Below are 56,196 nucleotides of genomic sequence, written 5' to 3' on the forward strand. Positions count from 1 at the left end.
GCGGCTCCCAGGGGTGGAACCTCGCGCCGGTGCGGGGCGATGGCCGCGTCTACTCCTGGGTGGTCGCCAACAGGTCGTTCGCCCCTGAGTTCGACAAGGATGTGCCTTACGGGATCGTGGCGGTGGATCTCAGCGACGGTGGCCGTCTGATCGGGCGCTACCTCGGTGACCCCTCAGACCTCCTGGCGGGCCTTGCGGTGGTCGCCGAAGTGGAGCGCAAGGACGGTTTCGGACTCCTGTGGTTCGCACCCGCAGAAGCTCAGGACAGGAGGAGGCGAAGCTGATGCGGATGCAGGACAGGGTTGCGATCGTGACGGGCGCGGGCGGCGGGCTGGGAAAGGCGCAGGTACGCCTGCTTGCCTCCGAGGGGGCGCACGTCATCGCGACGGACATCGATGTCCACTGCGGCGACGAGTTGACCGACTCGAACGCAGCCGCCGGTGGGGAGGTGGTCTTCCATCAGGCCGACGTCACCGTGCCGGGCGACTGGGACCGGCTGATCGACACAGCGATGGAGCGCCACGGCCGGATTGACGCACTGGTCAACAATGCCGGGCTGAGCGGGCTGACCTTTCCCGATCATGAAGACCTGGACGGTTGGAACACGCTCATGTCCGTGAACGCGACGAGCGTGTATCTGGGGACGACCAAAGTCGGGAAGCGCATGGCGGCCGCGAAGCGCGGCTCGATCGTCAACATCTCGTCCATCGTGGGCATCGTGGGAGGCACCGGGGGCCACCCGGGGTACTACGCGTCCAAGGGTGCCGTGCGCTCGTTCACCAAGATGGCCGCCCTGCGCCTCGGGCGCGACAACGTCCGGGTGAACTCGGTGCATCCCGGCTACATGCCCGCGATGCGGGGCGGCTCGACCTCGGCCTCGGAACGCGGCACCGACACGGAGAGCATCCCGCTCGGTCGGCTAGGAGAGCCGCGGGAGATCGCGTACGGGGTCTTGTTCCTCGCTTGCAATGAATCGTCCTACATGACCGGGAGTGAGCTGGTCATCGACGGGGGCTTTCTCGCCCGGTGAGCCTGCCTGGCGGCCGCGCGCTCACACGATCGCGCGGCCGCCGTCGGCGCTGAGCACGGCGCCGGTGACGTAACTGGAGGCTCTGGAAGCAAGGAAGACGACCGCGCCGGCGAGTTCCTCAGGGCGCCCGAACCGGCCCATAGGAATATCGGCGGTCAAGTGCTCGAGCCGCTCCTTTTCGATGGTGTCGGCCATGCCGGTGGCGATGAACCCCGGAGCCAGGGCGTTGACCCGTACACCCTTGTGCGCCCATTGCGCCGCGAGATCGCGGGTCAGGCTGATGATGGCCCCTTTTGACGTGGTGTAGCTGATCGTTGACCCGTCCCTGGGCAGCAACGTGGTCAGGCCGCCGAAGGACGACACGTTGATGATCGAGCCAGAGCCCTGGGTGAGCATGACCCGGCCGGCTGCTTGGGCGAGCAGGAAGGTGCCGGTCAGGTTGACGTCGATGACCCGGCGCCAGCCACGCTCGATCGGCACCTCCTCGGGGGGCGCCGCCCAGAAGATGGCGGCGCTGTTGACGGCTACGTCGATGCGTCCCGTCACCCCGAGCGCAGCGGTCACGAACGACTGCACGCTTTCCTCGTCGCTCACATCCAGGCTGTGGGCGAGCGCCGTCACGCCGTGCTCGCGCGTGAGCCGCCGGGCAAGCTCCTCGCAGCGGTCGACGCGGCGGGCACCGAGCACGAGGTGGCAACCGCGGGCCGCGAGCGCGTCCGCCATCGCCTCGGCGATGGCGCCGTGCCCGCCGGACAGGACCGCGACGTGGTCATGGAGATCGAACAGGTCGCGCATACGGCTCCTTTTTTGAAGTGACTTCAATGATGCGCACAGAGGGGTTCCGCTGCGGGCGTCCGCAAGTACTATAACCCTGGGCTACTAATATGAACTCAACTCAGTTAGGTTCAGAGGTGTCACCCCGGCGAAGACATGGCGGGTGCACGAGAACCGAGGCGATGCACGGCGAGCAGGCGTGCGCACAAGGAGGTGCCAAATGAGACTTCAGGATCGCGTGGCGGTCGTGACGGCCGGCGGGTCCGGCATGGGCCAGGCCAGCGCTCGACGACTTGCGGCGGACGGTGCCACCGTCGTGGTGGCCGACATCAACAAGGAGTCGGCGCGCGAAACGGTCGAGCTGATCGAGGCCGACGGCGGCAGCGCTGAGGCGGCGGAGGTCGACGTGGCCGACGTCGATGACCTGAAAGGTCTCTTCGCGGACATCGACCAGCGTCACCGGCGCCTCGACATCCTTTTCAACAACGCCGGCATACCAGGCGCGGCGGGCATCGACATCACGCTGGAGGAGTGGGATCGCGCCGTCAACATCAACATGCGCGGTGCGTACTTCGCGACCATGTACGCACTGCCGGCGCTCCGGCGTGCCGAGGGCCGCGGCGCCGTCATCTTCAACGCCTCCACCGGCGGTCTCGTCGGTTCACCAGGTGCGCCGCTGTACGGAATGACCAAGGGGGGCGTCGTATTGCTCATGCAGTCGCTCGCGCTGACCCTCGCCTCCGAGGGCGTCCGGGTCAACGCCGTCTGCCCGGGAATGATGGATACGCCGATGCTGCCGCGCTTCTTTTCCCGTGAGGAGAACCCTGCCGTCGAGGAGAAGATCCCCGGCTACGTCAAGCGCCAGGTGCCCATGGGCAGGCTCGGGCAGCCGGACGAGGTCGCCGACGTCGTGGCGTTCCTGGCCAGTGACGATGCCCGCTTCGTGACCGGCGTGGCCATGCCGGTCGACGGCGGCTACGTCGCGAAGTGACATCCCCGCATCGGAAGGCAAGGCCATGACCAGTACGACCACCGGCCACGCGGCCGCACCCATTCCTACCTGGGCCCTTGACCTCTTCATCGACGGTAAGCCCGAGCCGGGACGCGACGCCCCGGTCACGGTGTTCGACCCGGCAACGGAGCTTGAACTCGCGGCGGTACCGCAGGCCGACGTGGAGCAGGTCGACCGTGCTGTCCTGGCGGCTCGCCGGGCGTTCGACAGCGGTGCCTGGACGGCGCTCGGCGCCCGAGGCCGTGCCCGGCTGATGCACCGGCTCGCCGACGAGCTCGAGCGTCGGTCCGAGGAACTGGCGGCAGCCATCACCTATGAGTGCGGCACGCCGATCGCCCAGTCACGGGTCGGCCAGGTCAAGATGCCGCTCGACATCCTGCGCTCCTATGCCGATCTCGCCGCGGTGGACCGCACCGAGCCGCTCGGAGTCGACCTCGGGCCGATGCCCAGTGACAGCCTGGTCAACCATCAGCCGGTCGGCGTGGTCGCAGTCATCCCCGCCTACAACTACCCGCTCGTTCTCGCCCTGCGGACGATGGGTGGTGCCCTGGCCGCCGGTTGCACCGTGGTGATCGCCCCCAGCCCCAGGGCTCCGCTGGCGACGCTCATGCTCGCCGAGTCGATCGCCGCCGCGGACTTCCCACCCGGCGTGGTCAACATCGTGCTCGGCGGTCCGTCGGTCGGGCGCAGGCTGACCAGCCATCCCGAGATCGACAAGATCGGCTTCACCGGCTCGCGCCAGGTCGGCGAGCAGATCATGCAGCAGGCCGCGCCCAGCCTGAAGGGCGTGACCCTCGAGCTGGGAGGCAAGACGCCGACCGTCGTGCTGCCCGGCGTGGAACTGGCGCCGCTCGTGCGTCGCATGCACCTCAAGTACCTGATGAACGCAGGCCAGGCATGCGCGGCACCTTCGCGTCTGCTCGTCCACCGTGACCAGCACGACGAGTTCGTCGAACTGAGCGCGGCTGCCTATACGAAGATCCGGACCGGGGACCCGTGGCACCCGAAGACGATCGTCGGTCCGCTCATAGGGCCGGAACATCGGCGACGGGTCGAGGAATTGGTCGATGCGGCCGTCCGAGACGGCGCTGTCGTCGCCGCCGGCGGCGGCCGTCCGGAGATCGAGAAGGGCTGGTTCATGAACCCCGTCCTGCTGGACCACGTCGCCCCGAAGGCACCGATCGCGCAGGAGGAGATCTTCGGCCCGGTCGGTGTGCTCCTGACCTACGAGGATGTCGACGACGCCGTGGCACTGGCGAACGACGTGCCCTACGGCCTCGCTGCCGATGTCTTCTCGGCCACGACCGCCGAGGGTATCGGCATCGCGAAACGCCTGCGCGCCGGCACCGTCTATGTCAATGGCGGCGGAGCGTTCCGGCTGGACGCACCCTTCGGCGGTTTCAAGGCCAGCGGGATCGGCCGGGAGTACGGGGAGTGGGGCGTGCGGGAGTTCCTCGAGCCGCAGCACATCCAGTGGTCACTGTGTTGACTTCCTCCCCGCCTAAAGGCGGGGGATTCCAGCGGTCACCCGCTGGGGTTCCTGCTTCACCGACGACCGCCCCGTCCGGGAGGACTCCCGTTGAGGTCTTACACCGTCTCCACAGGCAGACGCGGCCAGCCCGGCCGCCAGGATGTTGCGTGCCGCGTTCACGTCGCGGTCGTGCACGGCGCCGCAGTCACATGTCCACTCGCGGACGTTCAGCGGCATCCTCGCCGCGACCGTGCCGCAGGTTCCGCACAGCTTCGAGCTGGGGAACCAGCGGTCGATCACGACGAGTTCGCACCCGTACCAGGCGCACTTGTACTCCAGCATCATGCGGAGATCCGTCCAGGCCGCGTCACTGATTGCGCGGGCGAGCGTGCCGTTCTTCAGCAGGTTGCGGACGGTGAGGTCCTCGATCACGACCGTTTGGTTCTCACGGACGAGACGAGTCGACAGCTTGTGGAGGAAGTCGCGGCGCCGGTCGGCGATCCGCGCGTGGACCTCGGCGACACGGCGTCGGGCCTTCTCCCGGTTCGCCGAGCCCTTCGCCTTGCGGGACAACTCCCGCTGTGCCTTGGCCAGGCGAGCCCGGTCCTTGCGCTCATGGCGCGGGTTGGCGACCTTCTCGCCGGTGGACAGCGTCACAAGGGACGTGATGCCCGCGTCGATACCGACCGCCGCATCCGTGGCCGGGGCCGGGGCGATGGTGTCCTCGCACAGCAGGGACACGAACCAGCGTCCCGCCGCGTCGCGGGACACGGTCGCCGTGGTCGGCTCCGTGCCCTCGGGCAGCGGACGCGACCAGCGGATGTCCAGGGGGCCGGCCATCTTGGCCAGAGTCAGTTGCCCGTCGCGCCACGTGAAGGCGCTGCGGGTGTACTCGGCCGACGCGCGGGACTTCTTCCGGCTCTTGTAGCGCGGATACTTCGCGCGCTTGGCGAAGAAGTTCCCGAACGCCGTCTGGAGGTGGCGCAGCGCCTGCTGGAGCGGGACGGAGGACACCTCCGTCAGGAAGGCCAGTTCCCCGGTCTTCTTCCACTCCGTGAGCGCGGCGGAGGACTGCACGTAGGAGATGCGCCGCTGCTCGCCGTACCAGGCCCGTGTGCGCTCTTCCAGCGCCTTGTTGTAGACGAGGCGGACGCAGCCGAACGTGCGGGACAGCTCGGCTGCCTGCTCGTCCGTGGGGTAAAAGCGGTACTTGAACGCCCGCTTGACCTGCTGCGTCATGCCTCACACTCTACCAAGTTCCGTGTGAGTGGCAGGTGTCGGCCGGTGGACGGCGGACACCGGTCCGCCCTGGCGGCGAACCGGCTTTTCCTGCCCCGCTCCGCAGGAGCTTCGTTCCCTCCCCGGCCTGAAGGCCGGGGTATCCACGAAGGAAGGCCCCGATGAACGACCGCTTCCACGGCCAGGTCGCGGTCGTCACTGGGTCCGCCTCCGGCATCGGCCGGTCCAGCGTCGAGCGGTTCGCAGCGGAGGGCGCGCACGTCGTGGCTGTCGATGTCACCGCGGACGCCAACAGCGCCCTGGCCGACGAGCTCGTCGGCCAGGGGCTCAGCGTCGAGGCCGTCGTGGCTGACCTCGCACAGCCCGGCGAAGTGGTGCGCGTCGCCCGACGGATCATCGACCGCTGTCCGCGGATAGATGTCCTGTTCAACAATGCGGGGCTCTTCGAGGCCGTGTCCGTGGAGGCCGTGGGTATGGAGCACTGGCGACGCGTGCTGGCGGTGAATCTGGAATGTGCTTTCCTGCTGATCCGTGAGCTGCTCCCGAGCCTGCGGGCTGCGCCGAGCGCCTCGGTGGTCAACAACGCGTCGGTGGACGGGCTCTTCGGCCACCCCGCGGCACCCGTGTACAGCCTTGCCAAGGGGGCTCTGTTGACGATGACCCGGGCGATGGCACATGAGCTGGGTACCCAGCGCATCCGGATCAACAGCGTTGTTCCCGGCGGGATCGCCACGCCGATGGCGACGCAGGTTCCCCGGCACGTCAGCGATGAAGTCGCCCGGCTGACCCCGTTGGGTCGGCTGGGGGCGCCGGCCGAGGTCGCCGAGGTTGTCCTGTTCCTCGCCTCCTCGGCCGCGTCGTTCGTCACCGGGGAGGCGATCGTGGTCGACGGCGGCCGCAACAGCCTCACTGCCGGCTCGTTGGGCCCGCCGGACCCCTGACTGTTCCGCACAACGCGTCCTGGTCAGGTCGGCCATTCCCGGGTGTTGCAGGCACAGAGGTTGCACGTGTTCGCAACCCAAATTACTGAACTGACCTCAGCACAAGTGAGTGAAGGACTGCCCGAATTTGCAGTCCTATTCATATCCAACCCGAGTTCACAAAACTCTACCTCGCAATGTTCCACGTCGACGCTCGTAAGGTGGTCGACGACCACGTCATGGGAACGCTCTTGTTCGACCGCTGGCCCAATAGTGCCCAGGCGAACGTGGCAACGATCGCGCTGGGCACCACGGTCGTTCGCTCGGCGGGTGCGACGTCTTGGAAAATGGTGAGGCGAGGAGGATGCACGTGACGCTTGTAAACAACAAACGTTCGGCCGGTGCGGCACATCCGCTTCTTCCGGCGGAGCTCCAGCAGCACTACAGGGAGCAGGGCTACTGGGAGGACCTGAACCTCGCCCATTTCGTGGAGCACTGGGCCTCGACACACCCAGAGCGCGCGGCCGTCGTCGGCGCGCTCGAGCTCACCTATGGGCAACTCTGGGACCGCGCCCGCAGGATCGCGGGGCGCCTCCTTGCCGACGGTGTCGAGCCGGGGAAGGCCGTGCTGGCCGTGCTGCCCAACTCATGGCAGGGCGTGGTGATGGAGTTGGCGGCGTCCATCGGCGGTTGGGTGTTCGTGCCGAGGGCACCGACGGTCGTGCCTGCGTTGGTCGAGCGCCTGCTCGAACAATTCGATGTCCGCGGTGTCGTACTCATGGGCGACAAGCTGGAGCACGAAGAGTGGCGGACCCTGTGGAGGAAACATCTGCGTGTGCCCGGGCGCATCGCGATGCTGCAGGGCGAGTTCGAGCACGCTGAATCCCCGGACATCCCTGTCCTCGAGGCGGTCTCGGTGAACGGGCCGATCGCGTCGCCCGTTGCGGTCGGCGGCGGCGATCCCTGTCTCGTGCTGTCGACTGGAGGCACCACGGGTTCGCCGAAGAGTATTGTCCACTGCTCCAACGCGCTCGTGTACGCCACGCGGAAGATGGCCGAGGCGCTCGACTTCACCGAACGGGACGTTTTCGTCTCGATCGCTCCCTACGGTCACGCCGGCGGCTCACTGTTCGACATCTACCTTCCTTTGATGCACGGGGCGTCTGTGCTGCCGGTGGGCCGCTGGCGTGCCCCCGACGCGGCCGAGCAGATCGCCCGCTGGCAGGGAACGGTACTCAAGACCATGGGAACGCACGTCTACGACCTGCTCGGTGTCGAGGGTGCGGTCGACCGGCTCGCCTCGCTCCGCATCGTCACCTCGGGTGCCGCCGGTGCGGAGCTCTTCCTGCGCGCGGAACGCTCGCTGAAGCTGCCGATCATTCGGAACTACGGATGTGGCGAGGTGCCAGGGCACGCCCTCGGCAGACTCACCGAGCCGTCTGAATACCGGCTGTCGCACGACGGTATCCCCTTCGCGGGCATGGAAGGAAAGCTACTTGATCCTCAGACTGCGCAGGAGGTTCCGCAAGGAACCCCGGGTAGCTACCGGTGCCGGGGGCCGAACCTGTTCCTCGGGTATGCAGGCCAGCCAGAGGTGACCGCTGCCGTCGTCGACGCCGAAGGGTTCTACGACACCGGCGACACAATGGTCCTCGACAGCACCGGCTACCTCACCTGGAGCGGCCGCACGAAGGACATCATCCGGCGAGGAGGGCTGCAGATCGACCCGCTCGAGCTGGAACGCCTTCTGTCTCGGCATCCGTCCGTGGACAGCGTCGTGGTGGTGGCGGAGCCACACCCCCGTCTGGGAGAGACGGCAACTGCAGTCGCCGTTCCGCGGGCCGGAAGCGCCGCCCCTTCCCTCGACGAACTGTGCCGGTTCCTGATCGAGCAGGGGCTACCCAAACAGGAACTGCCGGAACGACTGGTACTCCTCGACGAGTTGCCCCGAACCGATGTCGGCAAGTACCACCGGGCCGAGATCCGCCGCCGGATCGCGGACAGCGCGAAACACGCGGATCAGACGGCCCCGCCGGCCAGCCGATGAGTCGACTCGAATCGTCGGCTGATGTGCAGTGGGCCCGGATCGAGCAAGTGCGTCCGCAGTTCCCCACCGGACAGTAATGGGTTCGCTTGCCCGAGAACTACGGCAGCCGGCAGGGCGTATTCAACCGACTGCGATGGCCGTCAGGGTGTGCTCGCCCCGGGCCGTCCGTAACGGCGGGCCTGCCACCCGCTGAGCGGCGCCGCCATGTTCGGCTGTCGCTCAGCGGGTGGTCACGGCTTCGAGGCGACGTGCCCAGGCCACCACCGCGTCGGGCCGGTCGACGTGCACGAGATGGCCGCAGTTCTCGAGCGGCACGAGCGCGCCGCCACATTCCATCGCGAGCACGCGGTGCGCCTCGAACGGGATGGACCTGTCGTGGTCGCCCCAGAGGACGAAGGAGAACGGACGTAGCACGTCGCTGTCGGGACGGTAGCGGGCGATTGCCGAGAGCTGGCTGACATGGAGTTCGGCGCCGCAGGCGTCATAGTCGGCGACGACCGCGTCGAGTTTGTCCCTGTTGGCTCCGTCGTCGGCGAGGCCGATCTTCGCGATCTTGGTATGGATACCGGGTGGATCGTCCGCCAGCCAGCGCAGCAGCCGGTCGCTGACCTCGATGCCGAAGCCGCTCGCGGTGAACAGGCATCCATCGACGCGGACGAACCGGGCAAGTTCCAGCGCGACCATCGCTCCCGAGCTCGCGCCGATGATGTAGTGCGGGCCGTCGTGCTCGGACAGTTTTGCGGCGATGCCTTCGGCGATCTCGGTGACCGAGTCCGCGAACGGGATCGGGGTGATCGTCGCGTCGAGCTCCTCGGCGATCGCTGTCCAGGTCAGGCCGACGCCGCCGGCGCCGGGGATGATGATCCAGTGCGGCCGGGTGGTCGTCATGCGCACTTCTCCGTTCCGCGGGCCGCGATAAGCCGGGTGCTGGAGTAGCTCAGGACCACTTCATTGTCCTGATTGAGCAGCTGGTGGGCGATGGTGACCACGCCGCGGTCGGGTTTCGACGAGCTACGGCGCGCTTCGGTGACCTTGCTGCGCCCGTGCACGGTGTCGCCGACGCAGACCGGGTGGCTCCAGCGCAGGTTGTCGATGCCGAGCATGCCCACGGCGTTGCCCATCGACCCGGTGAGCACCAACAGTCCCTCGGAGATGGCGAAGGTGAGCCCGCCCGGCACCGCACGGCCTCCGAGTCCGATCCGCGCCGACTTGCCCGCATCGAGCCAGATCTCTTCGAAAAGCCCAGCGATCTGCACGAAGCCGACGAGATCGGGCTCTGTGATGGTCCGACGGAGTGTTTCGATCACGAGTCCTTCGGCGAAGTCCTCGAAGAAGGCGTCACGTGTTCCGGTCAACCTCATGCTCCTCGTTCGATGTAGTGATCCATCATAAACAGAAGTCACTTCAGTTGGCTTCAATGTTGGCATGGCAATATTTGGCAAGGAGGGATGAGGATCAAGCTCAACTGACGTCAAGTTGGTATTGTGGTGACAGCCGAGTTGCCGGGAGCATCATGTCGAAGGCGGGAACATCCTCAGCCAGGGCGGGCGAGCGTCCGGGCGAACACGTGTCGTCCGGGGGCAGACGAGAGGTCATCATCGCGAAAGCGATCGAGATCTTCGCCCGGGACGGCTACGAGGACAGCAAGTGGGCCGACGTCGCCCGAGCGGTGGGCATCGGGCCGACCGCGTTGTACTACTACTTCGAGTCGAAGGTGCACTGCCTCTTTGTGATCTTGGCCGAGGCTCTCCAGGGCCACCGCGAAGACTTCGAGCGCGTCACGAAGAACGCGCAGGACTTCGACGCGGGGTTGAGCGAGGCCCTGCGTGCTGGGTTCCGGCTCAGCAACCATGAGGTGGCGCGTATGCGGATCCTCGTCGCGGAGCAAGGGCGTGCGGCCATCCGGCGCAAGTCCGAGTCGGAGGAGTCGGCGCGGATGCTGGCCCGCGAACGCCTGCGCGAGCTCGAATTCGCTTGGGCGACCTATCTCGTGCGCGGGATGGACCAGGGTGCAATCCCGGAGGCCGACCCCGCGATGCTTGCGCGAGCGCTGCTGGGAATGAACACCAGCGTCTGGCACTGGTACCGGCCGGGAGGCACCGTGTCGCTGCGACAGGTCGAGGACTTCTTCGTCGAACGTCAGCTGGCTGTCGCGAAGATCGGCGTCTGACGCTCAATTGCCAAGGCCGGGCTGTCGATCGACGAGATCGACCTGGTCGAGATCAACGAGGCCCTCACCCCCGTCGTCCTCGCCTGGCAGACGGGGCCGGCGCCACCCAGGAGCAGGTCAGCGCCTTCGGAGGCGCCATCGCGCCCGGGCCCGCTCGACGCCACGGGCGCCCGGCTCATGACACGCTCGACCACCAGCTGCGAAAGACCGGAGGACGCTGTGGTCTCCAGACGATGCGCGAGGGCGACGGTATGGCGAAGGCGACCGTGCTCGAATCCCATTGACCTCAGCCGATTGGAAACCGAGTTCAACTTGGGTTTACCCTCGGGTACCGACAAGCGAGTGACGGCAGGAGAGAGGGTGCATGACAAGGATCGTTGAACCGGAAGCGGGCCCGAGGTCCAAGCGTGCGGCGATCCTCACGGCTGCCGTCGACGGGTTCGGCGAGACCGGTTTCGAGGCCACCAAGTGGTCCACCGTGGCGGAGCGGGTCGGCATCGGCCAGACCGCGCTCTACCACTACTTCGAGTCCAAGACCCACTGCCTGCTCACCATCATGCGGCTGGAGCTCCAGCGCTCCCACGACAAGTTCACCGAGGCCACTGCGGGCATCGCGGACCCGGTTGAGGCGCTGCGGGCCGCGGTCCGTGCGGCGTACGACGTATCCAATTTCGAGGTCCTGCAGATGCGCATCCTGCAGAACCACATCGACCTCCTCTCCGGTGCACGCAAGTCCAAGCGCGAGGAGACGGAGCGCGTGGCGGCCCGCCAGCTGGTCCAGGTCGTCGAGCGGGACTGGATGAACCTGCTGGTGAAGGGCATGGCCCAGGGCGCTTTCCCGCTGCGGGACGTGCAACTGCTCGGCGCGAGCATGCTCGGCCTCATCGTCGGTGTGTGGCGCTGGTACCGGCCGTCGGGGACGACACCTCTGTCGGAGGTCAGCGAACTGATCGAGGAGGCCTGCGTGCGCATGGTCGCCACCTGACGGCCCGGTCTCTCCCGTAGGCCTCCTGGCCCCGTGGCGGACGTATGAGACGTCTGCCACGGGGCTTTGTTCTGCCCCGGCCGCTCCGAGTTGGCGATCCAGCATCCGGTCGGCGGCCGGCTCTTGGCATAAGCGTTTGACCGGGGTACAGTGTTGAACTGAACTCAAATCAGGTGCTCGTTTCACCGGCCGGTACGGCCGCTGACAAGCCACCGGACCACAACGCATTGCCCCCGGAAAAGCGCTCTGCCAAGGCGTCTGTACGCATCCCTCGCCAGCATGGACCGTCCGCATCCGGAGCAGGCGCAGAACCTGGTCGAACCGGGCGTCCGCTTCCTCGTCGCTCTGCCGGACAAGGGGACCAACGGGAAGTCCAGAGAAGACTTCGACACCTATGTCGCCGATGGGTAGGGGACGCGGTAGCCCCAGAAGCTGTTTGCTGCAGCTCCAGACACCCCCCGCTCCACCATGCGGGGTGAATCCGGGCTCAGCAGGCTCAGCCCGGCACCGGCGGCACCGCTGCTGGAAGGCTCGATCATGTACTCCACCACCGCCACTGCTGCACCCCCCAGACTGTCTGAAGAATCCGGTTCCGTGAGCGCACCAACGTGGCCACCGCCTCCGCGGCCACCGGACCACAGCGCAGTCATCGCCCTGCCGGCAGACGCAAGCCGGGTGCGAACAGCGCGTCGATTCGTCACCGCTCATCTGATTCACTGGCAAGTCGCACAGGCAGAACAGGACCGCGCCGAGCTCATCGTCAGCGAGCTGGCAGGCAATGCCGCCCGCCATGGCCGAACCGACATGACCATTCGCATTTCGCTGGTCGACCGCGACCTGCGCATCGACGTCACCGACAGTGGTTCACCCGCCAGTTCTCGGTCCCTTCTCCCGGCACCTTCGGATGAAGCCGGCCGCGGGTTGCGCCTCGTGGGCCTCCTGGCCGACTGGACCGCCATCCGGCCTCATATGCAGGGCTGGCGAGCCTGCGCGGGCCTCCACTGTTCAGCGTGAATACATCGGTACATCAGCGAGGGAGAGTCATGACGACGCGGTTCGACCAGGGCCCGTGGGACGCAGCCGGAGTCCAGACCATCCAGCCCGGGGTGCACCGCGTTCCCCTGCCACTACCCAACGACCATCTGCATGCCGTCAACGTCTATCTACTGGAGGACCTGACCGGCGACGGGGGCCTCGTCATGATCGACGGCGGCTGGGCGATACCCGAGGCGCGCAAGACGCTGGAGGAGGCCACGACCGCCATCGGCCGCGACCTCGGCGACATCACCCACATCCTGGTGACCCACATCCACCGCGACCACTACACGCAGGCGGTGGAACTGCGCCGACTGCTCGGCTCGCGCGTCTACCTGGGCGCGGGGGAACGCCCCGGGCTGGAGATGCTGGACCGGCTGCGCAGCGGCGAACCGACATCCTCGCTGGAGATATTGCGGCGGGCGGGAGCCGGTGAACTGGCCGACCACATCCAGGCGATGGACCACAGCGGGTACGACCCGAGTGTGTGGGAGGCCCCCGACCGCTGGCTCGGCGCAGAGACCCTCCGCTTCGGCGACAGCGAGCTGCAAGTCCTCCCGACTCCCGGACACACCAAGGGACACGTGGTCTACCTGGACGAGCAGCGCGGGCTGCTGTTCTCCGGTGACCACGTCCTTCCCCACATCACCCCGTCCATCGGCTTCGAACTGACCGAACCCGGCGGCCTGCCGCTCGCCGACTACCTGGATTCGCTGCGACTCATGACCCGTTACGCCGACGCGCGACTGCTCCCCGCGCACGGACCGGTCACCCCCAGTGCGCACGACCGGGTCGCCGAGCTTCTCGCACACCACGACGACCGGCTGGGCAAGAGCCTGTCGGCCCTGGGAGACAGCACGCTGGACGCCCACGCCGTCGCACGCAGGCTGAGCTGGACGCGCCGGGCAGTGCCGTTGGGCGAGTTGAGCGCGTTCAACCGGATGCTGGCGGTCAATGAGACGGCTGCGCACCTGGACGTCCTCGTACTGCACGACCGGGCCACGGTGGCGTTCGTGAACGGCGTGAACATGTACACGCGCGTGCGGTGAGCCCTTGAGTGACCTTCGTACGGGGGTGTACGGGGGTGCCCGGGGGTGTACGGGGGTGCCCGGGACGATCGGGCGAGGGCCGCGGCTGCCGTGTCCGTGGTGCTGCTGGGGCTTGGCGTGCAAGCGGTGCCGCATCTGCACGGTCACCGCGCCGTATCGCTCGTCCCCGCATGTGTGGACGGCGTCCGCGACCGGCCGGCTGATGGGGTCGGAGCAGGTGAACTCCGCGTCGTGGCGGCGCGGCCGCCCCGAGCCTGTCGCCCCTACAGGTGGCGGGCCGGCATAAAACAACCGGTCGGAACGAACCTGGACGAGGATCTGGGCCGCAGTTCCAGCAAGTGCGAAAGCCAGGCGGACGGAATCGTGGCCGCCGTCGAACACGAACAGCGCCCTCTTGAGGCCAACTCCGGGACACCGTTGCGGCAGACCGTCGCCTGGAGGGCGGCGACCGTGCCGGGACTCCCCCGGGACCAGCCGCTGCACATCCAACGAGTTCTTATGGGTCCTGCCAGCGTTCAGTGGCAACCACGGAGGGCGGGCTCCCCGCCTGGCGGCAGTTTCAGGTAATCGCCAGGCGCCAGCCGCGAACACATCGGGCACAACCGGCAATTGAGCGCCGCACCCCGGGCTGAGGTGCGGCCCTCGGCGCAGGTGCCTACGAGGTCCAGCCGCCGTACGGCACGGTGATCAGCTCCATGGCATGGCCCGCCGGGTCCATGAAGTACACCCCGCGGCCGCCGTCGTTGTGGTTGATCGCGCCGGGCTGTCGCCGGTGTGGGTCGGCGTAGTGCTCGATGCCGCGCTCGCTGATCCGCGCGTACGCCGCGTCGAACTCCTCCTCGGAGACCAGGAAGGCGTAGTGCTGCATGGCGATGTGGTCCGCGGGGATCGTGGCGAAGTCCAGCGTGACGCCGTTGCTCAGGCCGACCGCGATGAACGGGCCCCACTCCGCGGTGATCTCAAGGCCCAGCAGGTCCGCGAAGAACTCGGCGGACTCCCGGTTGTCCCGGGCGTGGACGATCGCATGGTTCAACTCAACTGACAAGGAATGCCTCCGAAGGCACCTCCCGACACCTCCATGCCTCACCCAGCCGGTGATCGACACGCGATGTCCTGGTAGATCCTAGTCGCTGTTGTCTACGAAGTGAGGCGGCGGTAGTTGATGAGAGCTGCGGCCATACCGACGAAGGCGAGGAAGTGCTGGGCCGTGCGTTCGTAGCGGCGGTGCAGGCGCCGACATCCAGCCGGCCAGGAGGATGGGTGGGCCGCGCGGCGAGGTGCCTGGGGCAGGCGTGCTGCTGGCCCGTCAGCGCGAGCCGGTGAGAACCCGGCCGGACCAGATGTCGATCACCACCTGGTGGTGATCCGAGCGCACCGCCGGTGTGCCGTCGGCGTAGTTCTTGTCGACCTGCGCCGCCTCGGCCGCGTCCGGCTTGGCGTTCGTGCAGGACGTGCCGGGACCATGGCCGGACATGACCTCCGAGCACGGGCCGCTGTAGTCGTCGGGCAGTCCCAGGATGTGCCCGGTTTCGTGCACCGCGATCCGGATCGCGTCGTAGCCCTCGTCAACCGCTTGCCGGCCCAGCTGCACGTCACCGTAGCCGTCGGGGAAGATCGGCCCCAACGTGGTCTGCGGCCAGCCGCTGGTCGCCTCGTAGATGTAGTCGGCCGAACTGGGCGTGCTCGCCGGCTCCAGGCGCACGTTGTGCACCGCGTCGTTCCAGTTTTGTACGGCCTGCTTGATCGGGCCCTCCCACTGACCGGCATCGCTGGCGTCGTAGGTCAGGGTGACCACAGCCGGGGGCGCGTGCGGCGCGGAGCGCGCCGAAGCGACGCCGACCGGAGTACTCAGCATGGCGGGGACAAGTGCCGCCAGTGCGGCGATTCGCTTGATCATGAGACGGGTGTACCTCCTTGAGTCTCACCTGCTGCCCACAGTGAACGAGTCCGTCGCGAACACGACAACATCTCTGTCGGTGATCGAGTCTCAGTCTCTGTCGAGTTGGCCCAAAGTGCACAGGAGGTGACCGTCGATCGGACGAGAGGAGGGCGGAACGCACCCTTCTTCGGTCGTGAGTTCGAGCGGACGGCTGAGCAGCCGGTCAAGGATCTCGTCTGCCCCCGCCCTGCCCGACGCTGACTGCGTGTCGGATGCCAGGTCGTCGTGGTGTCGGCTGGTCCGAGCCTGGGCCTGCAAGGGGTTGCGGCTGAAGGAGAACGTATCTGTCCAGCGATCTGCCTGCCTATCTGTCGGCGACCTCCTTGGACGGGCAGCGAACCAAGCGCGTACTTTCGACGGATGGTCGATATCGCCACCGGCGAAGGTGCCCTGGCCTCGACAGTCACCCGCGCCGAGCGCGGGATACCCGCCTGACACGGTTCCCTTGAGCAGTCGTGCCGGCAGGTGACGCAGACCACAGGAACTCCACCCGCTTCGTGGAGAGAAGAGGGTGTGAAGGACTCAGAGAACGAGGTGCGCCGCCGGGTGCGCGAGGGGGACCGCGCGGCGTTCGCCCAGCTGTACGAGGAGTTCGCCCGCGCCGTGTACAACCACGGGTTGCGCCTGACCGGCGACTGGTCGACAGCCGAAGAGATCATGTCCGAGACGTTCCTGACCGCGTGGCACACGCGCACGCGGGTACAGGAGGACGGCGGTTCCCTGCTGCCCTGGCTGCTGGGCATCGCCACCCACAAGGCGGACAACGCCCGGCGGAGCCTGCGCCGACGCCAGCTGTTCCTGGCGCGTCAGCCCCGGCCGCCGAGTGTGGAGGATTTCGCGCCCCAGCTGGCCGGACGCATCGATGACGCGCGCCGCCTGCGTGCCGTTCAGGTCGCCCTGGACCGGCTGAGACGCCAGGAGCGGGAGGTGCTGGCCCTGTGCGTGTGGTCCGGCCTGGACTACCAGCAGACGGCCGAGGCTCTGGGCATCGCGGTCGGGACCGTACGTTCCCGGCTCTCGCGTGCCCGCAAGAAGCTCGCCCGTCTCGCGGAAGAAAACCTGGAACCGGGCTCTGCCCGCGGAGAGATGACAAGTGCGGCCGCAATCGCGGCCCTGCCCGTGCGGGAGGAGCTCACATGAAGGACAGGACCACCTCCACTTCCCGGGAGTGGCGCGGCGACCGCGAAGAGATCGCCCGCCTGCTACCGCCCCCGGCCGACTGGGACGTTCCGCGCGAGCAGCACCTTCGTCACAAGGATCTACTGATGCAGACCATCGACCGCGACCAGGCCGTACATACCCGGCCGGCCCGTCGGCTGCTACGGCCCGCGCTCCTGGCGCCGGCGACCGCGCTGGCCCTGGCCTGCGCACTGACCGCGGGAATCGCACTGACCGGCAGCGACAAGGGGTCCTCCGGCACCGCGTCGCACGGCGCGGCCACGGACATGCAGCCTGCCGCGGCCCTCCTCAACCGGATCTCCGCCGCCGCCGGGAAACACACTGCCCCCACCATCCGGGACGACCAGTTCGTCTACACCAAGGAGAAGACCCGCGGCGCCGACCTGACCACCGGGAAGGCCGTACTAGGCCCCCTGGTGGACCGTGAGGTGTGGTACGCCCAGGAGCCGGCGCGTCTGCTCAAGCTCGGGCTGATCCGGGAAGACGGTGAGACCTCCCCCATCAACGCCGAACTCGGCGACACCCACGGCACGGCGGCCGGCATCAACCGGCCCACCTACCACTGGCTCAGCTCCCTGCCCACCAACCCTGACAAGCTACTGACCTACCTGTACACGAAGACCCCGCACGCCCAGGGCCGCGAGCGCGACCAGGCGGTGTTCGAGCAGATCGGCTCGCTGCTCGGCGGGCTGATGCCGCCCCGCACCGCTGCCGCCCTCTACCGGGCCGCGGCGAAGATCCCCGGTGTCACCCCGGCCCCGAAGGCGCGCGACGCCATCGGCCGCCAGGGCCTCGGCATCGCCCGTAACGACACCCGTTACGGCATCAGGACCGAGTGGGTCTTCGACAAGAAGGACTACGCCTTCCTCGGCTCCCGCAGCTACCTGACCAAGGACGAGTCCTACGGAGAGTCCGGCACACTGCTGTCCAGCAGCGCCGTATTGGAGCATGCCGTGGTCGACAAGGCCGGCGAGTCTCCTGCCGCTGGGTAACGGACGTGAAATGGGCGGGCCCGGCACTTTCGTCGGGCCCGCCCATCACGTGCGCGTGCGCGTGCATGTGATTACTGACCTTGAATGCGTGCCGTCGTCATGGTGGTGCGGGCGCCAGTCCGGTTCCTGCGAGGCAGCCGTCGAAAACGTCGTGGCGGTACTGGAGTTGGCGTAGGCCTCGCCGGACGACAGGTGATCAGGTCTTGCGGATCGGCGAAAGCACGGTTGGCCGTGGCGGTGCGCGGCAGTACCGACCAGATGCCCTCAACCGGGTTGAGGTCCGGTGCGTAGGGCGGGAGTTGGTAGACGGTGAGCCAGCCCCATTCGGCGATGTAGCGGCGCATCCCGGCCGTCAGATGGGTGTTCAAGTTGTCCCAGACCAGCACGATCGGGTCGCCGAGCTGCTGGTGGGCGGTCTGGATCAGGTCGCGGTAGTCCTTCCAGGAGAAGCTTTTGCGTCCATCGGGTCGGGCGCCCGGGCACGGCCGGTAGATCAGCCGGGAGCGTTCGCCGGGCTTGTAGCAGACCGGGGCGGCGACGGACAACCGGCGGCGAGAGCGGCTCCGCACGCGCCCAACGGGAGTCTGGCCGCGCCGGGCCCCAGTACGAGCGGTCAGCGACGTCATCGAGAAGCCGGCCTCGTCCTCGAAGACGAGCCAGGTATCGAGCGGCGCCACGGTCCTTCCACGCTCGGCCAGGTCTCCTACGGTGAGCCCTTGTGGAACCGACGCCCGATGAGCGTTCTGATCCGTGCCAGGGTCCAGATCTGGTCCGGCCAGCCGTGCGCCCTCGGCCCCTTGGCCAGCTCCTGCTCCTGCTCCTGCTCCTGCTCCTGCTCCTGCTCCTGCACAGCGAACAACTTGTCACTGAGCAGCGGCAATGACGCCGGCCCTTTGGGGGCCAAGGCTCTCGGCCCGCCCTGCGACCATGCCTTGCGCCAGCGCTGCACCGACCGGACGCTGACCCGCAGGTCGTGCGCGATGATCGCGTTCTCGTCACCCTGGACGAACCGCTCGGCCGCCTGCACCCGCAGTTTCTCGCGGAAGACCCGCCGCTCGTCGGTCAGTACGCCCCCTTGCGCATACCGCATGGAGTCGACCTATCGCAGGGATCATGAGCCGTCAGCCCCTGCCGACACCACGCTTTGCAGGTCAGTAGCTGCACCCCCAAGGGAACTCGCCTTTGCCACAACTTCAGTACGCGGCGCCAGATTCGGCCAAACAAGCCTGAACGCAGCCGCTTCTGACCCGCACGTGGAAGCCCGTGAGTGTAAATGGGACTGGACCGGTCCTCAGCGGCACATCCCGTCACAGTCCCAGATCCAGAACTCGCCACACCCGCCGTCGGAGATCGTGCATCCGCCTCCGATGCAGTCGCTGAAGAGGCACGCGTCCGAGAACGAGCTGCACGCGCAGTCCTGTGCCAGAGCCTCCGCCGGTCCGAGCGTGGCCAGCAGTTGTACGGCCTCCTCCTTGCCGAATGCGGCGATCGCGGACTCGGTCAGGTCGCTGTGCTGGGGGCGTGCGAGCGGGCGACGCTGGAAGGTTGCAGGGTCCGAGGCGGCGCTGCGGGCCCGATCGATAACCCTGCCCTGCCGAGGGGTGAGATCGGTATGCGCGGCGCGGAAGCGGTCTATGTGCTCCACCCAGAGGCGGCTGCGGGCAGCCGGCGGCAATGCGGCGTGCACGGCACGGCGGTGGGCCAGTGGCAGGGCGGTTACATCGGAGTAAGTGGTCGGAAGGCGCTCTGCGTTGGCCTCCACCCATTCGTTTGCGGCCGCAGTGTCCTGGCCCGCGGCGAAGGCCGGCGTACCGCCCTTGAACAAGATGGTCGAGGCCACCGCGAGCCCTCCGGCGACCCGCAGGAACTGCGCGCGGCTGGACCCCTTGCTGACTTGGGAGCGGTTCTTCTCGCGCGCCTCGCCCAGCGCCCGCAGGACGCGAACCGTGGCCCGCGGGCCCAGTCGTCGCATCAGCTGGAGCGTCATCGACGGGCCCGTCCATGCCCGGATGGACTCGCCGTCGGTCCCGGGTCGGCCCGGCGCGGCAGCGGCGTCGCCCCCGCCGGCGGTGACCTTCAGCAGAGTCGGTTCCCAGGGGGCGTCGGGCCCCAGTGCGCTCAACCGCCAGGCGCGGGCATCGGCACGGCCGAGCGCGACCACCTCCAGCCGTTTGTCACAGGCGTTGAACACGATCGAGGACATGGCGCGGCAGGTCGAGCACGACGCGTCGAAAGCCAGCATCCAGCGAACATCCGACTCGGCATAGCTGTGTCCATCGGTGGCGCGCATGTATGGGATCTCCGTCCTCGCGACAAGTTACGGCGGCTGATTGATGTGATGACGGGTCTTTGGGTGGGACATCAGGTGGTGTGCCTTGAACCGCACGCCGTGCCGTTTCCCGCACCATCGTGCTGGCGTGCCAGGCGGGCGAACCGCTCACGAGCCGTTCACGTGTGACCGGTGCGGCTGGTCGTCACATGCCCTGCGTGAGACCAACTGGTCGTGCTCGTGCGGCGATTCCGGTTGGGGCAGGACTCGCCCAGGAGGCGCTTGCCGTCGAGTCCGGGCGTGGCGGCCGGCACGCTCCGCCCGGAATTCACCGCAGTAACGCGCGCGGAGTGGCCTCCCCCATCAGCTGTCCGCCCCGGACAGGCGCCCGCCCACTGGCACACCTTGATCGGCTACACCTTCATGGGGGACACCATCATCGACGTCCCGATGGGGTTTCGCCAGGCCTCCGGGCACTGGCCTTGCGCAGCAGCATGATGAGCGCGACAGCGACGGCAAGGCTCGCGGTGAAACCACCGAACAGCCGCAGCCGCTCGGCGGGAGCCACGATGTCCATGTCGTAGACGTGGTAGATCAGATGGACGGCCTGCGCACAGGTCCAGGCCGTCAGGGCGTAGGTGAGGTGTCTTGTCGGCAGAATCAACGCACCCAACAAAAGGACCGCGGCCAGGACCATGTACGTCGTCGATACCAAGTGGCCGTTCTGGAAGAAGGGCACGTGCGAGCGGGCCATGCCCGTCCCCATCGTGCTGCCGGCGTGGAGCCACCCGCGCGCCCCCTCGATCCACAGCACCCCGAGCGTGGCGGCGCCGATCCGTCCGACCCACGCCTCCATGCGGCGCACATCGGACGGCCGCGCGTCGCGCGGGCGCACATCGGACGGCCGCGCGTCGCGCGCCACTCCCCTGTCACGACCAGGCCGCACCTCGCTCCCGGCGAGCGCTGCCTCGTCGGTACGCGGCACCGTGTCCTGCGTCATCAGTCGGCGAAGCAGCACATCGACGCCCCGACGCCCGTGATCACGAGAGCGACCAGGGCAAGCAGCACAAACAGCGGGAAGCGGTGTGCCGACAACCATGCGGCGGCCCGGTGAGCCTGCGATTCGGCGATCTCCATACGGCATGCCGTCCTCTCGAATCGATGGCGAGCACTTCGGCGAAACCGTAGGCGTTCCGCCCACAACGAGCCATCTATTCGATGTGGTTCGAATTGTGTGGCCCCGCAGACATGACATCGGGCGGGTCAGGTTCCCGAAAGAGCGATGTCGCGCGGTCGGGCGTCCCACGTCTCGTCGGCCTGAGAGGGCATCTGATCACCCTTCAGGATGTCGTGAGTGCCCTGTCCGCCCGCGGCTCTGCCGCTGGTGGACTGTGGGAAGCGCTGCTGCCGCCATGCCGCTCGGCTCTACGACGTCACGGGACGGCGTGCAGGCGCCGACGCTTTCTCCCTGGCCTTCGCACTGGCACGGAGGGGCCCGCGGGTTCGGAGCTGAGTTCACCTGGGACGGCTGGCCCGGACGCGGCCGGGACCACCGTGGCAGCCAGGCCACTTCGCGAGCGCCCCCTACCTCCTTGGTCGCCTCATGAGAGCCGAGGTCTCGCGCCACCGCGTCAGCCGGCGACGGGACCCTGGCCAAGTCACGCGCGGAACGCACGCCCAACAGGCTCGCGAACAGGGCCGACAGTGAGACCTGACGGAGTCCTACTGGGCCGAGTCCGCCTTCGCCCACGGTTTGACGCCGAGCTTTCCAGTGGTCCCGAGGTCGAGGTGTGGAGCTACCATGACCGAGTCGGCGCCGGCCTTTGCTCGCACGCGCACATAGGGAACGTTCACGGGCGTGCCGGACTCGGTGGTGTTGCGCCACACCAGGCCGGCGGTCGCCGACTCGCCTGGCTTCAGCGTGACGGGACGGGGCTGCTCGTCGGGCCCGGCAGCGGTGGTGATCTCGCTGCTGCCGTGCAGGATCTTGACGCCGCGGACGGTTTTGAAGTCGTCGTCCAGGAGTTCAAGCAGCGGGTAACCCTCGAGGGTGAAGTTGCGCGTGCCGCAGTTGTCGAGATGCAGACCCACGATGCGCAGTCCCATGGCCGCGTCGCCCTTGTCGACGCTGACGCGGATCCCGGAAGCGGGGCACGTGCCGGGGTCGGCCGGCGCCTCGTCTGCCGGGACCTTGGCCACGCCAAGGACCTTTGCCTGAGTCACCCGCGGGGCGGAGAGTGGCAGTTGCCCGGCCCGGACCGTGCCCCTCACCGTCTTCCCCGGGCCAACGTCGCGCACGGTCGCGGTGGAGTTGGCAATCGCCCCGCCATCACTGCTCATGAAGGTGACGATGACCGAGTAGGTCAGCGGCTCGGTGCTCGCGTTGGTGACCTCGAAGGAGGCGACGATCCCTGAGTCTGTGGCGAGGCTGCCGGCAGAGACGGAATAGCTGTGGGTGGGCGAGGGGGAGGTGGACGGGAGGGTCAGTGATGTGATCCGTACGCCGTCCTTGCCCGGATCGTCGACCTGCGTGCGGGACGGTGGCGCGGCCGCGCGAGCTTCGGAGTTCCCGGCACCCGAGTGCTCCGTCCCGCAGGCCGTGAGCAACAGGGCGGTCGTGGCGAGCGCCGACAAGGGGAAAGCAGGTCTTCGCATTCGATCACCTCACCAGGGCATGAACCTCACGCATGTGGTGGAGGCCATAATTCCGGTCACAGGAGTGTCACAAGCGCGGCGGTGCCTCCGGGGTGAGTAGCCGGCTGTCCCGTCTCAAGTGATTCGGTCCGAAGCCGCGGCTGTGACCTGGGGCGACCAGAACGGTTGAGACACCTGGGTGGCCGAAAATCTCAGTTGATCTGGACCCTGGCGTATAAATACTGGCTGTCGTCTCAGTTGATCTGGTCTGCTTCCGGCGTTTCGCATTGGACTAGTGGAAGAGCCTGCGAGAGATGACCATGCACGATGACCAAGTGGACGTGACCACCGAAATCGTTGCGACCTTGATCCAAGAACAGTTCCCCCAGTGGAGCGGCAAGGCGATCCAACTCCTGTCGTCGACCGGGACGGTCAACGCCATCTTCCGCATCGGGAACGACCTCTCAGCGCGTTTCCCACTGCGTCTGGCCGATGCTGCCGAGGCGCTGGCGGTTCTGGAACAGGAAGCCCAGGCAAGCGCGGAGCTGGCACAGGTGTCTCGGTTCCCCACCCCGGAACCCGTCGCCTTGGGAAAGCCTGGAGCGGATTACCCCATGCCGTGGTCGGTCCAGACATGGCTGCCGGGAACGGTCGCCTCTGATGCCGATCCGAGTGGGTCGGACGCTTTTGCCGAGGACCTTGCGGCCTTCATCGCAGCCCTCCGGGACGCCGAGACGCGGGGGCGGCTTTTCAGCGGCGGAAGTCGTGGCGGCGTCCTCGCTCACCACGACGATTGGATGGCGAAGTGCTTCGAGGAGAGTAAGGGGCTGCTCGACGTGCCCCGGCTGCGCCAGGTGTGGAGCCACCTTCGGGAGTTGCCACGCACGGGTGCCGACGTGATGAGCCATGGTGACTTGATTCCCGGCAATGTACTGGTCGCAGGAGACCGGCTCAGCGGCGTACTCGACACCGGCGGCTTCGGCCCGGCCGACCCCGCGCTGGATCTGGTCAGTGCCTGGCACCTGTTGCAGCCAGGCCCGCGGGAAGTGCTCCGGCGGACACTGCTCTGTGACGATCTGGAGTGGGAGCGCGGCAAGGCATGGGCGTTCGAACAGGCGATGGGTGTTGTCTGGTACTACGTCGAGAGCAATCCGACGATGAGCAGAATGGGGCGCCGGACACTCGACCGCATTCTGGAGTCGATGGAGTGATGTCGCCCCGATCGCAGGCCGTGATAGAGACGATCGCTTGCCGCCCCCACCGACGACAGCACCAACGGGAACGCATCGGCTGAGACGGGACAGGATCTGTCCCGTCTCAGATGATCTGGTCCACGGTGATGCCTGTGACCTGCAGCGACCAGAAGAACGGAGACGCTGTGACGCTGGAAATCTCAGTGGACCTGACCCCGGTCGCACGGTTGCCCGGTGCCGCCTCGGTTGATCTGGTCCGTCGCTGCTGTTCGGTTGGGACCGGAGCTTCCCTGCCTGCGGGTCGAAGCAGTTGAGGCCCATCGACGCAGCAACCCCCGCCGCAGAGGCAGACGCTTCCTCGGCCATGCTCCAGCGCATCGTGGCCCCTCAGTCGATACAGAACTCGTTGCCCTCGATGTCCTGCATCGGGATGCACGACTCGTTGACGCCATCGGCATACAGCGTTCGCACGTGTACCGCGCCGAGCGGGACCAGTCGTGCGCATTCGGCCTCAAGTGCGGCCAGGCGCTCTTTACCCACGAGCCCGGTGCCGACCCGCACATCAAGATGCACCCGATTCTTGACGACCTTGCCTTCGGGGACGCGCTGGAAGAACAGTCGCGGGCCCACACCTGCTGGATCACTGCAGGCGAACCATGAATCCCGCTGCTCAGGTGACTGCGAGCGATTGAAATCGTCCCAAGTGGCAAACCCCTCCGGTGGCGGCGGTACGACGTACCCCAACACCTCGCACCAGAAACGGGCGAGGCGCTCAGGTTCTGCGCAGTCGAAGGTGACTTGGAACTGCTTGATCGACGTCATCGGTCCACCATATTGGCGCGTGCTGCTAATCGAGATCCCGGGGTTTCATCGACGTGCGGGTCGAGGTCCCGCGTGACATGAGTAGCGCCAACGGACCAGATCGCCTGAGACGACGCATGAATCGGCCCAGATCACCTGCGACAGGGGCCAATACTCGCATGAGACGGGACACCGGCCGGAGACGCTGCGGAGCGACCCGGCGCGAGGACGGGGCAGGTCCGTGCACGCTCAGCGAGTCGTTGCCGCAGACCGGCGCCTGACCAACAGGACTGCCGATCCTCCCGCGACGAGTACGACTGCTCCGGCAGCTGCCACAAGCACGGATTCGTCGGCGCCCGTGCCGGCCAGGCTCCCGTGCGACGCCTCGGTGACGACGTCGCCTGCGCTGCCGCCGGCGCCGGAGATCGACGACTGGGCCCCGCTGCTGCTCGAACCACCCACCGACTGGGCCTGCGGGTCGTTGCCCTGGCCGCCCGAACCGGAGTGGCCGCCGCTGGAGCCGCCGGAAGAACCACCCGGACCCTGTCCGTTCCCGTCCGGAACGTTGATGGTCAGATACGCCGTGTCATTGGCGGGGTTCTTGTCGAACGCGGGGTGGATGTCGTAGACGGAGGTGGCCTTCACCTCACCTCGCGTCTGCCCGGACGCGGATTCCACCTTCAGCACGAAGAGATAGCTGAGCGACTGGCCGACCTCCAGCAGGTTGTCGTTGTGCCAGCACACGTACACCGGATGTCCGGGTTCCGACGGACCGCTCGGTCCGTCGATCCCGAACGGCGCGCACTCCTGGGGTACTTGGACCGCCTTCGTGCCTTGCGGGATCCGGACCAGCAGGCCCGGCTGATCGTCGCTCTCCTGGTTGTGGATCCATCCCGGGCCGTCATTGCGCAGCGTGGCCGTGACCTTGACCAGATCGCCCCGCTCGGCAGTGGCCTCGCTACCAGCAGCAGCCAGGTCGGCGGTGCTGTCCACGCTCAGCGCCAGGCGTCGGTAGCTGTCGTCGAACCCTTCCGAACTGGGAGGCTGTCCGGTGCGACCCGTTCCGTACTCGACGACCTCCAACAACCCTTTGGACAGCACGGTGAAGCGTACGTGGGTGGTGACGGAGGCACCCGGCTCGATGTCCTGATCCACCTTGCACAGCGCCTGCCTCACCTGGTCGGCCAGGACTGTGTAGGTGCAGCCCTCCTCGGGGGCCGTGAAGTCGAGCCCGCGGGTGAGACGGATGCGGAAGGTTACGTCGGTCGCGGCGGCGCTTCCGTTGTTGGTGATCGTGACGGGTTGGCCGTAGGTCTCCCCCGGCTTCGGCACGGCGGTGGGCAACGACGAGACCACGAGGTCTGGTTCGGCCTCGTCGGCGTGTGCCGCAGGTGCTGTCATGGCGGGCACACCCACCCCGATCACCCCCGCGGCCACGAACCTCGCCAAGCCACGCAGCACTGAACGCACGACCATCTCCTCAGCAACGGAAACACAACGGCGCACGGGCCGACCCCGGAGTTCATCTACCGGACCACCCGATCACGACATGTACTGGACACCCGGCGGCCACCATTGGTTGTAGCGGCGCTTACCGGGAATCAACTCCACTGCCTCACTTGCCAGTTCCACACCGCGCACCGGAAGCCGTAGAAGGTGGTGCGCTCGCGCTCCAGTTTGCCGTAGTCGCCCTCCAGCACCGATTCATGCAGGGGGCTGCGCCACCCGCCATCCTCGGCGGCGAGGTGGAAGCCCTCGCCGTTCGGAGTCGTGATCACGTGGCTGGGAAAGGGTTGGACGGGGAGATGCTCGGGCTTGTAGCTTGCAGGGGACCGCGGCACCGCCCGAGGAGGTGAGACCCATGAACGCTGTATCCATGTGGGTGCTCCCCCTTCCCGTCACGGCCGGCGATTGACATAGGTGTCGCCGGGAGCGCCTCGACAACAAGGCACTCCCGAAAGGCAACACCTATGGACTCTCCCCAGTTCACCGCCGAGCCGTCTTCGAACGATACGGCCGAGCGCGACGTCACCGTGGGCGACGCCCCCCGACTCCGGTCGCCGGCCTCCGGCGCCGATCGCGCCCCCCTCATGTTCGACGTGATCATTGCCGGGTGCGGGCCGACTGGCGCGATGCTGGCCGCCGAACTGCGGCTGCACGATGTGCGGGTACTCGTTGTGGAGAAGGAAACCGAGCCCGTGTCGTTCGTCCGCATCGTCGGTCTGCACATTCGCAGTATCGAGCTGATGGCCATGCGCGGACTGCTGGATCGCCTTCTCGAACACGGACGACAGCGTCCGGCCGGCGGATTCTTCGCCGCCATCAACAAACCCGCGCCCCAGGGTCTGGATTCCGCGCACGCCTATCTGCTGGGCATCCCGCAGCCGGTCATCGTCCGCCTGCTCGAAGAACACGCGGCCCAACTGGGTGCCCAGGTCCGGCGTGGTTGTGCGGTGGCCGATTTCGAGCAGGACGACGAGGGTGTGACCATCCAGCTGGCCGACGGCGAACAGCTGCGTTCGCGCTATCTCGTCGGCTGTGACGGCGGGCGCAGTCAGGTGCGCAAACTGCTCGGCGTCGGCTTCCCCGGCGAGCCCTCGCGGACCGAGACGCTGATGGGCGAGATGGAAGTGGGTGTGCCGCAGGCGGAGATCGCCGCCAAGGTGAGGGAAATCGGCGAGACCAATAAGCGATTCTGGCTCAGGCCCTTCGGAGAAGGGGCATATAGCGTCGTAGTCCCCGCCGCGGGAGTCGGCGATCGCGCGGAACCACCCACCCTCGAGGATTTCAAACAACAGCTGCGCACCATCGCCGGAACCGATTTCGGCGTGCACTCCCCGCGCTGGTTGTCCCGCTTCGGGGATGCCACCCGGCTGGCCGAACGCTATCGGGTCGGGCGAGTGCTGCTGGCCGGCGATGCGGCACACATCCATCCACCCACCGGCGGACAGGGCCTCAACCTGGGCGTTCAGGACGCATTCAACCTCGGCTGGAAACTGGCCGCACAAATCCGCGGCTGGGCGCCAAAAACACTGCTGGACACCTACCAGGCCGAACGCCATCCAGTCGCCGAGGACGTGCTCGACAACACCCGCGCCCAGATGGAACTGCACTCCACCGAACCGGGCCCGCAGGCCGTGCGCAGGCTGCTCACCGAACTCATGGACTTCGACGAGGTGAACCGCTATCTCATCGAGAAGATCACCGCGATCGGCATCCGCTACGACTTCGGCGAAGGCCCCGACCTGCTCGGCCGCCGCCTGCCCGACATCGACGTGAAACAAGGCCACCTCTACGGTCTGCTGCATCGCGGCCGCGGCCTGCTGCTGGACCGCACCGAACGCCTGGCCGCCGGCGGCTGGTCAGACCGGGTCGACTACCTCGCGGACCCCACTGCCGTACTGGATGTTCCCGGCGTCCTGCTACGCCCCGACGGCCACGTCGCCTGGATCGGCGACGATCAGCAGGCACTGGACGACCACCTCTCCCGCTGGTTCGGCAAGCCCGCCAACTGATTTCGCACGAGCAACCGAGAAGGGCCCGTGAGGAGGACCGGCCCGGCCAGTAGCGACTGACCATCGGAAGGCCGGAGGCAGCATCAGCCGCGGTGCTCTTCCGCCAGGGTCGGCATGCGAGGAGGGTCATAGCCTCCGAGTGACGACCGGAAGACGGCGGAAGAGCACCGCGCAGTGGATCGGCGCAGGCAGCCGTGCGTTCGTCTCACGGCCGCCTGTCGAACATGAACGACGGGGCCAGGCCGCGCCGGTCCTCAGCGGATCGGCCTCGTCAGGGAGGCGCCGCGCGCGGGCCGGCCGGGCGGGGTTGCATCTCCCCATCGATGGCCGCCTGCACGGCCCGCTCACTCGCATCCGCCATGCAGGAACCCTATGGACACTGCCGGCCAGGGCACGGCGAATTGATCACCCGACGGGGGGGACGGCACGCCGGTGCCGCCAACACGTGTCGGCATCTCCCAACGAGTGATCAACAATTGCCTCCACGACCCATGCACACGTGCCGCCGCCACACGTGAACGACACCGGTCCGCGAATCATCAGCCGCCTGGAGGGCCATCGTCCTGCGCCGCTGCGGACGGCCCGGGTGTCGTTGTCAGTGCCGGATGACACCATCCGTCCATGAGTGGAGAGGCTTTCAACTGGCATGAGTTCCTGGCGCGTTGGCAGCAGGAGTGGGTTCCGCGCGCCGGCGAGGACGGCGGGCAGATCGTCGTCCCCCCGAGCAGGCCGGGGGCGGACGAGGCGGCGATCGCCGCGGCCGAGGAACGGCTGGGACGGCGCTTGCCGCCCTCGTACCGGGAGTTCCTGGCTGTGAGCGACGGGTGGCATGTGGATGAGACGGCCGGGGTCTATCAGCTCGGTGGCGCCGCGGACATCGGCTGGTTCCAGGACCCGCACGACATGTCCTCGCTGTATGAGGAGAATCTGGGCGACGACCCACGCGAGGCGGACATCCTGCTGGCGGGGATGTGGCGACGGGCGCTACGGCTGGAGACGGACTCGGACATGTCGCACGCCCTGCTCGACCCGGGCGACAGCGACCAGGACGGCGAGTGGGCGCTCTACGTCTACAAGGGCTGGAGTGGTGAACTGCCGGACCGTTACCCGTCGTTCCGCGCCTACATGGAGGCCATGTACCGCCGCTTCCACTCCGACAGGGCGGAACGAGACGACTTCGTGAACGCAACCACGCGCGTCCTGGACGCTCATGTGGAGGAGGCCCGCCTGCTCGCCCTGCGCGGACGCTGGGAGCAGGCCCTGCCCCTGCTCGAGGAGGCACTGTCCTTCGGACGGCCCCGCAGCGCCGTCCTGCTGAACCAGCTCCGGCATCTGCTGGATCCGCGCAGCTCCCGAAGCTACGGCAACTTGGTCGCCGACCCGCGCTACCTGCCCGAGATCCTGCCCTTGGAGGCCATGACGCCGGCATCCGGTGAATGGCGGCTGGGCGGCGACGATCACTGGGTGGGCATGATGACCGCCCGCGGGGCCGCCCGCGAGAGTGTCGAGGCCATACTGAGCACGATGCGGGACGGCACTTATTGCTACGCGCCCGCCAGTCCATGGGGCTTGGCCGTTGCCGAGGCCCGTGAGTCGGCCCGCTGGGGGGCGACCGATGCCGCATGGCAGCTGCTGCGCCACGCGCTCCCGCTGTGGGAGGCTCCCGGGCCCTCGCTGATCGCCCCGATCGGCCTGCTCGCCGATCCGGTCCTGGGGCCGCTGATCACCCCGGAGCGCGGCCGGGAAATCCTCGCGACACCACGGTCCGGGCAGACAGGTCCCGTCCCCGAGCCGGTGCCCGATCTCGACCCGCCGGGCCTGACCTGGCTGGCTGAGCCTGTGGCAACCCGGCAGGCGTTCGACGGATACCGCTGTGTCTGGGTCGAGGGCATCGCCCCGGACCGCCTGCCCGCTCTGATCGGCGAGGAGGACGCCCAACTGAGCCCGCCCACGGACCCGCGCAAGGCGTCCTGGCGGGCACCCCAGGCCCACGAGCGGGAGGGCGTGGAACTCTGGGAGGACCGGGCCGTGGTCGCCGTCGGCCGCACCGCCGAAACATGGGCCTTCGCCTTCGACGGCCACTCCCATCACCACCTGAGCAACCTGTTCCTCTCCCCCGCTGCGGCCGCCTCCTCCTCCGGCCACGCGGTAGTGGTGTGGTGCGACCCTCGGCTTTCGTCGCCGGGTGGCCGACCGGCCGCGTTCCACCTGTCGGTGGCCGAACAGGGCGTAGAGATCTACGCGTTCACCGTGCGGGGAACGGAGATCGACCGTTCCGGCGCGATACCCCAAGCCCTGGACCCTGCACGGCTGTTCCGCCCAGAGGACACCGAACTGGACTGCGAGCTACGCGTGTTGCAGGCCCTGCACACCGAACTCGGGCTCTCACTCCCCCGCTTCGCACTCACTCAAGGCAGGCTCCCCACCTTCACCACCCGGTCCTGGACCCGAGCACCCCGCTCGGGCGAAGGCTTCGCCTACCTCAGCTTCGTGAGGCACAGGCCCTGAACCGACCGTGGCCCTGATGAGGTTCAGCGGCCCAGCATGTTGGTCTGCGATGGCACCCCACCCATCGACGGCTGTGCTTTCCGGGCGCGCTCAAGCAGCCCCCTCGCGGGCAGGGTGAACCAGCCATGAGGATGCACTTGTTGTTGCTATTGGGCCTCGGCATGCTGGATGCCGTACGACGTGAATCGACGCTGCCCATCACATCGTCGTGACGGAGCCCAGCCGGGATCCATGTCGCGATATGGCTAGTCTTCTGCTCGCGCCGCGGCCAGTGTCGCGGAGACGTTCGACAGGACCAGGACGGAAGCATGTCGGGAGAGATGTCGCCCAACGGGAAGCACTCCGACTCCGGCTCGTCGCCCGAGTTGCGGGCCTCGCATGCGGACCGGGACCGCGTGGTGGATGTGCTGCGCGTCGCGGCGGGCGACGGCCTGCTGACCGCAGACGAGTTGGACGAGCGCCTGGAGGCTGCCCTGTCTGCGCGGACCGTGAGCGAACTGGCCGCGCTCACCGCCGACTTGCCGCCCGTATCGGTCACGGTCGGCACGACTGTGGTGGAGGTCAAGGACGTAGTTCGGATCGAAGGGGTCCACAGCGGCGCGGTCGAGCGGATGGGGCGCTGGGTGGTGCCGCGGAGGCTGGAACTCGCGGTGACGTACTGCGAAGTGATGCTTGACTTCACCGAGGCAGTGATCACCCAGGACACCTTGCGTGTCGACGTGAACATGACGGGCAAGACCCTGACGTTGGTCACCGGGCCGGGCATCGTGGTCGACGCTGATGGTCTGCAGCTGGTGCACAGCAGGGTCAAGTACCGTCGTACTCCGACGGGCCCTGATACGCCGGTCACTCTGCGAGTGGAGTTGGTCGGTCAGAAGGTCCTCGGCCCCGTGGTGGTGCGGCCCGCTCGGCGGACGTTCGGGCAGTGGCTGCTGCGCAGGCCCGCGTCTGTGTCTGCAGACGCTTGACGACCATCCAGCAGGACTACATGAGGAACAGCGACCACCAGCGGCCCGCCACTCCTGCCTGGGTCTACGGCCGCCGCCGCGGGCCGCAATCAAGACGCCGGCCTCGTCGTGTACACGGCGCGAAAACCTGCCCTCATCGAGGGCAGGCTCGTACCTGTCCTCTTGCTGGGCGCCTCGGCCATTGCCCCCGCGCTCGTCCACAGCCTCTTCTGGCGGCGCTACACGCACGCCGGCCTGCTGTGCACGCTCATCGGGGACACCAGGAGGCCTGGCAGCGACCCTGAAGATCACCCCGGCTGCGGCACGTCCCGTTGCAGACCGCAACTGCCGCCCCCTGAGCCGCTATACCCGGGAGGGCAGGAAGGCAGCAGCACGGGCCGATGGGCTCAAAGGCCCGCCGCCCATGCCTGCACTGCGGTCGTCACCGACGCCCCGGTACGCGCTGACTCCTCGCCGGCCAGCGCCAGCAGATGGTCCTGGCAGCCCTCAGCCAGCGGGTACGGTTCCGGGCCGGCATCCCGTACCCAAGCGCCCGTGCGGCACAGCAGATCCACGACAGCGAGGTCGTCCTCGGACAGGCTCGCGCCCAGATAGGCGTTGCGCCACACCACTCGTCCGTCGAAGGAGATGTGGTGCACCTCAGCCCCTTCGAGGTTGAGATCCATGCCGGTGCGGCGCCGCATCAGTGTGGACTCCACGGGTGTGCGCGGATCGGCCATCCGCACCACCGTGTCATCCACGATCTCACCGAGCGACCCGCGCACCACGATCCGGCGGGCGCGCAGCGGGTTCCACCACTGGTTGTCCGTGAAGTCGTACAGGGCCGTGCGGGCCCCACCGAAGTCCAGGAGGGCGAAGGTGGTGACGGCGTCCTTGGGCGTCAGGTCGTCCGACCAGCCGTCGGGGGTCAGCGGATCGGCGAGCGGGGCGGTGAAGGCCCGGGCAGTCACCGTCACGGGCCCGAAACCGGCACCCAGTGTGTGCCGGATCAGCGACATCGCGTGGTACATGTGAGTCGAGGACACCTGTACGGAGGTGACCTCACCGATCACCCCTTCTCTCACGAGAGCAAGGCGAGCGGCGTGGCCCGGCATCAGGGTGTACTGCTCCGCGACCTGGACGAGTGCGCCGCCCCCGGCGCGTCTCGCGGCTCCCACGGCATCCCACAACCCCTGAAGTCCTCGTACGTCGGGCGCAGGCGGCGTCTCGGCAAGGACCGGCATCTCGCGCTCGACGAGTTCCCGTACGACCAGCGGCGTGACATCCCACGGCACGGACGGAATCACGAACTCCGGCCTGTGGTCACACAGTTCGCCGACGGTCTGGAAGGCAGGCACACCCCACTGCGCCTCCAGTTGGGCAGCGCGTTCGGCGGAGCGAGTCACCACACCGGCCACCGCCAGCCGTTCGGGTAGTGCCCTCGCCAGCCGAACGAAGAACTCGGCCCGCCAGCCGCTGCCGACGATGCCGAATCGTATGGGTGTTGCGCTCACTGCCCGCTCCTCCCGCATCCGCGCCGCGAGTGTAGCTTCCGACGCTTGCCACACGCCGCCGCGGCGTCGCGTCCGTATGGGCCGACGGGGAATCGTGCGGGCAGCAGCCCGGCAGCCTGGGCCAGCCGCTCAAGGACACGACAAGCAAGAGCTGATGCCGTGTACCCAAGACGGCGTGCCGCGCCTCCTCCCCCAGCAGCATGTTCATGGTGATGCGGCCCCCACCACCTCACGCGGCGAAGCCAACGTTGGTGACGTATTCGTACTGGCCCCACTGCGAGCCCAGGTCGACGACCTGGTCAACCCACGCGTCGTCCAGCTCCTGGCTGTCGGCCGCCGCCCATGCGGCAACGATCCGGTCCCAGCGGCGTACGTTGAGGGTGCGGAATTCGACGACGCGTTGGCGCGGCCGGTCGACCTGTGACTGGTTGAGCGGGTGGATCTCTACGCGGGTGCCGCGGCCGTCGCGGTTGAGGCGGGCGGTCAGGTAGCGGGCGACGTTCTCTCTTCGCACGGTGCGGTAGGCCCGCTCGATGCGCTCCAGGTTCTTCCTTGATGGCGTGCGGCGGCCGTCCAGCCAGGCGCGCAGGGTGCGGTCGGTGACGGTCAGGCCGGCCGCGCGGGCGGCGGCTCGGGCGTGGTCGGTGCGGGTGAGGTAGTGCACCCGGGCGAGCATGCCTCGCCGGGCAGTGATGGGTGAGGCGATGTAGCCGGCGAGCGCGTCCAGCTGCCGGGCGACGGCCTCGTGGCCCTTGATACCGCGGGCGCCGTACTTGCCGAACTCGATGTTCCGCTCAGGCATCGTCTCTTCCGGTCCTCGGGTTGTGGATCACTGTAAGGCCCTGCGAGGGCCGATCACTTGCCCTGGTGGAATCCGCGCCGGGGCGAGTATCAGCCGCCAGGCGGGTTACTCAGGCGGCTGCGTGGCCTCGTTGTGGGCGGCGCCGACGCTGTACGTGTCCTTGATCTTCACTTCGGTGACGCCGCGGCCCTCGGCGAACACCGCGTGCCAGTCACCGATGACGTGCAGCTCGTCGGTGCCCATCGCACGGACGACCAACAAGCCCTCGTCGTACGCCCGGTGGGCCTTCCACCACAGGTTGGCGAAGGCCTGCGAGCGGATCAGGTGCATCCAGTCGGTGCGGTACAGCTCACGGTTGTAGTTCGACTCCCCCAACGTGGAGACGAACTTCGAGTACATCGCTTTGACGTACTCCAGCGTCACCTCGTCGTCGGCGGCGATCGCCCGGTCCCGGGCGTCCTTGAGAGCAACGCGGAACTTCTCCAGCAGACCCTCCGTCGCCCCGGAGGTCCACGACTCGTGGATCTCCGGCGGCTCGCACAGCCCGTACGTCGGACCCGACACGCGCAGCAGCAGGCGCAGGGTCGGTTCGGTCACCCACAGCGGGCCCGGCTCGTCCCGGTTCCCGATCGGGTTGGGCAGGTAGGCGTCGTGGTCCCAGGCAGGCGGGGTGATCAGATGGATGCCGGCCCTGCGGCGGTCGTGGTGGTTGCCGGTGGAGTGCTCCAACTGGCCGAGCGGCAGATGGGTCTTGAGCGCGGACAGGTAGGCGCCGTTGACGTCGAGAGCGGTCACCTCGTGCTCACCCACGGGCAGTTCGGGCCGCGCCCACTTGGGGCGGGCCTCCCAGACCTGGTCGGCCCCACGGGCGGTCTGCTTGCGCAGGATGTCGGGCAGCCAGGGGTGCGCGATCACGTCGTAGCGACCGCCCTTGCGGCTGTGGTCCAGCAGCGCCATCGCGTCCGGGATCGCCCGCTTCACCAACGCCTGGGTCGCCGCCTCGACATCGCCGGAGTGGTCGGCGAGGGCGGCCGAGACGGCGGAGCTGATCAGGTCCGGGGAGTCGGTCGTCTGCATGCGGCGGCCGACGGGTACCACCTTGACGCCCCGTTTTCCATGCGCCGGCTGGCGCTGCCCCACGGCAAGTGCCGTCTGCACGGTCTCCGTGTCCGGTGCGGGTCGCTGCGGCTGCGGGAGCTCGGCCGTGACTACGGGCTCTGCCGTGCCGCACTCGGCGGGGTCCAGGTGTTGGGGGAAACCCGCGACCTGGTGGCGGGCGGGCTGCCCGCACAGCACGCAGGGCCGGGCCGTGATGAGTACGTCGACGTCGTCATCCGACTCGATGTTCTGCTCTGCGCCCTCGGGAACCTCGGTATCCGCGAGGGCTACCTCCTCGGGCTCGTCGGCCGGCGCGTCCTCGGCCGCCTCGGCGGCCAGCTTGGTCCGTGCTCCCTCGAGGAAGTACGCGTACTTCTCCCGCACTTCGCCACTCGGGTCCCGTCCCGACTCCCAGCCCCCGACCGTGGACGGGCTGACACCCAGGGCTTGCGCGAGCTGGGCGCGCGAGAGGTTCAATTCCTCGCGCAGGGCGCGCCGTTCCTCGGCGGGCGGCAGCGGGGCCTCCTTCTTGACACCGGCGAGCAGCGCGTCGATCGCGCCGAAGTCCGTCATCGCACTCCCCCGTCCTGAACGACCGCAGTCGATGCGGCGGTGGTCTGGCGGCCGGGAACGCGGCGTCGCTCGAATGGCAGTGCCTCGGTGGCCCGAGTGGGTCCCGCCAGAAGCTCGAGGACGTCGATGCCGTAATGCGCGGCGACCGCCTCACAGTCCGTCAGACTCCAGGCCGCACTGCCGGACTGACGGCGGCTGACCTGGGCCTGACTCACCCCCAGAGCGGCGGCGAGCTCTGTCTGCGACTCACCGGCCGCGTGCAGGAGTGCGGCCACCGCGGACCGTACCCGCTCTTCGAGGCTCATACCCATGACGCCGAAGTTATCACGCAAACCTCACCCACCATGCGTATTATGCATCACCATCATGGCCGGGCAGTGTCGATGACATCCGCACGGAGACAAACGGATGTACGGCGATGAGCGGCCGCCGACGGATACGGGTAACGCGCATACCTGACGCCAAAATCGGCTGTGAACCCGCGTAGCGGGACGCACACACCGCGGACCCCTGCCCGGAGAGCCGCACGCCGCCGCGTCGACCATCGAGTTGCCATCGACGGTCATGACCTGCCGCACCATGAGGTTCAGCTCCGGCAAGAGGATGTCCTTGAGCGTCTCCAGTCCCATGGTGGAGGGATTCCCCGGTGGAACAGTCCTGCAGTCCGGGCGCGGAAGACCGTCTCCTGGCCACCGTCGGTGGGCGGGTCCGCGATCCACGGCAGCCGTAGGGTCTCCAACTGTTGAGGGTTTCGCTTAGGGATCCTTATGGATGCTGCCTAGCAGAGCGTGGGTGGATCTGTGCGTGATTCGGCCTGGCTTCCAGCGATGGTGGGATGTTCATGCTGGTTTGGGGTGGTGGGTGCGCGTGTGGTCGTAGGTTTCTCGGCATGGAACTTCTTCGGCTGGCGGTGGCTGCGCGGCGGGTGGGTGTGCACCCTGGCACGCTGCGGTTGTGGGCGAACGAGGGCAGGGTTCCGGTGGTGTGGGTGGGGCGTGAACGGCGCTTTTCCAGCGAGGCGTTGGACGCTTTGACCGGCTGCCCGGATGCGGCCGGACGGCGTGAGGCGCTGTATGTACGGGTCTCGGGCACCAGTGGGCAGGAGTCGTCGCTGGCCGCGCAGGAAGCCGAACTGCGGGCATCCGCTTCGGGGGTGGTGGTCGCGGTCTTCAAGGACCGTGCCTCGGGGCTGCGGGAGTCACGGCCGGGGCTTGACCGGCTGATGAAGCGGGCCGGGAAGGGGGAGTTCAGTCATGTGCGGGTCACTCACGCTGACCGGCTGGCCCGCTTCGGTGCGGGCTGGTTGATCCAGGTTCTGGCCCATCACCGCGTCACGGTCGAGGTGTTGCATGCCAAGGGAGCGGCCGGGGGGATGGAGGAGCTGCTCGATGATTTCATGTCGCTGGTGGCTACATTCTCCGGTCGCATGTACGGGATGCGCTCACGTGAGGCGCGTCGGCGGCTTCTGGCCGAAGCCGGGGACCGCATGGAGCATCCTCTCCTCGGAGCCGGAGCCGGAGCCGGAGCCGGAGCCGGGGTTGCGGGTGAAGACCGTGGCTAGGTTGATGGCGACGGCGACGTGTAGCGCCTTCCGTGGTGTGCTCGAGAGCACTGGTGAGCGGGTCGGGCAGCGGGTCTTGCTGGAACGAGTGGGTTTTCTGGCCCGGTTGAGCCAGACCCTGAGCGGTGCTCTGGTGGCCGCCCGGTGGGACGAGGACTGTCTGGACGTGCTGGCCGCCGGGGTGGACGAGCGGGGCGAGGCGCTGCCGTCCAAGGGGTGGATGGCGCTGCGCCGCCTGAACTGGCCGCAGACCGCCACGCCCCCGGCGGGCATGTATGTCCCGGACCGGGTGCGGCGAGGCGTGGAGGAGTACGCCGCGCGCACCCTGCGACTGGCCCTGCACCGGCGCAGCATCGTGGCCGCGGTCCTGGCCACCTGGCCGGATGATCCCCGACGCCGCACCGAGGCTGAGTGGACAGCACTGCGGGCCGTGCTGCCCGCCGGGGTGAGCGGTGCGGAGATCCGCAACCGCACCCGGCAGATCTGCGGATTCGTGGCCGAGCACGGGCAGTTGCCCGCCGGGCTGTGTGCCCTGGAAGGCCCGCCGCAGGTGGCCCCACAGGTGCTCCTGGCCGCGATGGACCGCCAGCAGGTCACCCTGGCCCGGGTGGATGAGACCACCGCCCGACTGCGGGTCAAACTCCCCCTGCGGGCGGCCCCCGCCACAGGGCGTGACTGGGCCTGGCACATGATCGACATCCGGCTGCCCGGCACCATCGCGCCGGACGCGGTGCTGCACACCCCGACCCTGCGCCCCACCCCGGCCGGGAGAATCGCCGTCGACCTGCCGCATTCCCGGCCCGTGCCCGCCGTCAAGGCCAGCGGGCACACGGTCGGACTCGGCCTCGACTGGGGCGTCAACACCCTGCTCACCGGCACGCTCGGCCGCCTGACCGGGAAAGGGCAGACCCGCCGGGTCCTCACCGACGGCCGCCCCCTGGTCTTTGACGCCACCACCGTCAGTGCCGCCCTGCACCGGCTGCGCGGCGCGCGCGAGCACCTCGCCGCCAAACGCGCTCACTACCAGGCCCTTGCGAACGGGCTCGGCGCCCCGCACCGGGCCTGGGGCGAACACCTCGACCGGGCCCGGGTACTGGAGGCCGAGCACGCACGGGTGTGTGCCCGCATCCGGCACCTGAATACTGCACTGGCCCGGGCGGCCGCCCGCTGGGCCGTCGACCAGGCGGCAGTACTCGGCGCGAGCGTCATCTACCTCGAAGACCTCACCACCCTGGAAGCCCGCGGCCATCGCAGGGGCAACGCCCGACTGTCCGGACAGGTCCGCGGCAGCGTCGCCGAGGCGATCCGCCACCTGGCAGCGAAGACGGGGGTCGCGGTCGTCACCGTCCCGGCCCGGGGCACCTCCAAACTCTGCCCCGGCTGCCTGAGCGCACTCACCCACCACCCGGCCCCCGACCGACTCGGTGAGCGGGGGTGGAAGTGGGCGCACTGCACGGGCTGCGGGCTGTCCATGGACCGCGATCACGCCGCCGCCCGCCGGATCGTCTCCCGCGGACTGCTCGCTCAGACCCACACCATCACCGAACGCGCCACCGGCACCCGGACCATCCGCACCACCGTGGAAGGTACTGTGACCCTGGTCCGGCGCCCGAAGAAGACCACCCGCCGTCTGCGCCGCCAGCGACGCACCGAGCAGGCCCCGCCCCGGCCGCGCGGACCGCAGGCCACCACAGGCAAGGGCCACCCCACCCCCACCAGGCCCACTGGCCCCCAAAACCAAGGTACTCGGCGCACCACCGAACAGACCCCGGGCCACAAGACCTCCCGCCGTGCGCCCGATGTGCGTACGGTCCCCGCCACCACCCCCGCCCCGGGGGCAGTCCAGCGTCCGGCGGGGCATGACACCACGACACCAGCCGCATCCAGGCCGGTGCCAGGTCATGGAGTACCTGCACCCCACCGGAGCGGAGAAGACCTTCCCCGATCCGGCCCGGTGCAGCTCTCACACAGGACCTGTCGCCGGCGCACCCGCGCCGCCGAGCGGACCGGCTTCCACCACCTGCACGCCACCGAAGTCCACCCCCTCACCCCGAGGTTCGGACCACCCGATGGCAACGGCAGACGGCCACGCCGCGCCCGAAAAGCCTCGAAACCACAGGCACACACAGAGTTCTAGAGACGCTTGCTTGGAAGCTCAGTGCGACTGCCCCGGCAGGAGTAGACGATCTCCACTGAACCACCGGGGAGGGCACGCTCGCGTTGGAAGGTCAGCCCGGTGTCGGGACTGAGCATGGGTGTCAGTTGCATCCCACCGCCGAACAGCATCGGCAGTACGACCAGTTCGAGGGTGTCCAGTGCGCCGATGGCGTGGAACGCCCCGATCGTCTGCGGGCCCCCGATGAGGTGGACGTCGCCACCCCGGTTGGCCGAGCGGAGCTTCTCCAGCAGCCGCACCGGGTCGCTGTCGGTGGTGACGTGGTCAGGGGTGCCGTCCGGACGGTGTGAGCCGAGTACGAACACGTTGAGATCCGGCCACGGCCAGCGATTGTTGGTCAGCGCGGGCTCGAAGGTGGTGCGGCCCATCAGCGCCGCCTCGCAGCCTTCGAGGAACTCCCGGATACCGTGGCTTTCGCCGGAGACGAACGCGGGGTCGGCAGTCAGGGCGGGCCACCCCTTCGGTGTGGTCACGTAGCCATCGGCACTCATGCTCATACGGGCACGGATCTGCATGATTTCTCCTCGGGGCGTCCGGCGGCCGGCTTTGTAGTCGGCAACCCGAACCACTGGTCGACGAATGACAGCACTTGTTGATCACAGAGCCGCGGCCCGTCCGGATTCTGCGTCGCGGGTCGCGCCTGTACTCAAGCGTCGAACGGGAGACTCACCGATCGACATGCTGCTGAGAAATCCTTTCCCGTGACGAGATCATGGACCCACAGCCTCGGCACCCGGCCGCATCTCCCGCTCGCGGATCGCGACCCCGCCTGGCCAGGACCCGGAATTGCCGTTCCTTCCTCTTTTCGCGTTGTCGGTGTTGTCGACGCCGGCCGTGGTGAAGCGCCACCGGGGGCGGAAGGGGTGCGCGACTCCTCCGTGCCCGGGAGGGTGTGACGGCGACGACTGTCTGGTGAGTGGACTCGCCGTGATTTCAGGCGAGAAGGCTCGCGGTGCGCGTGATGAACGCGTCGAAGGCCCGGTCCGGCAGCATCCTGCGCACCAGGAGGAGCGGCCGGGCGCCGAAGCCGGCGGTGTACCGGGTGCGGGGGCGGCGTGCCGTGGCGGCTCGGGCCACGGCACGGGCCACGACGTCGGGGGGCGAGGTCCTGGGCGCGTCCGGCCGGGAGGCGTTGTCCAGCGACACGGCCATGGCCTCGGCCTGGTCGCGGTAAGGCCCCTCACCCGAAGTGGCACGAACCTTGCGGGCCGCAATGCCGCCCCACTCGGTGCGGATCACGCCGGGCTCGATGACGACGACGTCGATCCCGAAGCGTCGCAGTTCCAGGCGCAGGGCGTCGCTGAGTCCTTCGACGGCGAACTTGCTGGCGTGGTACCAGGCGCCCAACGGCGTGGCGAGCCGACCGCCCATGGAACTGATGTTGACGATGGTGCCGCTGCGCTGGGCCCGCATGGCCGGCAGCACGGCCCGGGTGAGGTGTGCGAGGCCGAAGAGGTTGACCTCGATCTGGGAGCGGGCCTCGGACATCGGGACGTCTTCGAGCGCGCCGTACGAGCCGTATCCGGCGTTGTTCACCAGGACGTCGATCCGGCCGTGCGCCGCGAGGATGTCCGTGACGGCCTTCTCGGCCGAGGATTCGTCGGTGACGTCGAGGGCGACGGTATGCATGCCCGTGGCGGACAGCGCGGCCATCCGGTCGAGGCGGCGGGCGGCGCCGTAGACGACGAAGCCGGCGTCGTGGAGGCGGCGGGCGGTGCTCTCGCCGATGCCCGAGGAGGCCCCGGTGACCAGGGCAATCCTGTTGCTCATGGGAAGTCCTTTTCCTGGCGGACGGCGGGGAGGTCAGGAACCGGCGCGACGGAAACCCGCGCGCGTCGCGGCGAAGGCGAGGGCGAACAGCCGCGGCCACGTGGGGCGGATGGCGTACCGGGCGAAGCGCGCCGACAGGTCGAGCCAGCCCCGCTTGCTCGTCATGATCAAGTGGCCCGGCGAGGTGAAGCCGCTGACCACGATCGACTTCTCGGCGTTCTCGTACCCCAGGAGGTTGCCGAAGTTGCCGCGACCGGAGACGAAGTCCCGGCCCTCCTCGTTCCCGCCCCAGATGAGGTAGGGGTTCGTCCACACCACCGGCGGCATCGTGTTGACGCCGATGGCGCCGTAGCGGAGTTCTGAGACCGCGCGATCCATGGTGGCCGCGTGGGCTTTCCTGGTGTCCTCGTCGATGAGGATCGTCGCGGCCAGGGTGCCGAGGAGCTTGTCGTTGGCGAACTCCGTCGCGGCGGGAAGGAACGTCCCGGCGTCGGGCGCGACGTCGAGCGCGACCTCGCTCATGACCTGACAGAACGCCTCGTTCTCAAGGGCGAAGCCCTCGGTGCCGACGTCCTCGATCACCATGACCTGCGAAGCGGGGCGGCCGTCCACGGGCTGCACGATCCGCCCGCCCGGATAGGCGTCGCGGAAGGCCGTGAAGGTCTTGTCGACCCCGGGATAGCTGGTGCTGGAGCCGGGCGTGAGGTCCCGCAGGGCGACGGTGATCGCGTCCAGGAGCTGCCGCCGCTGCGGCCAGTGCCGGCTCGTCACCAGGGTCTGCGTCCGGCCGCAGATCGAGCCGCCGCTGATCGTGACGATGGTGGCGATCTGGAGCGCCTGATGGCGGATCTCCCGCTCGGTCCACAGGCGGTCGCCCGGAACGACGATGCACGGGTTGTTGCCGCCGCACTCGGAGACCAGCTCAGTGTCGGTGGCTTCCATGATCGCCTTCGCGGAGCCTGTCCCGCCGGTGAAGTAGATCTTGGAGAGGCGAGGGTCGCGGGTTAAGTCGCGACCCTCGTCGGCAGGGCAGAAGGCGGCGGCGTGGACGTCGACGAGCGGTTGCAGGACCTTCTCCCACACCCGATCGGCGTCCTCGCTGAGGGGGTGGGGCTTGTGGACGACCACGTAGCCGTCGACGAAGAGGGCCCGGATCATCTCGAACGACGACGCGACGTTCCCCGCCCCGAGCACGGCCACGATGCCGCCGGGTTTCGCGTAGGGGTCGACCCTGCGGGGCTCGCCGACGACGCGCAGCACGTCGGTCCGGTCGCCGTTGAGCAGGCGGTCCTTCCCCCGCGGGGAGAGCCGGACGTCGAAGCGTCCGTCCCCGGCAGGGGTGACCGCGAGCGGCTGGAGCGGGCGGCCGCGGACCAGGCCCTCGTACAGGTCGATGGCCGCCGCGACGTTGGAGGGCAGCGGCACCAGGACGCGCTGCACGCTCGTGCCGACCTGGTGAGCGTCGGCCCGGTTCGCGGGGTCGATGCCCTTCGCGTGGCAGTCCGCCGCCACCAGCTCGTCGAAGTGCCGGTCGATATTTGCCTGGACCAGGCGAAGCAGCCTCAGCCGCTCTGCCGCAGGCGTGGCCCGCCATCGGGCGGGGTCGACCCAGTCGACAGCCTCCGTGGCCTTCATGGCGTGTCCCTTCCCTCGGTCGGCGATGGCATGACCCGCTCGATCGCCAATAGTGGACCGGCGGTACATTGAACTTAATGTACCGCCGGTCCATAGTCAATGGACCGGCGGTCGACTATCCTCGCGGGGTGACAACTTTCCATCGCGCACGCAGCGAGGAGCAGCGCGCGGTACGGCGGCAGAGCATCCTGCACACCGCGGCCGGCATGCTGGACGAGATGCCGGTCGCAGCGGTGAGCCTCAACGAGCTCAGCCGCCGGGTCGGGCTGTCGAAGTCCGCCATGTCGCTCTACTTCGAGTCACGTGAGGCGGTGCTGCTCGACCTGCTCTCCGAGGCGGCTGCCCGCTACCGGACCGAGACCGCCGAGACGATCCCCGAGTGGGCCGACCCGTCCGCACCGGCTCCGGCGAGAGCGCGCCAGGTCGCGGCAGGGCTGGCCGCTACGTTCGCCGCGCACCCGATGCTGTGCGAACTGCTGAGCGTGCAACACGCGATCCTGGAGCACAACATCTCCGTCGATGTCGCGACCAGGTACAAGAGGTCCTCACGTGACGCCATCCGCTGGCTCGCCGCACGGCTCCGCGACCTGCTCCCCGAGCTCGACGACGAGCGGGCGCTCCGCGCCGCGCACATGGTGATCATCCTCGTCGGCGCCCTGTGGACCCGCAGCCGTCCCGCCCCCTCACTGCTGGCCGCCTTCCAGGCCGACTCGAGCCTGGCGTTCATGCACCCGGCCTTCACCGAGGCTTTCGAGGCGGCGATCGCCACTTTCCTCCGGGGGCTCATCATGGAGACCGCCGACGCGCCCGATCGTCGGACGGAGCCGGGAACATGACTTCGGCATCCCGCGCGCGCCTGATCAACAAGTGATGCGTCGAGCACCATCAAGCGCCGAACTGACCCGCCGTGCCCAGGAGACCGGCCGACTGCGCCTCGGCTTCGTCGTCGACGACCTGATCCTCATGCTCATGGCCCACCGGGGCGTCCAGGACCTGCCGCGTGCCGCCCGGCTCACGGCTTCCCGCCGCTTCGCTACCTGATCCCCGTGGGCGCAAGGTACGCCAGTTCGACCGCCGGGGACGTCGACGCCGCAGCGACGCGCTCGCGCCCTCATCCTGTACAGCTCCTCGAGACGTGCCGGAAGGCCCGCCCCGAGGCGTCGTTCGGCGAACTGCGGTCCGCGATCATGCCCTTGACACTCGCAGGGGCGGACGACGTACTTTGAGCTCGCGGTTTTTTGACGGGTGGAGGCCTTCATGCGCGTAACTGGCGTGGTACCGCCGGGTGCGTGCACCGGTGCGCGGCTGATCACCCGGCGGCATGTCGACTACTGCCGTACCTCCTCCGCCGTCTGTCCTTCCGTACACGCCTGATCCCTGCCGGCCCGTCCCGTCGGCCGTCTCGTCGTGGCCCTGCGGCCCCCGAGCTCTCGTGTTTCCCGGAAGGAACGCCATGTCCGGCCCCGCCCTGCACCTCGCCGTGGAGATCGACGGCGACGGTGCCCACTCCGCGGCCTGGCGCCGCGCCGCCCACTCGCCCGACCAGTTGCTCACCCCGCGCCGCGTGGCCCGGGTCGCCGCCATCGCCGAGAACGCCGGCTTCACCCTGATCACCCTGGACGACGGCGTTCTGCCGCCCGGAGCCGCACCGAATCCCGTGGGCCGTATCGGCGCGGTGGAGCGTGCAGCCTTCGTCGCGGCGTCCACGAGCACCGTCGGGATCGCGCCTGTCGTCCCGGTCACGTATGCCGAACCCTTCCATGTCGCCGGCCAGTTGGCGTCCCTGGACCACATCTCCGGCGGCCGCGCCGGGTGGGTGGTGACGGAGGAGACACATCCGGAGGCCAGCCGAGCCTGGGGGCGCCCCTTGATCGCCGACGCCGCCGCGCGGGCCAGGGAGTCCCGGGACGGTGTGGAGGTGGCCCGGGCCCTGTGGGACTCGTGGGAGGACGACGCGGTGATCCGGTCCGTGGCCACGAGCCGTTACCTCGACCGCGAACGGCTCCACTACATCGACTTCACCTCACAGACGTATGCCGTCAAGGGCCCGGCGATCGTGCCGCGCCCGCCCCAGGGACAGATCGTCGTCCTGGGCGGGCCGGACCGGGTTCCCGCCGCGCAGCTCGACGTCGCTCTCGTCGCGGGCCGTGACCTCACCGCGGTCACCACGGCCGCCGCTGCCGCAGGCACACCCCGCGTCTTCGCCGAGGTCGAGGTGGCGCTGGACACGCCGGAAGCCACCGCCGCCGAGCGCGTCGCCGACCTGGAACGGCACGCGTCGTGGACCGACCGGGGCAGACTGCGCCACCTCGGCTCCGCGGATCGACTGATCGCGCTTCTGGGCGAGTTGAGCCGTCATGTCGACGGCGTACGGCTGCATCCGCTGGTGCTGGACGAGGACCTGCCCGTCCTCTCCCGCCTCGTCCTGCCGGCACTGTCCGAGCGGCGCCTTGTTGCCCGCCCCCTGCCCGGCACGTCCCTGCGCTCGGCCCTGGGCCTGCAGCGCCCCGCCAACCGCTTCGCACCAGCGGCCGTTCAGGAGGACGCCCGATGACCCGTACCGATCCCCTCGACGTCCCCCGGCCGCACGCCCAGCTCCACTTCGGGGTGTTCTTCCAGGGCGTCAACCACTGGACCATCTGGTCCGCCCCCGACAGCGGCTCCCAGATCGACCCCGCTTCCTTCCGCCGGGTCGCCCAGACCGCCGAACGGGGCCTGTTCGACGCGTTCTTCCTCGGCGAGGGGCTGCGACTGCGCGAGGTCGACGGCAAGATCCACGATCTCGACGTGGCCGGACGGCCGGACGCCATCACCCAGCTCGCGGCGCTGGCCGCGGTCACCCGTCGGATCGGCCTGGTCAGCACCTCCAACTCCACGTTCAACGAGCCCGCCGATCTCGCCCGCCGGCTGTCCGGCCTCGACCTGCTCTCCGAAGGCCGCGCCGGCTGGAACGTGGTGACCACGGACAACGCCTGGACCGGCGCCAACTTCCGCCGCGGCGGCTATCTCGACCACGCCGACCGTTACCGGCGCGCCGAGGAGTTCCTCACCGTGGCCCGCGCGCTCTGGGACGGCTGGGAGGTCGGAGCCGTCGCCGACTCCGCCCACGCACCCGCCTGGTCGACGCCCGGTGCCGTACACCAAGTACGCCACCGTGGGCCGCAGTTCGACGTCACCCTCGCGCCGACCCTGCCGCGCAGCGCCCAGGGGCACCCGGTCATCTTCCAGGCCGGCGACTCCGGCGAGGGACGCGACTTCGCCGCCCGCAACGCCGACGTCATCTTCTCCGCACACGGCAACGACTTCGACGACGCCCTGGCCTTCGCCGAGGACATCCGCAACCGCCTGCGTGCCGTCGGCCGGCCCGACGACGACCTGCGGATCCTGCCCGGCACCGAGATCATCCTCGGCGCCACCGAGGAGGAGGCCCAGGAGAAGAAGCGCTGGATCCGGTTCCAACAGGTCACCCCTGCCACGGCTTTGGGGATCGCCGGGCTCCTGTGGGGCATCGACCTGTCCGACCGTGACGCCGACGGGCCGTTGCCCAAGGAGGATCCGGTCGTCACCGAGAACGACGGCTCCTTCGGCGCACGGCGCATCGCCGACCCGCGCGAGGTCGTGACCGAATGGCGGGCGAAGGCGGAGGCGCATGACTGGTCGCTGCGCGAGACCGTCATCGCGCTCGGCCCGCAGCGCGGCCACGTCGGTACTCCGTCCGCCCTGGCGGACAAGTTCGCCCACTTCGTGCGGCACGGCGCGATCGACGGCTTCAACGTCACGCCCTACCTCATCCCCGACGGCCTCGACGACATCGTCGACCTGCTCGTCCCGGAACTCCAGGAACGCGGGGTCTACCGCACCGAGTACACCGGCACCACCCTCCGCGAACACCTCGGTCTGCGCGCACCTCTCACCCTCCGGTCCGCGCCAGCCCGACAACAGGCGGGCTGACGGCCTCACCGACGACGAGAACCCCCTGGCCGCGACGGTCGGGTCGGATGTTCCAAGGCTCCCGCCGGTCTCCGGGCCGTCGGCATCCCGCACGGCTCCGGTACACATGACTGACAAGAAGCTGTGACACACGGACCGGAATGCGGGTCGGCCGGCGCCCGTTCTGACTGGCATGACCGTTGGAGTGGCGCTCGACGCGTCCGACGCGCGGAACCAGGTCGACGCGACCGTGCGGCCGGCCCAGGAGGCCGCGGCCGCCGGTCTGCGGTCGGCCCGGTGCGGCCAGACCTTCGGCACGCACTCACCACAGCCCGTGGCCATCGTCGGGCACGCGGTCCCCGGGCTGGATGCGGGCACCTCCGCGATCCCGGCGTTGCCGCGACGCCGACCCCACCGAGGTCGTGTTCTCGGGCACCGGGATCGCCGGAGCAGCGGACCGCCGACGCACCTGGGCATCCCTCGGCGAACCTACCGGCTGCGTACGCCCGTCGGGCCGACCGCCCGACACCTGCCCGCCCCCCTGTGCGGGGTCGGACCTCGCGTAACGAAGGAGCACTCATGACCACCGAGGCGACCACAAAGGACCTCCAAACCTTCACCGAGAACTGGCTGGAGTGGTACCGCGCCCAAGAGACCCGGCTCGCCGACCCGCACGGGTTCCTGGCAATCACCGGCCTGCACTGGCTCGACGACCGGCCACAGCGCTTCCCCGACGCACCCGGCGCGTGGCACACCGGTCCCGACGGGGTCGTCGTGAACCTCGACGACGGCGAGGAACTGGTCGTCGACGCAACACCGGTGCGGGGTGAACACCGCTTCGGTGTCCTTCCCGAGCGCGGCGGCGTCGACGCGGTCTGGGGAGACGCCGTCATCGAGGTCGCCAAACGCGGCGGCAACGACATCGTGCGCCCCCGGCACCCGGACGCGCCGCTGCGTACCGCCTTCACCGGCACACCCGCCTACGCCCCCGACCCGCGCTGGGCCGTTACCGGCCGGTACGTTCCCTTCGACGAGCCGCGCCCGACCACCGTGGGCGCCGCGGTCGAGGGCCTTGAGCACGTGTACGACGCTCCGGGCAGGATCGAGTTCGAGCTGGACGGACACCAGCTGTCCCTGACCGCGTTCCCCGGACGTGGTGCGGGCCGGCTGATGGTGCTGTTCACCGACGCGACCTCCGGGGTCACCACCTACGCCGCCAACCGGGCCCTGGACATCGAGCCGCCCGCCGTCGACGGCATGGTCGTCCTGGACTTCAACCGCGCCGCGAACCTGCCGTGCGCCTACACGGACCTGGCCACCTGCCCGCTGCCACCGACCGAGAACCGGCTGCCGACGGCGATCGAGGCCGGTCAGAAGATTCCCCGCGAGCGCGGCGGATCCTGAGCCGGGCGGTCTGCCGACCGGCCGCGGCACTGGGTGCGGTCACGGTCTGGTCGGCCGGTCCACGCTGGACCCTGACCGTGGTCGCGGCCCTTGCCTCCGCCGTCGCCGTCGTGGTGCTGTTGCACGTCCTGCGCCGCACTCAGTTCCCGGTCCGGTGACCCGTCCTGCGACCGGGTCGTGAGGACGGACCCCGATCACCCGCCACCTGCCCCGTGCGGTTGGCCCTCAGGAGGCTGAGGCCCAGTGGAGTGAGAACATGCAGCACGGTATTCCGGTCCCGGACCGATGCGGCCAGCTCCGCCTCCCGCAGGATCCTGACGTGTTCGCTGGCCGTCGCCGCGGTCACACCGGCCCGCCGGGCCGCCTCGCCGGTCGTGCACCCGTCCTCCAGGACGCGGAGCACGGCCGCCCGCCCGTGGCCGAGAAGCCGTTCGAGCGTCATACGGGTCTCGCCGCCCGCCCGCTGAGGCGACCACCAGTGCTGTGTCCGGGCGACGGGGTAGACCAGCACGGGCGGCAGCGTCGGGTCGGTCAGCGTGATGGGTGTCTGCCAGCAGAAGACGGAGGGCACCAGGAGCAGCCCTCTGCCGTCCAGACGCAGGTCACGATCAAAGGGGTACGCCGTTTCCAGCACGGGCGGCCGCCAGCGCAGCGACGGGCCGAGACTCGACAACAGCGCGTCGACACCGCCGCGCAGCATGTCCCGGGCACGTACGGCACGGTCCGCCTCGATCTGCGCACGCACCGCAGACCAGCACGGAGTCAGGGCCGCGTCGAAGTAGCGGTGCAATGCCTGCCCGAGGCTCTCCAGCGCGGAGGGCTCGCCGTCGGCAAGAGGACGCAGCCAAGCAGGCGTTGCGGAGAGCACGTTCATCTCCTCCCGCAGCCGCCTGCGAGACGTGGACCGAATCGCCTGGACACCCTCCGCCAACCCTTGCGAGCCCTCGGCCGGATTGAGGAAGTCGGGGAAGTTCCCGCGCGGCGGGGCCAGTTCCCGGACCAGATACAGCTGCCGCCGGGGCAGCAGTCGCAGCCGGGTGCGTGCCTGGGCGCGCCAGGTGTCGAATACGGCCCGTCCCTGACGCGTCGCCAGAAGATTCAGACTGAGCACGATCTCCCACAAAGGATCGGGAGCGGCGGCGACGCGAGTCCTGAGTAAGTCATCGCGCGTGAAATGCACTCGGAGCACGGAACTCTCACAGTCGGTCGCGTGATCAACTGAGGTGTGAAACAAGGGTATGCGAGGGACCTGACGGACCTGATGGTCCCGTGGAATCGATTGCCTCGACATCTCCTTTCACGCCAACTACTCCCCCACCGAATCCAGCCCATGCGCATGGCCGGACGACCGCATCAACAGCTGATTTCGACGAGGAACGAATCACCTGGCACCAGGCGCCGGTGAGGGGCAGTCTGAAGACGCACACGACCAAGATCTACGCAGTGCCGACCAAGGGGGAACAACGACATGCGCAAACGTGCTGCTCTCGGCGCGGTGGCGGCCGCCGCCTTCGCCACCGTGCTGGTGACCGCGCCGGGTGCATCGGCAGAAGCCAATCCGCCCGGCTGCCCGAAGGAATACTTCTGCGCCTACAGCGGAGAGAACCAGACCGGTCAACTCGTCGTGAAATCCGCGGGAAACTGGACCGGGAATGTAGCCTTCCGTTCCGCGTTCAACAACGGGGTCCGTTTCCCGGGCGCCGACCACGTCGACGTGACGTACACCGTGGACGGCGGAACGGAAACTGCCTGCCTTCACTACAACCCGGGTCCCGGCGCATACAAGGCGAACGCCGTCGCCGGCACCCACATCGTCAAGGTCGTATGGCGGGGCGAGTGCTGACTACAAAGGGGGGCGCACCATGCTGACCGGAAAGCGACTCGGTGCACTGGGCGCCGGGGCCGTCGCGGTGGCCTTCACCGGCGTTCTCGCCACCGCCCCGACGGCCTCCGCGGAGCCCGACCCGGCCGACTGCGGCATGGGTTGCTTCTGCGCCTACAGCAGCGCCCATCAGACCGGGCGGCTCGTCCGGCACTGACACGGCAGGCATGCGGGCCGGCTCGGGCTACCGGGCCGGCCCGAACCGGCCGCGTCCGGGCGGTCGATCTGCTCGTCGAACCCTCAAAGGGCTTGCCGGCGTGGTGTTTTCGGAGCGGACTCCGTTGTTGACGGGGCATGTGATCGACCGGGGAATCGGATTCCGATGCGGGTCCGGACGCTCGCGGGGAGGGACGGCCGGCGGGCGGTGGTCTGTAGGCGGGTGGGTCATCTGCTCTGTCCCGCTCGGCCCCGCGAACAGGGGGTTGGAGTCCTGGAGCGATGCGCCAGGACTCCGGCCCGGCCGACGACGCCGTCCGCTCCGTAGCGCGCCCAACTGGTCGCCCCCTGACGTGATCGCCTACGCGAGCGTCGGCGCGAGACCCGGTGCGCGCCTGTCGAGCATCCCCATGCCCGGATCGCCGACGTGTGAGCGGCCACCGAGCCGGTGGCGCACGGCCGTCGGCGTCAACGCCGCACCCAACCATCGGCGTTCGTCAGTCGTCACCCATGACGAGCCCGTACTGAAGGCTGCCCTCGGCCTGAAGGCTGCCCTCGGCCAACCCCCCACCGTTCGAGAAGGAGGCCGGATGCTCCGTATCCACTTCACTGCCCACGACTTACAGAACATTCGGCTGGCGCGTCGGCCAGATCCCCTGTGGGAACTCGTCTGCGCCGCCTGCCGACTGGTCACACGACAGGGACCGCTCGAGTTCGGGGCATGGCGCCGCTCCGTGCGCGAGCAGGTGATTACCGACCCTCATGCAGGCCACGCCCTCCTCAAGCTCCAGACGCTCGTCCCGCCCGTCGGATACATCCCCGACTTTCTCACCCCCTCCGTCCGGGAAGGGGGCCTGCCCGCAGCCCTCGAAGAGATGGAGGCCACTCCCCCGACCCGTCTCAAGCGCGAGTTGGGCAGACTGGCCGGTGCCCGTCCGCTCCCGGCGTGGACCACCGGGCTCGGTGGACCAGGTGGCGGCCGGAGCATGCGATCTCTGGTGAAGGCCCTGGACGTCTCCGCCAGGACGTTGCTGGCACCGCGCTGGACCCACATCCGTAAAGCCATCGACGACGAGGTCGGCCTGCGTTCCCGGGCGCTCCTCGACGGTGGCGTCCTCGCCCTGCTCAACAGCCTTCGTCCGCTTGCCCGGTGGCGCGCACCCGTGCTGGAAGTGGACTATCCCACCGACCGCGACCTCCGTCTGGAGGGCCGCGGGCTGCTGCTGATCCCGTCCTACTTCTGCTGGCGCAGACCCACCGCCCTTGCCGATCCCGCCCTCGGCCCGGTCCTCGTCTATCCCGTCACCACACGGCCGCTCGACGTAATCCCCGTCAACGACAACGGACTTGACCGTCTCCTGGGCCGTACCAGGGCCTCGGTACTCACCGAGCTGGCCCGTGGCCACGCCCGCACCACCTCCGAAGTGGCGACGGCCGTCGGTATCGCCCTGCCCAGCGCCAGCTACCAGCTGGGCGTCCTACGGGACGGCGGGCTGGTGGCGAGCCGCCGCGAGGGGCAGTACGTGCGGCACTCGGTGACGCCCGTAGGCCACATACTCCTGGACGGAGACGAAGGCATGCGGGGAGGGACGGCCGCAGCTTCGGGGCCCTGGCGCGAGTTGAGGTGCGAGTGAGTCGACGGCGGCGCTTCCGGGATGTTCATGTCGAGCAGGGGTGGCATTTCGAGGAGATTCGAAAGGCTTCTCCCTGACGGGCCGCATCGGCAATCATCCCCCGGCGGGGCGTGACACGGCCCGACCGGTGCCGCTGTCCGACGTCCCGGTGTCTTCCTGACGGAGGTCTCGTCCATGCGCGCGAAGCGCTCCTTGCTCGGCATCATCGGTGTTGTGGCCTGGGTGCTGCTGGCCACCTTCTGCACCGGATCGGCCCAGGCAGCCGGCGTCCCCGATGTCCACACCGGCGACCGTGTCCAGGTCGCGCCGCCTGCACCACACGGCGCGGGGGCCCAGTCGCCTTTGGCCGCCGTCTCTCCCACGATCTCTCCCGCCGCCAACTGGATTCACCGGGCGCAGGACGAGCTGTTCGACTGCAAGGAGGGAAACCTCTGCGTCGAGGTGTGGGATCCGACGGTCTCGAAATGGAAGATTTTCTTCCTCTACACCTGCAACCGCTACTACCTGTCCAACTGGTTCAACACCGGCTACTACCTCAACAAGCAGACCGGCTCGGTCACTTCGTACTTCTACGGCGCCCAGGGGCAGGTTCTGAGGGCCTTCTCCCCGCCGCAGGTGGGGACTCAGGACTGGAATTCCGTGTGGTCCATCCGTAACTGCTGAGCTCCGGCACACGACAGACCTGCACCGTCTCGCGACGGCAGACCGACCTTCCGACGCACATCGACCAACGGGGGAAACATGACACTGGTCCACAACCACCAGCACAACCACCACCGCAGCCGTACCCGTCGCGCCGCAACGGCAGCTGTCACGCTCCTGATGGCGGCCGTCCTCGGAACCGCCTCAGCCGCAGCCTCCAACGCCGCCGATACCGCGGCACCGCAGACACACGAGATCGCCTCGTCCGTTCTCGGCAGCGACTACAAGATCACGCTCACCGCGCTGCGGTCGACGCAGGACGAGACCGCCGCCTCGGTGGAGCTGGAGGTCTCCACTCAGACCGACGGCACCTGGAAGGAGTCCGACCGGGTCACCGTGGGCGAGGTCGACGGATGGTTCTGGTACCCCCTCACAGGCAGCGGTGCCGTCTGCGAGTTCTCCACCGCGAGTACCGAGCCCGCGCCTCTGACGGTGAGCCTGCAGATCACACCGTCCCTCGGCTGTTCCGAACCGGTCCACTACGTCGTCAAGCAGGGCAAGGTATTCGCCGACTGAAGCGCGTACCGCTCATCCCCGACCAGCGACACACCACATGACCGATACCGGCCCGGGCAGGTCGTGGCGACCGCCACCATGGCGGCCCACGCCTCCCGGTTCCGTGCTCGCCGGGAGCCTGCTGTCGTCGCCACCACCGTCGAGGCCGACGAAGCCGAGGTCGGCGATCGCGGCGAGGCCGGCCGAGCGGAGTCGGCCGACCAGATCGTCGTGGCGGCGGGCGGTGATATGCGAGCCGCGCGCCGGTCGGGCGATGGAGGTCCACAGCAGCCGGGCTCAGCCAGGTGGCGGCTGAAGTGGATGAACGCTTCTGCGGCAGCGGCGGTGGGCGTGGTCATTTGGTGGTCTTCCGGTTCCGAAGGGCTGCCGCGGTGAAGTGCGTCATTTCTCGGCCGGGGTGGGGGCTCGGGGAAGGCGTAGCTGGAAGCATGCTCCGAGGGGCCGGGGGGTGAGGGTGAGGGTGCCTCGGTGGCGGTGGGCCAGGTCGCGGGCGATGGCGAGGCCCAGGCCGGTGCCGCCGTGGTCGCGGGAGCGGGCGTCGTCGAGCCGGACGAAGCGTTCGAAGATGCGCTCGGCGTCCTCGGTGGGCACACCCGGTCCGTCGTCGTGCACCGTGAGGACGATCCAGTCGTCCTGGTTTCGGATGGTGATCTGGATGCGGTGTGCGGCGTGGCGGGCGGCGTTGTCGATGAGGTTGCGCAGCAGCCGTTCGTATTCGTCTGGGTTTCCGCGTGCGTATGCGGGGGCGGTGCTGTCGCAGGTGAGGGTCAACGGCCTTTCGGTGAGGGGGTATTGCTCGGTCAGTCGGGAGGCGAGGGCTGTCAGGTCGACGGTTTCGGGGCCTGTTATGGGGGTGCGGGTGTCGAGGCGGGCGAGGAGCAGCAGGTCTTCGGCGAGGGCCTGGAGCCGGCGCGTCTGTCGGGCGGCGGTGGTGGCCGCGGCGGGCCAGTCGGTGCGTTCCGGGTAGGCGAGCGCGACTTCCAGGCTGGCCAGCAGTGTGGTGAGGGGGCTGCGCAGTTCGTGGGCGGCGTCCGCGACGAAGCGGCGTTGCTGGGCGGCGGCGTCGTCGAGGCGTTGGAGGGTGCTGTTGATGGTGGTGGCCAGAGCCGTGATCTCGTGTCCCGTGGCGGGGACGATGACGCGTTCGCGGGGGTCGCTCGCGGTGACCGAGGCGGTGAGGACGCGGATGGCTTCGACCGGCCGCAGCGCGATACGGACGGCGAAGTAGACGGCGGTGGCGATCAGTACGAGGCCGACGAGCCCGGCCCGCAGCAGCAGGCGGTCGGTGGTCCCGGTGATTGCCTCGGCTGTGTGCGGGAGCACCACCACATAGACCCGCAGGTTGGCGTCGTCGGCGACGCCCAGAGCGGCGGCTTTGTCATTGCCCAGAGCACCGGCCTGGATATCGGACGTGATGACCTGATTGGTCCCGCCGGCTACAGAGAATTTGTCATGGGGGTCGTAGTCGGGGTTCGCAGGTAGGCGAACGGTGGTAATGAGCTCGGCCCTCAAGGCTTTCGGCGGGGCGGGCATCACGTGGTGGGTGCCGGGAGCGAAGTCGTCCATGCCTCCGCCGTAGGCGACAGCGGCGCGTCGGCCGGTCGCGACGACCTCGTACGGCACAGTGCTTATGGAGTCGGGAATGACACCCTGTTCCAACTTGTCGCAGAGAGACCAGAGTTGTTCTTTGGCTTGGTCTTCGGCGATCTGCGTGCTCTGGTGGTAGACGTCGTGGTGGACCCACCAGCCGATGCCGGCCAGGATGACGGCGGTGGTCGAGGCGGCGGCCAGGGCCGCGACGGCCCGTACCGAACGCGGCCACCAGCGGCGGCGCGACTCAGTCGCGTTCACGGTCGTCCACCAGTCGGTAGCCGGTACCCCGTACGGTCTGCAGGGACCGTCGGTCGAAGGCGGAGTCCACCTTCTTGCGCAGTGCGCTGACGCGTGCCTCCACCAGGTTGGGATCCAGGGCCTCGTCGGGCCACGCGTGATAGAGCAGATCCGCTTTGGAGACCGCCTGGCCCGCCCGGCGGGCCAGCAGCTCCAGCACGGCGAACTCCCTGGGCGTGAGTTCCACCCGGGCCCCGGCCCGGCGGCAGACCCGGGCGGCGACATCCAACGAGAGGTCGCCCACGGCGAGGACGGGTGGGGCGACCGTGGCCGCTCGTCTGACCAGCGCCCGCAGCCGTGCGACGAGCACCACGTAGGAGAAGGGTTTGGCCAGGTAGTCGTCGGCCCCCGTGTCCAGGGCCTCTGCCTGATCCCACTCCCCGTCCTTGGCGGTGAGTACCAGGATGGGGGTCGCGTTGCCCTCCCGACGCAACTGGGCGCAGACCTTGTAGCCGTTGAGCCCGGGCAACATCAAGTCCAGTACGACAAGGGCGTATTCGCCGGTCCGGGCCATCCACAGTCCCTGCCGGCCGTCATGGGCGAGGTCGACGCTGTAGCCCTCGGCGGTCAGACCGGTGTGCAGGGTGTGGGCAAGGTCCACCTCGTCTTCGACCACCAGGATGCGCATGCGGTGCAGCCTTGCACAGCGCCGGCCCGCCTTCCTGATCGGCCGGTCAGGTTGGGTCAGCCTCCGGTCAACGAGGTCCGAGCACGCTGGCGGAGTTTCTTCGCCACTGCTGAAAGGCCCTGCCACCGATGTCCGTTGATGAACGTATGCCCGTCGCGGCCCGGACGGTTTCCCCTCCCGTATCCGCCCGCCAACCATCACCGGGCCCGGCCAAGGCCGTTGTCGTCATCGCGCCCTTGGCGCTGACCATCGCTCTGGGGCTCTGGGGTATCCGCAGGCAGAACACCATGTGGGGGGACGAGTCCGTCACCTATCAGCTCGCGCACCGCGATCTATCGCAGATATGGCGCACCGCCCAGCACATTGATCTGGTCCATGCCCTCTACTACGCCGTGATGCACGAGCTCTTCGGTCTCCTCGGCGGAGGGCTGCTGACGTTGCGGCTGCCGTCCGTGCTGGCCATGTCCGCGGCGGCGAGCGGAGTCGGGCTGCTGGCGCTACGCCTGGCGGGACCCCGTGCCGGGCTGCTGGCCGGGCTGGTGTTTCCGCTCCTTCCCCAGGTGCAGAAGTTCGCGCAGGAAGGCCGGTCGTACGCCATGGTCTGTGCCCTGGTCAC

52 protein-coding genes and 7 pseudogenes (2 of these 59 running past the window's edge) are annotated in these 56,196 nt (G+C 68.6%); 33 read left to right on the plus strand and 26 right to left on the minus strand.

The window, feature by feature from the left end:
• Positions 1-284, plus strand: partial view of a Zn-ribbon domain-containing OB-fold protein gene (locus OG303_RS03450; protein WP_405864568.1) — the 3' portion only. It extends 154 nt beyond the left edge of the window; only the last 284 of its 438 coding nucleotides appear in the window; its start codon lies off the left edge, out of view; its stop codon occupies positions 282-284.
• A 5-nt stretch (positions 285-289) separates the two neighbouring features.
• Positions 290-1,030, plus strand: a complete 741-nt coding sequence (locus OG303_RS03455) for an SDR family NAD(P)-dependent oxidoreductase (protein WP_405864570.1) — start codon at positions 290-292, stop codon at positions 1,028-1,030.
• Between the two features lie 21 nt (positions 1,031-1,051).
• Here OG303_RS03455 and OG303_RS03460 read toward each other — a convergent pair whose 3' ends face one another.
• Positions 1,052-1,825, minus strand: a complete 774-nt coding sequence (locus OG303_RS03460; RefSeq protein WP_405864572.1) for an SDR family NAD(P)-dependent oxidoreductase — start codon at positions 1,823-1,825, stop codon at positions 1,052-1,054.
• A gap of 199 nt (positions 1,826-2,024) precedes the next feature.
• Between OG303_RS03460 and OG303_RS03465 the strand changes: the two genes are divergently transcribed.
• Positions 2,025-2,795 (plus strand): SDR family NAD(P)-dependent oxidoreductase, encoded by a 771-nt coding sequence (locus OG303_RS03465; RefSeq protein WP_405864574.1) that lies wholly within the window; start codon positions 2,025-2,027, stop codon positions 2,793-2,795.
• Positions 2,796-2,820: 25 nt separating this feature from the next.
• On the plus strand, positions 2,821-4,305 hold the full coding sequence (locus OG303_RS03470) for an aldehyde dehydrogenase family protein (protein WP_405864576.1): 1,485 nt from the start codon (positions 2,821-2,823) through the stop codon (positions 4,303-4,305).
• A 12-nt stretch (positions 4,306-4,317) separates the two neighbouring features.
• Here OG303_RS03470 and OG303_RS03475 read toward each other — a convergent pair whose 3' ends face one another.
• Positions 4,318-5,526, minus strand: coding sequence for an RNA-guided endonuclease InsQ/TnpB family protein (locus tag OG303_RS03475; protein WP_405864578.1), 1,209 nt, complete (start codon positions 5,524-5,526; stop codon positions 4,318-4,320).
• Positions 5,527-5,687: 161 nt separating this feature from the next.
• On the opposite strand from OG303_RS03475, the gene OG303_RS03480 reads away from it, so the two are divergent.
• Both OG303_RS03480 and OG303_RS03485 read left to right on the plus strand, forming a co-directional pair.
• On the plus strand, positions 5,688-6,467 hold the full coding sequence (locus OG303_RS03480; RefSeq protein ID WP_405864580.1) for an SDR family NAD(P)-dependent oxidoreductase: 780 nt from the start codon (positions 5,688-5,690) through the stop codon (positions 6,465-6,467).
• Positions 6,468-6,816: 349 nt separating this feature from the next.
• Positions 6,817-8,493, plus strand: a complete 1,677-nt coding sequence (locus OG303_RS03485; protein WP_405864582.1) for a class I adenylate-forming enzyme family protein — start codon at positions 6,817-6,819, stop codon at positions 8,491-8,493.
• Between the two features lie 219 nt (positions 8,494-8,712).
• Here the strand turns inward: OG303_RS03485 and OG303_RS03490 are convergent, their stop codons facing one another.
• Together OG303_RS03490 and OG303_RS03495 are read right to left on the minus strand one after the other, a co-directional pair.
• Positions 8,713-9,381: an alpha/beta fold hydrolase gene (locus OG303_RS03490; protein WP_405864584.1), complete on the minus strand. Its 669-nt coding sequence runs from the start codon at positions 9,379-9,381 to the stop codon at positions 8,713-8,715.
• A complete protein-coding gene (locus OG303_RS03495; RefSeq protein ID WP_405864586.1) occupies positions 9,378-9,968 on the minus strand; it encodes a MaoC family dehydratase in 591 nt (196 codons plus the stop codon). Before OG303_RS03495 ends, OG303_RS03490 begins: the two co-directional genes overlap by 4 nt.
• 38 nt (positions 9,969-10,006) lie before the next feature.
• Between OG303_RS03495 and OG303_RS03500 the strand changes: the two genes are divergently transcribed.
• The 6 genes and pseudogenes from OG303_RS03500 (at position 10,007) to OG303_RS03525 (ending at position 13,732) form a co-directional block, all read left to right on the plus strand.
• Positions 10,007-10,663, plus strand: a complete 657-nt coding sequence (locus OG303_RS03500; protein WP_405864588.1) for a TetR family transcriptional regulator — start codon at positions 10,007-10,009, stop codon at positions 10,661-10,663.
• A 3-nt stretch (positions 10,664-10,666) separates the two neighbouring features.
• A pseudogene (locus tag OG303_RS03505) lies at positions 10,667-10,947 on the plus strand (acetyl-CoA C-acetyltransferase); the annotation flags it as partial.
• A gap of 80 nt (positions 10,948-11,027) precedes the next feature.
• Complete coding sequence (locus tag OG303_RS03510; protein ID WP_405864590.1) at positions 11,028-11,648, plus strand: TetR/AcrR family transcriptional regulator; 621 nt, start codon at positions 11,028-11,030, stop codon at positions 11,646-11,648.
• Between the two features lie 279 nt (positions 11,649-11,927).
• Positions 11,928-12,059, plus strand: coding sequence for a hypothetical protein (locus tag OG303_RS03515; protein ID WP_405864592.1), 132 nt, complete (start codon positions 11,928-11,930; stop codon positions 12,057-12,059).
• A 126-nt stretch (positions 12,060-12,185) separates the two neighbouring features.
• Positions 12,186-12,662 (plus strand): ATP-binding protein, encoded by a 477-nt coding sequence (locus tag OG303_RS03520; protein ID WP_405864594.1) that lies wholly within the window; start codon positions 12,186-12,188, stop codon positions 12,660-12,662.
• 29 nt (positions 12,663-12,691) lie between these two features.
• Positions 12,692-13,732 carry an MBL fold metallo-hydrolase gene (locus tag OG303_RS03525; RefSeq protein ID WP_405864596.1) on the plus strand — a complete coding sequence of 347 codons (1,041 nt, stop codon included), beginning with the start codon at positions 12,692-12,694 and terminating at the stop codon, positions 13,730-13,732.
• Between the two features lie 655 nt (positions 13,733-14,387).
• On the opposite strand, the gene OG303_RS03530 is transcribed toward OG303_RS03525, so the two are convergent.
• From OG303_RS03530 to OG303_RS03540, 3 genes and pseudogenes are all read right to left on the minus strand, one after another.
• Positions 14,388-14,777: a VOC family protein gene (locus tag OG303_RS03530; RefSeq protein WP_405864598.1), complete on the minus strand. Its 390-nt coding sequence runs from the start codon at positions 14,775-14,777 to the stop codon at positions 14,388-14,390.
• A 92-nt stretch (positions 14,778-14,869) separates the two neighbouring features.
• Positions 14,870-14,986: pseudogene (locus OG303_RS03535) on the minus strand (IS5/IS1182 family transposase); the annotation flags it as partial.
• Positions 14,987-15,038: 52 nt separating this feature from the next.
• Positions 15,039-15,629, minus strand: a complete 591-nt coding sequence (locus OG303_RS03540) for a snapalysin family zinc-dependent metalloprotease (RefSeq protein ID WP_405864600.1) — start codon at positions 15,627-15,629, stop codon at positions 15,039-15,041.
• Positions 15,630-16,205: 576 nt separating this feature from the next.
• On the opposite strand from OG303_RS03540, the gene OG303_RS03545 reads away from it, so the two are divergent.
• Together OG303_RS03545 and OG303_RS03550 are read left to right on the plus strand one after the other, a co-directional pair.
• The gene (locus tag OG303_RS03545; protein WP_405877064.1) at positions 16,206-16,811 is read left to right on the plus strand and encodes an RNA polymerase sigma factor; all 606 of its coding nucleotides are present in this window, start codon (positions 16,206-16,208) and stop codon (positions 16,809-16,811) included.
• Positions 16,808-17,842 (plus strand): CU044_5270 family protein, encoded by a 1,035-nt coding sequence (locus OG303_RS03550; RefSeq protein WP_405864602.1) that lies wholly within the window; start codon positions 16,808-16,810, stop codon positions 17,840-17,842. Before OG303_RS03545 ends, OG303_RS03550 begins: the two co-directional genes overlap by 4 nt.
• 97 nt (positions 17,843-17,939) lie before the next feature.
• On the opposite strand, the pseudogene OG303_RS03555 reads toward OG303_RS03550, so the two are convergent.
• The 6 genes and pseudogenes from OG303_RS03555 to OG303_RS03580 all read right to left on the minus strand — a co-directional run bounded on the left by OG303_RS03555 (position 17,940) and on the right by OG303_RS03580 (position 22,766).
• Positions 17,940-18,468, minus strand: a pseudogene (locus OG303_RS03555) (transposase).
• Positions 18,465-18,932 (minus strand): annotated as a pseudogene (locus tag OG303_RS03560) (helix-turn-helix domain-containing protein). Before OG303_RS03560 ends, OG303_RS03555 begins: the two co-directional pseudogenes overlap by 4 nt.
• Before the next feature lie 201 nt (positions 18,933-19,133).
• A complete protein-coding gene (locus OG303_RS03565; protein WP_405864604.1) occupies positions 19,134-20,132 on the minus strand; it encodes a bacteriocin fulvocin C-related protein in 999 nt (332 codons plus the stop codon).
• Positions 20,133-20,547: 415 nt separating this feature from the next.
• A complete protein-coding gene (locus tag OG303_RS03570) occupies positions 20,548-21,111 on the minus strand; it encodes a hypothetical protein (protein WP_405864606.1) in 564 nt (187 codons plus the stop codon).
• Positions 21,111-21,248 (minus strand): hypothetical protein, encoded by a 138-nt coding sequence (locus OG303_RS03575; protein ID WP_405864608.1) that lies wholly within the window; start codon positions 21,246-21,248, stop codon positions 21,111-21,113. The genes OG303_RS03570 and OG303_RS03575 overlap by 1 nt, the downstream gene beginning before the upstream one ends.
• A 585-nt stretch (positions 21,249-21,833) precedes the next feature.
• A complete protein-coding gene (locus OG303_RS03580; protein ID WP_405864610.1) occupies positions 21,834-22,766 on the minus strand; it encodes a DUF4232 domain-containing protein in 933 nt (310 codons plus the stop codon).
• Between the two features lie 293 nt (positions 22,767-23,059).
• On the opposite strand from OG303_RS03580, the gene OG303_RS03585 reads away from it, so the two are divergent.
• Positions 23,060-23,956 (plus strand): aminoglycoside phosphotransferase family protein, encoded by an 897-nt coding sequence (locus OG303_RS03585; RefSeq protein WP_405864611.1) that lies wholly within the window; start codon positions 23,060-23,062, stop codon positions 23,954-23,956.
• A 369-nt stretch (positions 23,957-24,325) separates the two neighbouring features.
• Here the strand turns inward: OG303_RS03585 and OG303_RS03590 are convergent, their stop codons facing one another.
• From OG303_RS03590 to OG303_RS03600, 3 genes are all read right to left on the minus strand, one after another.
• Positions 24,326-24,760: a VOC family protein gene (locus OG303_RS03590; protein WP_405864613.1), complete on the minus strand. Its 435-nt coding sequence runs from the start codon at positions 24,758-24,760 to the stop codon at positions 24,326-24,328.
• Positions 24,761-24,988: 228 nt separating this feature from the next.
• On the minus strand, positions 24,989-26,140 hold the full coding sequence (locus OG303_RS03595; RefSeq protein ID WP_405864615.1) for an LPXTG cell wall anchor domain-containing protein: 1,152 nt from the start codon (positions 26,138-26,140) through the stop codon (positions 24,989-24,991).
• A 200-nt stretch (positions 26,141-26,340) separates the two neighbouring features.
• Positions 26,341-26,517 carry a hypothetical protein gene (locus OG303_RS03600; protein ID WP_405864617.1) on the minus strand — a complete coding sequence of 59 codons (177 nt, stop codon included), beginning with the start codon at positions 26,515-26,517 and terminating at the stop codon, positions 26,341-26,343.
• A gap of 192 nt (positions 26,518-26,709) precedes the next feature.
• Between OG303_RS03600 and rox the strand changes: the two genes are divergently transcribed.
• The 3 genes from rox (at position 26,710) to OG303_RS03615 (ending at position 31,730) form a co-directional block, all read left to right on the plus strand.
• Complete coding sequence (rox, locus tag OG303_RS03605; protein ID WP_405864619.1) at positions 26,710-28,254, plus strand: rifampin monooxygenase; 1,545 nt, start codon at positions 26,710-26,712, stop codon at positions 28,252-28,254.
• Positions 28,255-28,875: 621 nt separating this feature from the next.
• The gene (locus OG303_RS03610) at positions 28,876-30,762 is read left to right on the plus strand and encodes an SMI1/KNR4 family protein (RefSeq protein WP_405864621.1); all 1,887 of its coding nucleotides are present in this window, start codon (positions 28,876-28,878) and stop codon (positions 30,760-30,762) included.
• A 308-nt stretch (positions 30,763-31,070) separates the two neighbouring features.
• Positions 31,071-31,730, plus strand: a complete 660-nt coding sequence (locus tag OG303_RS03615; RefSeq protein ID WP_405864623.1) for a DUF1707 domain-containing protein — start codon at positions 31,071-31,073, stop codon at positions 31,728-31,730.
• Positions 31,731-32,116: 386 nt separating this feature from the next.
• Here OG303_RS03615 and OG303_RS03620 read toward each other — a convergent pair whose 3' ends face one another.
• The 4 genes from OG303_RS03620 to OG303_RS03635 form a co-directional block, all read right to left on the minus strand.
• Entirely contained in the window at positions 32,117-33,223 is a 1,107-nt protein-coding gene (locus OG303_RS03620) for a Gfo/Idh/MocA family protein (protein WP_405864625.1), read from the minus strand.
• A 229-nt stretch (positions 33,224-33,452) separates the two neighbouring features.
• Positions 33,453-34,025: a transcriptional regulator gene (locus OG303_RS03625; protein ID WP_405864627.1), complete on the minus strand. Its 573-nt coding sequence runs from the start codon at positions 34,023-34,025 to the stop codon at positions 33,453-33,455.
• Positions 34,026-34,130: 105 nt separating this feature from the next.
• Positions 34,131-35,696 carry a helix-turn-helix domain-containing protein gene (locus tag OG303_RS03630; protein ID WP_405864629.1) on the minus strand — a complete coding sequence of 522 codons (1,566 nt, stop codon included), beginning with the start codon at positions 35,694-35,696 and terminating at the stop codon, positions 34,131-34,133.
• Positions 35,693-36,007: a helix-turn-helix domain-containing protein gene (locus OG303_RS03635; protein ID WP_405864631.1), complete on the minus strand. Its 315-nt coding sequence runs from the start codon at positions 36,005-36,007 to the stop codon at positions 35,693-35,695. Before OG303_RS03635 ends, OG303_RS03630 begins: the two co-directional genes overlap by 4 nt.
• Before the next feature lie 578 nt (positions 36,008-36,585).
• On the opposite strand from OG303_RS03635, the gene OG303_RS03640 reads away from it, so the two are divergent.
• Positions 36,586-37,257, plus strand: a complete 672-nt coding sequence (locus OG303_RS03640; RefSeq protein ID WP_405864633.1) for an IS607 family transposase — start codon at positions 36,586-36,588, stop codon at positions 37,255-37,257.
• A 106-nt stretch (positions 37,258-37,363) separates the two neighbouring features.
• Positions 37,364-39,394, plus strand: coding sequence for a zinc ribbon domain-containing protein (locus OG303_RS03645; RefSeq protein ID WP_405864635.1), 2,031 nt, complete (start codon positions 37,364-37,366; stop codon positions 39,392-39,394).
• Here the strand turns inward: OG303_RS03645 and OG303_RS03650 are convergent.
• From OG303_RS03650 to OG303_RS03660, 3 genes are all read right to left on the minus strand, one after another.
• Positions 39,391-39,948, minus strand: a complete 558-nt coding sequence (locus tag OG303_RS03650; protein WP_405864637.1) for a dihydrofolate reductase family protein — start codon at positions 39,946-39,948, stop codon at positions 39,391-39,393. The genes OG303_RS03645 and OG303_RS03650 overlap by 4 nt on opposite strands.
• 418 nt (positions 39,949-40,366) lie before the next feature.
• A complete protein-coding gene (locus OG303_RS03655) occupies positions 40,367-41,203 on the minus strand; it encodes an oxidoreductase (RefSeq protein ID WP_405864639.1) in 837 nt (278 codons plus the stop codon).
• Positions 41,204-41,236: 33 nt separating this feature from the next.
• Positions 41,237-42,838 (minus strand): aldehyde dehydrogenase family protein, encoded by a 1,602-nt coding sequence (locus OG303_RS03660; protein ID WP_405864641.1) that lies wholly within the window; start codon positions 42,836-42,838, stop codon positions 41,237-41,239.
• A 128-nt stretch (positions 42,839-42,966) separates the two neighbouring features.
• Here OG303_RS03660 and OG303_RS03665 point away from each other — a divergent pair, with 128 nt between their 5' ends.
• From OG303_RS03665 to OG303_RS03695, 7 genes and pseudogenes are all read left to right on the plus strand, one after another.
• Positions 42,967-43,674 carry a TetR family transcriptional regulator gene (locus OG303_RS03665; protein WP_405864643.1) on the plus strand — a complete coding sequence of 236 codons (708 nt, stop codon included), beginning with the start codon at positions 42,967-42,969 and terminating at the stop codon, positions 43,672-43,674.
• Between the two features lie 55 nt (positions 43,675-43,729).
• Positions 43,730-43,873, plus strand: a pseudogene (locus tag OG303_RS03670) (TetR/AcrR family transcriptional regulator); the annotation flags it as partial.
• Positions 43,873-44,049: pseudogene (locus tag OG303_RS03675) on the plus strand (carboxylesterase/lipase family protein); the annotation flags it as partial. The pseudogenes OG303_RS03670 and OG303_RS03675, both read left to right, overlap by 1 nt.
• A gap of 242 nt (positions 44,050-44,291) precedes the next feature.
• Positions 44,292-45,392, plus strand: coding sequence for an LLM class flavin-dependent oxidoreductase (locus tag OG303_RS03680; RefSeq protein WP_405864645.1), 1,101 nt, complete (start codon positions 44,292-44,294; stop codon positions 45,390-45,392).
• Positions 45,389-46,789, plus strand: a complete 1,401-nt coding sequence (locus OG303_RS03685) for an NtaA/DmoA family FMN-dependent monooxygenase (RefSeq protein WP_405864647.1) — start codon at positions 45,389-45,391, stop codon at positions 46,787-46,789. The genes OG303_RS03680 and OG303_RS03685 overlap by 4 nt, the downstream gene beginning before the upstream one ends.
• A 172-nt stretch (positions 46,790-46,961) precedes the next feature.
• A pseudogene (locus OG303_RS03690) lies at positions 46,962-47,171 on the plus strand (LLM class F420-dependent oxidoreductase); the annotation flags it as partial.
• Positions 47,172-47,347: 176 nt separating this feature from the next.
• Positions 47,348-48,172, plus strand: coding sequence for a DUF1684 domain-containing protein (locus OG303_RS03695; protein ID WP_405864649.1), 825 nt, complete (start codon positions 47,348-47,350; stop codon positions 48,170-48,172).
• A 139-nt stretch (positions 48,173-48,311) separates the two neighbouring features.
• Here the strand turns inward: OG303_RS03695 and OG303_RS03700 are convergent, their stop codons facing one another.
• Positions 48,312-49,283, minus strand: a complete 972-nt coding sequence (locus OG303_RS03700; protein WP_405864651.1) for a winged helix-turn-helix domain-containing protein — start codon at positions 49,281-49,283, stop codon at positions 48,312-48,314.
• Positions 49,284-49,667: 384 nt separating this feature from the next.
• Between OG303_RS03700 and OG303_RS03705 the strand changes: the two genes are divergently transcribed.
• The 5 genes from OG303_RS03705 to OG303_RS03725 all read left to right on the plus strand — a co-directional run bounded on the left by OG303_RS03705 (position 49,668) and on the right by OG303_RS03725 (position 53,062).
• Positions 49,668-50,015 carry a peptidase inhibitor family I36 protein gene (locus OG303_RS03705; RefSeq protein WP_405864653.1) on the plus strand — a complete coding sequence of 116 codons (348 nt, stop codon included), beginning with the start codon at positions 49,668-49,670 and terminating at the stop codon, positions 50,013-50,015.
• 19 nt (positions 50,016-50,034) lie between these two features.
• Entirely contained in the window at positions 50,035-50,211 is a 177-nt protein-coding gene (locus OG303_RS03710; RefSeq protein WP_405864655.1) for a hypothetical protein, read from the plus strand.
• A gap of 733 nt (positions 50,212-50,944) precedes the next feature.
• Positions 50,945-51,844, plus strand: a complete 900-nt coding sequence (locus tag OG303_RS03715; protein WP_405864657.1) for an ArsR/SmtB family transcription factor — start codon at positions 50,945-50,947, stop codon at positions 51,842-51,844.
• Positions 51,845-52,018: 174 nt separating this feature from the next.
• Positions 52,019-52,507: a hypothetical protein gene (locus OG303_RS03720; protein ID WP_405864659.1), complete on the plus strand. Its 489-nt coding sequence runs from the start codon at positions 52,019-52,021 to the stop codon at positions 52,505-52,507.
• Positions 52,508-52,585: 78 nt separating this feature from the next.
• On the plus strand, positions 52,586-53,062 hold the full coding sequence (locus OG303_RS03725; RefSeq protein WP_405864661.1) for a hypothetical protein: 477 nt from the start codon (positions 52,586-52,588) through the stop codon (positions 53,060-53,062).
• A gap of 381 nt (positions 53,063-53,443) precedes the next feature.
• Here the strand turns inward: OG303_RS03725 and OG303_RS03730 are convergent, their stop codons facing one another.
• On the minus strand, positions 53,444-54,913 hold the full coding sequence (locus tag OG303_RS03730; protein WP_405864663.1) for a sensor histidine kinase: 1,470 nt from the start codon (positions 54,911-54,913) through the stop codon (positions 53,444-53,446).
• Complete coding sequence (locus OG303_RS03735; RefSeq protein ID WP_405864665.1) at positions 54,900-55,580, minus strand: response regulator transcription factor; 681 nt, start codon at positions 55,578-55,580, stop codon at positions 54,900-54,902. Before OG303_RS03735 ends, OG303_RS03730 begins: the two co-directional genes overlap by 14 nt.
• Before the next feature lie 128 nt (positions 55,581-55,708).
• Here OG303_RS03735 and OG303_RS03740 point away from each other — a divergent pair, with 128 nt between their 5' ends.
• Positions 55,709-56,196: the start of a hypothetical protein gene (locus OG303_RS03740; protein WP_405864667.1), read on the plus strand. It continues 1,123 nt past the right edge of the window; 488 of the gene's 1,611 nt are visible here — the first part of the coding sequence; its start codon is at positions 55,709-55,711; the stop codon falls past the right edge of the window.

It is taken from the genome of Streptomyces sp. NBC_00005 (genome assembly GCF_045160215.1).
GTDB lineage: Bacteria > Actinomycetota > Actinomycetes > Streptomycetales > Streptomycetaceae > Streptomyces.

Coding starts and splice junctions, on each gene's coding strand:
- OG303_RS03685 (WP_405864647.1), top strand. CDS start 45,389: ATGACCCGTACCGATCCCCTCGACGTCCCCCGGCCGCACGCCCAGCTC.
- OG303_RS03515 (WP_405864592.1), top strand. CDS start 11,928: ATGGACCGTCCGCATCCGGAGCAGGCGCAGAACCTGGTCGAACCGGGC.
- OG303_RS03695 (WP_405864649.1), top strand. CDS start 47,348: ATGACCACCGAGGCGACCACAAAGGACCTCCAAACCTTCACCGAGAAC.
- rox (WP_405864619.1), top strand. CDS start 26,710: ATGGACTCTCCCCAGTTCACCGCCGAGCCGTCTTCGAACGATACGGCC.
- OG303_RS03680 (WP_405864645.1), top strand. CDS start 44,292: ATGTCCGGCCCCGCCCTGCACCTCGCCGTGGAGATCGACGGCGACGGT.
- OG303_RS03550 (WP_405864602.1), top strand. CDS start 16,808: ATGAAGGACAGGACCACCTCCACTTCCCGGGAGTGGCGCGGCGACCGC.
- OG303_RS03640 (WP_405864633.1), top strand. CDS start 36,586: ATGGAACTTCTTCGGCTGGCGGTGGCTGCGCGGCGGGTGGGTGTGCAC.
- OG303_RS03470 (WP_405864576.1), top strand. CDS start 2,821: ATGACCAGTACGACCACCGGCCACGCGGCCGCACCCATTCCTACCTGG.
- OG303_RS03570 (WP_405864606.1), bottom strand. CDS start 21,111: ATGACGCAGGACACGGTGCCGCGTACCGACGAGGCAGCGCTCGCCGGG.
- OG303_RS03710 (WP_405864655.1), top strand. CDS start 50,035: ATGCTGACCGGAAAGCGACTCGGTGCACTGGGCGCCGGGGCCGTCGCG.
- OG303_RS03630 (WP_405864629.1), bottom strand. CDS start 35,696: ATGACGGACTTCGGCGCGATCGACGCGCTGCTCGCCGGTGTCAAGAAG.
- OG303_RS03565 (WP_405864604.1), bottom strand. CDS start 20,132: ATGCGCGCCACCGATGGACACAGCTATGCCGAGTCGGATGTTCGCTGG.
- OG303_RS03475 (WP_405864578.1), bottom strand. CDS start 5,526: ATGACGCAGCAGGTCAAGCGGGCGTTCAAGTACCGCTTTTACCCCACG.
- OG303_RS03635 (WP_405864631.1), bottom strand. CDS start 36,007: ATGGGTATGAGCCTCGAAGAGCGGGTACGGTCCGCGGTGGCCGCACTC.
- OG303_RS03590 (WP_405864613.1), bottom strand. CDS start 24,760: ATGACGTCGATCAAGCAGTTCCAAGTCACCTTCGACTGCGCAGAACCT.
- OG303_RS03510 (WP_405864590.1), top strand. CDS start 11,028: ATGACAAGGATCGTTGAACCGGAAGCGGGCCCGAGGTCCAAGCGTGCG.
- OG303_RS03660 (WP_405864641.1), bottom strand. CDS start 42,838: ATGAAGGCCACGGAGGCTGTCGACTGGGTCGACCCCGCCCGATGGCGG.
- OG303_RS03575 (WP_405864608.1), bottom strand. CDS start 21,248: ATGGAGATCGCCGAATCGCAGGCTCACCGGGCCGCCGCATGGTTGTCG.
- OG303_RS03540 (WP_405864600.1), bottom strand. CDS start 15,629: ATGATCAAGCGAATCGCCGCACTGGCGGCACTTGTCCCCGCCATGCTG.
- OG303_RS03460 (WP_405864572.1), bottom strand. CDS start 1,825: ATGCGCGACCTGTTCGATCTCCATGACCACGTCGCGGTCCTGTCCGGC.
- OG303_RS03650 (WP_405864637.1), bottom strand. CDS start 39,948: ATGCAGATCCGTGCCCGTATGAGCATGAGTGCCGATGGCTACGTGACC.
- OG303_RS03735 (WP_405864665.1), bottom strand. CDS start 55,580: ATGCGCATCCTGGTGGTCGAAGACGAGGTGGACCTTGCCCACACCCTG.
- OG303_RS03465 (WP_405864574.1), top strand. CDS start 2,025: ATGAGACTTCAGGATCGCGTGGCGGTCGTGACGGCCGGCGGGTCCGGC.
- OG303_RS03520 (WP_405864594.1), top strand. CDS start 12,186: ATGTACTCCACCACCGCCACTGCTGCACCCCCCAGACTGTCTGAAGAA.
- OG303_RS03580 (WP_405864610.1), bottom strand. CDS start 22,766: ATGCGAAGACCTGCTTTCCCCTTGTCGGCGCTCGCCACGACCGCCCTG.
- OG303_RS03490 (WP_405864584.1), bottom strand. CDS start 9,381: ATGACGACCACCCGGCCGCACTGGATCATCATCCCCGGCGCCGGCGGC.
- OG303_RS03585 (WP_405864611.1), top strand. CDS start 23,060: ATGACCATGCACGATGACCAAGTGGACGTGACCACCGAAATCGTTGCG.
- OG303_RS03615 (WP_405864623.1), top strand. CDS start 31,071: ATGTCGGGAGAGATGTCGCCCAACGGGAAGCACTCCGACTCCGGCTCG.
- OG303_RS03725 (WP_405864661.1), top strand. CDS start 52,586: ATGACACTGGTCCACAACCACCAGCACAACCACCACCGCAGCCGTACC.
- OG303_RS03525 (WP_405864596.1), top strand. CDS start 12,692: ATGACGACGCGGTTCGACCAGGGCCCGTGGGACGCAGCCGGAGTCCAG.
- OG303_RS03610 (WP_405864621.1), top strand. CDS start 28,876: ATGAGTGGAGAGGCTTTCAACTGGCATGAGTTCCTGGCGCGTTGGCAG.
- OG303_RS03655 (WP_405864639.1), bottom strand. CDS start 41,203: ATGAGCAACAGGATTGCCCTGGTCACCGGGGCCTCCTCGGGCATCGGC.
- OG303_RS03595 (WP_405864615.1), bottom strand. CDS start 26,140: ATGACAGCACCTGCGGCACACGCCGACGAGGCCGAACCAGACCTCGTG.
- OG303_RS03500 (WP_405864588.1), top strand. CDS start 10,007: ATGTCGAAGGCGGGAACATCCTCAGCCAGGGCGGGCGAGCGTCCGGGC.
- OG303_RS03480 (WP_405864580.1), top strand. CDS start 5,688: ATGAACGACCGCTTCCACGGCCAGGTCGCGGTCGTCACTGGGTCCGCC.
- OG303_RS03720 (WP_405864659.1), top strand. CDS start 52,019: ATGCGCGCGAAGCGCTCCTTGCTCGGCATCATCGGTGTTGTGGCCTGG.
- OG303_RS03455 (WP_405864570.1), top strand. CDS start 290: ATGCAGGACAGGGTTGCGATCGTGACGGGCGCGGGCGGCGGGCTGGGA.
- OG303_RS03625 (WP_405864627.1), bottom strand. CDS start 34,025: ATGCCTGAGCGGAACATCGAGTTCGGCAAGTACGGCGCCCGCGGTATC.